Genomic DNA, 44,734 nt, shown 5'->3' with positions numbered 1-44,734 from the left:
AGATTTAAATGAAATCGAGCATTATTGGTTTCCGATTAAAAATCGAGTGCGAAAATCTCAAGGGACAATAGAAGACTTTCGTGAACAAGTAGATACATCTGTTCGTTTAGCGTCCTAACCTATACTTCTCTTGCTATGTTAATTTTATAATCATATAGTAGTATGAATTTCCTGTTAAGTATCAATATTGATACAACCTATTGCATCATTGCCCAAACAGCAGTTTCAGGCAGGAACTCTTGACATTCCCACCTGAAAAGGCTTAACCCAGCTCTCATGATTGTCTCTGGCTTCTACTCGCGTTCGGGATTTCCGCACGTTTGTATAGCCTCGACTTCTGATCACCTGATGATCGGTTGAAGTTACACTTAGAAACTTCTCGAAGAGCTTTGCGCTAGGACTGAGCGAAGGTCATAGCGATCGAGGTTCATCACCTTGTCCCATGCCGCCACAAAGTCATTCACAAACTTCTGCTGCGAGTCTACACATCCGTAAACTTCCGCGAGGGCGCGGAGCTGAGAGTTTGAGCCGAAGATGAGATCGACACGGGTGGCAATCCACTTGAGTTCGCCAGTTTTGCGATCGCTCCCCTCAAACTCATATTCATCTTCAGAGGTCGCCTTCCACGTCGTGCCCAGGTTAAGCAGGTTCACGAAAAAGTCATTGGTCAATGTCTCTAGCCGATGGGTGAAGACACCATGCTTGGAGCCTCCATAGTTTGCACCCAAGACGCGCAAGCCGCCTACAAGAACCGTCATCTGAGGGGCTGACAGGGACAACAATTGCGCCCGATCCACCAGTAACTCTTCGAGTGATTCACTGTGTTTGCCGCTGGTGTAGTTGCGGAAACCGTCTGCGGTTGGCTCAAGCACGGCGAAGGATTCGACATCCGTTTTCTCTTGCAACGCATCTGTGCGTCCTGGCTTGAAGGGTACCGTCACGTCGTGACCCGCGTTCTTTGCCGCTTGTTCAACACCCGCGCACCCGCCCAGAACGATCAAGTCAGCCAGCGAAACCTGCTTTCCGCCAGACTGTGAGTTGTTGAACTCCTGCTGGATTGCCTCCAGGGTTTGCAGCACCGTTGCCAGTTGAGCCGGCTGGTTGACTTCCCAATCCTTCTGCGGCGCGAGACGAATGCGCGCCCCGTTGGCTCCACCACGCATATCAGAGCAGCGGAATGTTGATGCCGATGCCCAGGCGGTCGAAACCAGTTGGGAAACCGACAGTCCCGAAGCAAGAATCTTGGCTTTGAGAGCGGCGATGTCCTGCTCATCAATCAATTCATGATCGACTGCCGGGATGGGATCTTGCCACAGGAACTCTTCATCGGGAACTTCCGGACCGAGATAGCGCGATCGCGGCCCCATGTCGCGATGCGTTAGCTTGAACCATGCCTTGGCAAATGCGTCGGCGAACTCATCCGGGTTCTCAAGGTAATGCCGCGCAATTGGCTCGTAGATGGGGTCCATTTTCATGGACATGTCCGCTGTGGTCATCATGGGGGCATGCCGTTTTGATGGATCGTGCGCGTCGGGCACCGTATCCGCACCACCGCCATTCTTAGGCCTCCACTGCCACGCGCCAGCAGGACTCTTGGTCAGCTCCCAGTCGTATTTGAACAGGGTTTCGAGATAGCTGTTGTCCCACTGTGTCGGTGTGGGAGTCCATGCACCTTCGATACCGCTAGTGATTGCATCGACACCGACCCCCGTGTTATAGGTGTTCTTCCAGCCAAGACCCTGATCCACGATGGTAGCACCCCCAGGATCAGGACCTACGTGCGTCGCTTCAGATGCGCCATGACATTTGCCAAAGGTATGTCCGCCAGCGGTGAGTGCAACCGTTTCTGCATCGTTCATCGCCATCCGACCAAAGGTTTCGCGAATATCGCGCCCTGAGCCGACCGGATCAGGCTCGCCGTCTGGCCCTTCTGGGTTCACGTAGATTAGACCCATTTGAACGGCGGCGAGAGGATTCAGGAGCACGCGATCGCCCTCATAACGCTCATTGCCGAGCCAGGCTTTCTCAGATCCCCAGTAGATGTCTTCCTCTGGCTGCCAAACGTCCACACGCCCACCAGCAAAACCGAGCGTTTTGAAGCCCATCGACTCCAAAGCACAGTTGCCTGCAAAGATCATGAGGTCAGCCCACGAGATTTTCTTACCGTATTTCTGCTTGATGGGCCAAAGCAACATGCGCGCCTTGTCGAGGTTGGCATTGTCGGGCCAACTGTTGAGCGGCTCAAACCGCTGGCTACCCGAACCCGCGCCGCCACGACCGTCGCCAATCCGATACGTGCCTGCGCTGTGCCAAGCCATCCGGATGAAGAGCGGCCCATAGTGACCGTAGTCGGCTGGCCACCAGGACTGGGAGGTGGTCATTAGTTCAAAGATATCTGCCCTAAGGGCAGCTAAGTCGAGACTCTTGAACTCCTCAGCGTAGTTGAATGCCTCGCCCATAGGATTGGCTTGGGGTGAGTGCTGGTGGAGTATGTTCAGGTTTAGCTGATGCGGCCACCAGTCTCGGTTCCCCGTCACCTGACGAGGCTGATGTTTCTGACCGCTGCCAGCAAATGGGCATCCGCTTTCGCTCATGGTATCTCCTGTGGTGTGTTGTATCGTGTGTTGTGGTGTGCTTTTTCGTTGCTACGTCACTCTTTTTTTAGGCAGAAATCATCCGCCACATTTGCATAAGCACAGCCGTTTGCTCCGGTTTCTTGGCCTCCGGATTGATGTAGTTCAACATAGTTTCGGCATTAGAAACCATTGGCATTGCCTCAAAGCTATTTCGTTCGACAAACATTTTGTCGATAACTCCGTTTTTCATTAGCATGGAATAGCGCCAAGAGCGGTACCCCATTCCTAAATTAGAAAGGTTCACCATCATCAGTTAAACCCTTCTTAACTACGAGATTGATGAGTAAAAACGCCATCCTGGAACAGTAACTTGCCCTCACACCTTCCGTAGCGTCATCAACGTCATCAATTTTCTTGAGTTTGCGCTCATGATTCAACCTATTCAAGTCGTTCCAACAAATCCGAGGTTTACCAAACATGGATTATTGCGCTCAAGAACTCAAGCATTTCTAATAAGTCGTACTCGTCATGAGTTTGACTTAGTAAAAAGTGTACAGTAATTTTTTTCAAATTGTCAATTGCTATACAAAACGTTACGGTGGAACTATAGCCTCTGATAGCTTGCAGCTAAGTCACTGAACATCTATCCGTCTTCTACGTTGTGAGCAAGCTTATGAACAGTTTATTTCTAGCAAAATTGGCATAAACGGTTATTTGCCTGGGGCATGGCAAAAGCTAACAATGCTGATGATCAGGCAATCAAGCTACATGACTGTCAGGACTATGCGACGATCGCAGATCTGAAGCGATCGCTCCTCAGTCACTTGCAGGGCACTGTCTTAGAAATTGGGCCAGGGTAAATCTCTCCTATTACCCACCAGACATTCACTGGATTGGGGTAGAACCCAACCCATTTACGCACCCTTACATCCATCAGGAAGCTGAGCGTCACGGGCTTATAGAACCCATTTGAGATCTCAAGAAGGAGTTGCAAGCCGCTTTAACATTAGTCGCACAAAACAAAGGTCAATTTAGTTTTGGCATGAGCTAGAGTTCGCTCAAAGTTTTTCGTCAGACGCTTACAGCGTTCGATCCAGGCATTGGAGCGCTCAATCACCCAACGAGCAATGGCTGGAACAAATCCTGACTTTCCTGGCTCAGCCTTTTCCTGTTTTGAGGGCTTAGTTGAGCGCTCAAACCGGATCTTCGTCATGATCTGGGGATAAATCTTCTTTAACTCCCCGCTCAGATAATCGGGGTGATAACTGCGATCCAATAGGATGGTGATTTTGGGAATATTGACAGGCTTCGCCTTGAAATAGTCGATGTTGAGCTTCAGCATCTGGAGTAATCCCTCATCATCACAGACATTTGCTCTAGTGCAATGAGTGAAGAAGGGAAACCCAAGCGTATCAACCGCAAGATGCCGCTTAATTCGATTAGTTGCTTTGTAGAAACAAAACCCTTTCGAGTCTACACCCGCAGTGCAAGTGTTTTTTACCGCTTGAGAGTCAATGATGATTAAGCGTGTCCATTTGGGCTTTTTTTCACTTGTTCGCGCACTTGTTGGTGTAATACTTGCATCAGGCTATCTATTGCCCCTGCCGCCCGCCACTGCTTGTAGTGCCAATAGACACTTGAGTAAGGGGGGCGGTCTTTCGGTAGGTCTTCCCAGTTGCATCCATTCTTGAGTTGGTAGAGGATACCATCCAAAATCTCCCGTTTGCTCCACTTGGGCGGGCAAGTTTGCTTCTTCTGAGGTAATATCTCTTCCAACAAGGGAGCCAAGATTTCCCATTCTGAGTCGGTAAGGCTGCTGGAATATGCCATACTAACCCGCCTAAACTCTTCTCTCCACCTTAATTCACGTCCCAAAAGATCTCAAATGGGTTCTATAGCAATCGAACTGTATAGAGAACGGGCTGAGACATTACCCGTTGCAGACAACAGCATTGATACTGTAGTCAGCACCTATGTGCTTTGCTCAGTAACTGACATTGACGCAACCTTGAAGGACATTCAGCGAGTGCTGAAACCTGGCGGAACCTTCGTCTTCATCGAACACGTTGCAGCCTCAGAAAATACCTGCACACGTACCCTTCAAGATGGCATCACTCATGTATAGAAAACCGTGTTTGATCACTGTCACCCGAACCGAGAAACCTGACTCAGTCTTAAGAAGGTTGGATTTGAATCAGTCCATTATCAATCGTTTCGTCTATCTGTCCGCTGTTCAATTCGATCGATGAAGGGTAGGCCCTGCTCGAAATGATGTATGACGAAACGGGAAGGGCAGGTGCCTCCGGCAATGCGCCCCGCGCAACCAATTGGCGATATTTAGAAGTCAATCCGTCGTTCGAGCAGTTAACTGGATTTGTCGATCCAGTTGGCAAAACCACACTCGGACTCAATCCCACTGTTGAATCTTACTGGCTTGAGGCACTCGGCAATGTTGCCCAAACGGTATTGTCAAATTAATCGGAGTTGGCAGGAATTGCAGTCGATGAGATAAATTTCTACCATGACTGCAAAACCTAACTTGTACCACCGTCACCGTTTCCCACCAGAAATCATCAGCTACTGCATCTGGTTATATAATGCGTTTTCCCTCAGCTTTCGAGATATCGAGCGTGTTGATGCTGTATCGCGGCATCTGCGTTACTGACGAAGCAAGACGAAGAATGGTACTGGTGTCGTCAGTTTAGTCAGAATGAAAGCCAATCAAATGCGCCGCCGTCGCCCTCAACCAGGACGCAAGTGGCATTTGGACAGCAGCAAGCAGTCAACTCAATGCAAATCGGTACAAAGGTTGCACCACACTATTCATTAACTGTGGAAGTCGGTGAGACGCAAGTCCTGTGATTGCGGTTAACAAAAGCAACTCCAGCTCAAATTGGCGAGCCGATGGACGATTTTGATTCAATTTTTGCGACTCGTTTGCAAGAAGCAAATGAATTTTATGATTCGATTACTCCTAAATCTGTACGAGCCAACACTGATCGCTACAACATTTATTGGCAGGCATTAGCTGGAATGCTGTGGTCAAAACAGTACTTCTATTACGACTTGGATCAATGGCTAAAAGAGCATGGGATCACGCCCTGGATGGCATCTAAGCAGAAGCAACAAATTCGCAACAGCGAGTGGTTCCACATGTATAACGATGATGTGATCTCCATGCCAGACAAGTGGGAATATCCCTGGTTTGCAGCGTGGGATCTAGCGTTTCATATGGTTCCGCTTAGTTTAGTTGACCCCGATTTTGCCAAGCAGCAGCTTGAACTGATGCTGCGCGATGACTATTTGCATCCTAACGGACAGATTCCTGCTTACGAGTGGAACTTTAGCGATGTCAATCCTCCGGTTCATGCCTGGGCAACTTGGGAAACCTACACCCGCGATCGCGAACTCAACAACGGCAAGGGTGATATCGAATTTCTCAAATATGCCTTCTCGAAACTACTGATTAACTTCACCTGGTGGGTGAACCGTAAAGACGAAGGCGGTAACAACATCTTTGAGGGTGGTTTCCTCGGACTCGACAACATTGGCGTGTTCGATCGCAGTTCTCCACTACCTACAGGCGGATATTTAGAGCAAGCAGACGGCACTGTCTGGATGGTGTTCTTCAGTCAACGCATGCTGCAAATTGCGATCGTCTTTGCCGGAATTCTAGCACCACTGGAGTCGCTAGGTTGGTGGGCAGGTTGGTATGGCGACGATCTCGACACTGCAACTGGGAATTCTAGATCGGCAGCAGCACAACCTACTAGCCGCACAATCAATCGCTATGTTGTTTATTTGGATGGAATTGCCCAGTCGGGAGATAAATATACGCCAGATATTGAAGATTTTTTTGGCTGCGCTGCAACCTGCGCAGCCCAAAGGTGTGGAATTGATACAGGGTTTAATGATGTATTCAGTGCTGAACAAGCCTCTCGATCAAGACCGCCCATTGGCATTTTTGTGGAAAATGGCAGATAAAGTGCGATGGACAAATCCGGCAGCTTTGTTAGGACTCTTAGTGAACCTGCGAAACACGATCATTGTGGCGGTGTCTTCCGACAAGCGCTATGAACCTATCTACAATCAGGGCATCGCGCAAGTTGTTTTTGATGGCTTAGTCGAACGAGGCTATCAGCCTGGAAGCGGCTTACCAATTACGCTGATTGGTTATAGCGGTGGAGGAGAAATGTCAGTTGCCGCTGCTCCCTATTTGAAGCGATCAACTGGTGCATCCATTGATGTCATCTCTCTGAGTGGGGTAATGAGTGCTAACAATTTGGGCAGCACGCTAGAAGATCGTCCACTACAGAACTTGTGGACTGGGCTGGGTAGTTAGCAAACTATGCTACCGCGCAAAGCCAGTGACACAATCGTGCAGACTTTTCTGAAGTATGGTGCATCCATATGGGTTCTACGAACAAATCAAATTGGTGGATACGATCCAGACATTGAACCAATTGCACCCATCACACTGTAGTCGCGACCAGCAGTTTACTCAACAGTTACAGACTTTGCTAAATTTCGTGGTTGATCGACATCTAAGCCGCGACGTGCCGCGATGTGGTAAGCCAATAACTGTAAAGGAATCACACTAATAATGGGTGAAAGTAACTCTTCTATAGCAGGAACAGGAATCAAGTCATCAAAGGTCTCAACTGCTTCAGAATCATTCATTGAAGTTACCCCAACGAGCCGCGAATCACGTGCTTTGGCTTCTTGGGCGTTAGATATCACTTTTTCGTAAACACTACCAGGCATGGCGATCGCTACTACAGGCACCTTAGCATCTAATAACGCAATTGGACCATGTTTGAGTTCTCCGGCGGGATATCCTTCTGCATGAATATAACTGATTTCTTTTAGCTTCAGCGCTGCTTCTAAAGCAATGGGGAAATTAATACCGCGTCCAATAAAAATAAAGTCTTGTGTGTCGTTAAATTGATGCGTTAATTCTTGGATATAACGTTCTTGGCTTTCTAAAATTAACTCAATCTGTGCAGGTAGCTGACGTATTCCTGTAAGGATTTCATGCAAGCGATGTGGAGACAGTGTTTTGCGGCGAAATCCTAAATCTAATGCTAAGCAATAAAATGCTAACAACTGAGAAATAAAACTCTTCGTTGCCGCAACACCGATTTCAATACCTGCGTGAGTATCAATTAAATGAGAAGCAATTGTTGCAATTGAACTATCAAGACGGTTGGTAATTCCTAGTAATCTAACTTGATACTCTGGTGAGACATCTCTACGGCGTTCTTTTTCCATTGCCAACGCTGCTAGAGTATCGGCAGTTTCTCCTGATTGGGTGACGCCAATCATGAGTGTATTTGTTGTTAAAGGCGGTGGTGCATAGCGAAATTCTGAGGAGTATTGCACCATAGTCGGAATTCCTGCCAACTGTTCGAGTAAGTATTTCCCGATTAGGCTAGCGTGCCAGCTTGTACCACAAGCAACAATTTGAACTTGCTCTAAGTCAGCGTATAGATGTTCGGGTAGATTGAGTTTGATTGGTGTTTCTGTAGCGTTGTCAGGATTCCAGTTGTCTTTAAGATAAGCTTCAATAAATGTTCTGACGACTCCAGGTTGCTCGTAGATCTCCTTGAGCATGAAATGTCGGAATCCTTGTTTTTCTACCATGACCGGATTCCAGTTAAGCCTGCGGGGTTGTTTTTTCAAGCGATCGCCTGAAAAATTATACACTTCCACACCCAAGGGTGTTAACTTTGCCACTTCACCATTTTCTAATGCCAACACTGCGCGGGTGTGCGGTACTAAAGCCGGAGTATCAGAGGCACAGAAAAATTCTCCTTGACCGAAACCAATTGCTAGTGGTGCTTGTTGTCGGGCGATAACCAGTTCATCAGGGTAGTCTGCACAAATCACTGCGATCGCAAACGCCCCCTCAAGCTTATTGACTGCTTGTCTAACGGCTTCTAAAAAGGGCGAAGAATGTGAATTTTTGTTTTTGAGAAACTGTGCAATGAGGTGCGGAATTACTTCAGTATCAGTTTCTGAGCGAAACTCGTGTCCGAGTTGTTTGAGTTCCTCGCGTAACTCGCGATAGTTTTCAATAATACCGTTTTGGACAACTGCTACCCGCATTGCCATGTCCATATGTGGATGAGCGTTGTACTCTTCGGGCTTACCATGTGTTGCCCAACGCGTGTGTCCAATACCAATTTGGGCAGGATTCTCAGTTCGTTCTAATTTTTCTCGGAGATTGTGAAGTTTACCTTTTGCTCGTACACAATGAATTTCACCTTCAAAGATGGTGGCAATTCCTGCGGAATCATAGCCCCGATACTCTAGTTTTTCTAGACCAGAAAGTAAAATTTCTGTAGCTGCTTGAGTGCCAATATAGCCAACGATTCCGCACATTTACACCACCACTCTTGATTAATTGCTCTGTCTTGTCAAACCTACATAACCAATTTTAAATCGTCAAGAACTGAGTTTTTGCGATCGCCATGCTTTGTTTGAAGAAGCTTCTGTCTTAAGAAAGAAAAAGGGGAATAAAACTTCCCCAACTGTTGAATTGAATTTGGACAATTAAAATCAAGTAAAAGGTACTCTTGCTTAAGACGCTTGATATTAAACTTGATTTCGTTGCCAGAGAAATTCAAGGAAACTTCTCAATAGGCAAGTCCCATACTCCGTGTAGTTTCCGCATTACTGAGATAAACTCGAATGCTTAAAAAGTCTGTGGGACAAGCAGTTTCACACCGCTTGCAACCTACACAATCTTCTGTTCGCGGAGATGCAGCAATCTGACCAGCTTTGCAGCCGTCCCAGGGAACCATTTCCAACACATCTGTTGGGCAGGCACGGACACATTGAGTGCAGCCAATGCAGGTATCGTAAATTTTGACACTATGAGACATTGAATAAAGGCTCCAAACGAGTCGTTTTTTCTTACAAACTCATATTCAAGGCATAGTTTACCGCACTGATGAAGTCGGTTTCAGCAAAAGGCTACAGAACTTTAAATTCTGTAATAGAAAGGGGTCAGAGATCGGGATTGGGGTTCAGGAAATTGCTCGCAGCAAAAGTTGATGTCGGTAGGATCAGAACTCCTTACAGACATAGAGAAACTAGTGAATAACGATTTAGACTACCTATTACCCATTATCAAGTACTAGCTTTAATCAGATAACTTGTCTAGTCATGAGCTAATTAAAATTTGAATCGTTTTTGGCGGTAGTTGGCGACCGATTCAACAATACCAATTGCAATAAAGTTTGTGAGTAATGCCGATCGTCCGTAACTCAGCCAGGGCAAAGGAATTCCGGTGACAGGCGCAAGACCAATAGTCATCGCAATATTAACGATCGCCTGAAAAACAACCATTGATAAAACACCAATAGCCAACAAAGAACCGAAGTTATCTTTGGCAGTTTGAGCAATATGCACCAAGCGTAGACAAATTAACCAAAATATAAATAACACTGCTAAACCACCAACAAAGCCTAGTTCCTCTCCAATTGCCGAGAAAATAAAGTCTGTGTGTTGTTCTGGGACAAAATTAAGTTGTGTTTGCGTTCCTTGATATAAACCTTGTCCCCACAGTTGTCCTGCGCCAATAGTGATCCGCGATTGAATCAGATGATAGCCACCACCAAGCGGATCTTTTTCGGGATTAAGGAACAAAATTAAGCGATCTTTTTGGTAGTCTTGCAATAATCCCCAAAGAACATGACCTAATTGACCAGCCGCAAAATTAGTAGCGATCGCACATAATGATCCTAACCAGCGCCAAGGCAAAGTTCGCCAAGCTATAAAACTCACAGTTGCAGCCCAGACAAACCATGCAGGTAAATAGACACTAAACAAAATAACAGCAACGATGGGAGAAACGAGTAGCACCAACCAACCAGGATTGGCATTACCCCAATACAGCATTCCTAGCGTAATCGCACCAAAAACAAGTGATGTGCCTAAATCAGGTTGAATAAACACTAACAACCAAGGAATCGCGGTTACGGCTAACACTCTAATCACAGCCGGAATGGTTGCTGCAGTTCGTGAGTGTAGTAATGCTGCTAAAGTAATAATCACGCCAATTTTGGCAAACTCTGATGGCTGAATATTAAAGCTACCAATACTAATCCAACGTTGCGCCCCTTTAGCTGTAGTACCAATAAAAATCACAATCAATAGCGAGATATTGGTCAATGCATAAATTATCCAATGCCACTGAATTAAGTTTTCATAACGACAACGCGCAATAAATAGCGCTAGTACAAGACCAATGCCGCCTACTAGCCAATGTTGCCACCAATCAGTCAATCCTTGATTCAATTCTGCACTACGGATCATTATTCCACCGAACACAGTTAAGCCAACAACAACAACAAGTAACAACCAGTCAACTTGTTGCCACGCTGCTAGCAAATATTTCCAGCGCAGAGGAGATAAGATTCGTAGCATATGAGGGGTCAGAGGTCAGGGAATTCGGTAAAACCAAGTGTACTTATTTTTCATCCAAACGTCCTGATTTCTAAGTTAAGGCCGCGACAGAGACTTTACCAGCAATACTAAGTGCGATCGCCTTTAGAGCTTTTGCAGAGGCAGAATCGGGGTAAGCAACAACAATGGGGACACCGCGATCGCCACCTTGACGCAGCGAGATTTCTAACGGTACGCATCCGAGTAACGGTATGCCAAGTTCTGCTGCGGTTTTTTCTCCACCACCAGAACCAAAGATGTCGTATTGCTTTTCTGGCATATCTGGCGGGATAAAGTAGCTCATATTTTCTACAATACCTAACACTGGCACTTGCATTTGCTGGAACATCCGCAACCCTTTACGCGAATCAAGTAATGCTACAGTTTGGGGTGTGGTGACAATCACTGCACCTGCCATTGGTACGGCTTGAGTTAGTGTCAACTGGGCATCTCCTGTTCCTGGTGGCATATCAACAATCAGATAGTCAAGTTCTCCCCACTCAACTTGATACAAGAATTGGCGAATAATACCATTGAGCATTGGTCCGCGCCAAATCACGGGTTGGTCGCGATCAATTAGAAATCCCATTGATACCAGTTTTACACCATGATTGAATGCAGGTTCTAGCACTTCACCTTGTTGACCTTGCCGGACCATGACTTGAGTTTCTCCAAGTCCTAACATTGTTGGTGCATTTGGTCCATAAATATCAGCATCGAGTAATCCGACTTTTGCTCCTGTTTGGGCAAGCGCAACCGCAATATTAACTGCAACAGTACTTTTTCCTACTCCTCCTTTACCACTTGAAACTGCCAAAATATTTTTTACTCCCGTGATTCCAGTACGGTCAGGCAGACTTTTTTGTTGTGGGGTTTCGGCTGTGACATCAACAGCAACATCAGTTACACCAGGTAACTGCTTAACAGCTTTTTGACAGTCTTCAACAATGAATTCACGTAATGGACAAGCTGGAGTTGTTAAAACTAAGGTGAAGCTGACCTTGCCATTGTCAATCTTGACATTGCGAATCATATTCAGTTCCACCAAACTTTTGCGGAGTTCTGGATCTTGCACGGGGCGCAAAACTTCTAAGACGGAACTGGAGTTGAGTGTTTCTAACATAGTTGATTTACTCTCACGCAAGGCGCAACTGTGGCAATGAAATTGCCTCCTGCCTAGATCTTAACGGGCAAGTGCTTTACTCTGTGAGAAGCTGGGTATGAGAAACTGAAATATAAAATTCATAAGTTTGTGACTTTGTCAGGATCTGTAGCGGTATTTTAATTAATTGATAGGCAACTTTTACAAATTTTATAATTGTGTAGTTGCGGTAGTATGCTGCAAGACAATTCACAATATTGCTTAAAAGTCAAAACAACTATCTTTCAAAGACTTTGGTTCTGCTGATAATGCATTATTCGCTGCTTGTTCGGTAGCAGCTGCCAACGCCGCAGCGACTTTCGCTGCACGGGGTCGAATCAAAGACCATACCAAAGGTGATAACCAACCATTCAATGTTACAGAGTAAGATACACAAGTGCCGCATACTGTTGACTCTACGCGGTAAATGACTCGTTCTTCTACACCTGGAATAGACAACACTCTGACACTCATCATTTCTCCAGGATTTACGCGCTCCACAAAAATCTTAATGGGAATAGGACCAAGGCGCGTTACTGCTTGAAAAATCAAACCTGGTTTGGGTACTAAACCATTGGGAACATTAGTGCTAGTGAGCAACGGATGCCAAGAAACATCTGCTAAGTTTACGACTTTTTGCCAAAGTTCATCCACCGAGGCAGGACTAATTTCTCGGTATGTTCGCACTAAAGAACATTGAAACCGGCGACCTTTGCGGTGAATAATTTTGGACAACCAGCCTCGCATTTTTCTAATCCTCCTGTCTGTAGCGCTTTGCCAGCATATTCTTTGGCGATCGCTACTAAGTTTGAGCGCTCAGTGTAGCTTATCAAATAAGCTACTTCGCTAAAATCTAGTATGTTTATCGAGAAATTTCAATTGCTGCCTATTTCATCTGTAACAGTCAATTGACTAGTCAGACTGTCTGAGATAATTTAGCTGTTGTCTTCTCTCGAATGGTAGAACTTGATAAAAAACAAATAATGCGTGCTTAACCTTAGTATTTTTGATAGCAACAGCAGACGCATCTGACCTCGGTGTGCGAGTGCTGTGGAAAGAATTGTTGCATTTTAAAATTGAAAGGGCAGAACAAGGCACAATTGTTATTTGTGCCTCAGTTTATAAATGTGATAGCAAGACAAAACACCTTTATTGACTCGACTGGGCACAAATTTTGGAAATATCGCTTTTAAGATAAGTTGACTTATGACGACTGCTTTAAATCCTCAGATATCTTCTTTCCAATCTCCACCACCAGAAGATGCAAAAGCCAGAGTTAAACAGCTCATGCAGAATCTGCAAGATAACATCTGTCAGGAGTTAGAGCAACTAGATGGAGTTGGTAAGTTTCGCCAAGACTCTTGGGATCGCGAAGAAGGTGGCGGTGGGCGATCGCGTGTTATGCGTGATGGTGCAATCTTTGAACAAGGTGGTGTTGGTTTTTCAGAAGTGTGGGGTTCGCATCTGCCCCCTTCGATTTTGGCACAGCGTCCCGAAGCAGCAGGACATAAATGGTTTGCGACAGGCACTTCATTAGTGTTACACCCGCGAAATCCCTATGTCCCCACTGTTCACCTGAATTATCGTTACTTTGAAGCAGGTCCAGTATGGTGGTTTGGTGGTGGTGCAGACTTAACCCCTTACTATCCATTTGCTGAAGATGCTAGGCATTTTCACACAACTCTTAAGCAAGCCTGTGATACTCACCACTCAGAATATTACCCAACCTTTAAGCGGTGGTGTGATGAGTATTTTTATCTCAAGCATCGCCAGGAAACAAGAGGAGTTGGCGGTATCTTTTTTGACTACCAAGATGGGCAAGGACAGTTGTATCGCGGTCCTACTCCTGATGGCATAGCAGCTGCCTATAGTAACTCTCTCGGCGATTTACCGCGGCGCGGTTGGGAAGAACTTTTTGCTTTCGTGCAAGACTGTGGCAACGCTTTCATACCAGCATATATACCAATTGTCAAGTGGCGCAAAGATACAGAGTATGGCGATCGCGAACGTGATTTCCAGCTTTATCGTCGAGGTCGATACGTAGAGTTTAATTTGGTCTATGACCGAGGGACAATTTTTGGTCTACAAACGAATGGGCGTACCGAGTCAATTTTGATGTCGTTACCACCATTAGTACGTTGGGAATATTGTTACGAACCTGAACCAAATACTCCAGAAGCTGAGTTGTACGAAACTTTTTTGAAGCCGCAAGATTGGGCAAATTGGAAAAGTTAGGGAGGTATGAAGTGTTGAGTGTTGAGTTATGAAGTGTTGAGTTGAGAAAATCTTTAGAATTCAAAACGTGCTAAGGCACCGCTACGCTAACAAAACTTAAAATTCAAAACTAGCCAAAGCGCCACTAATCACTAGCTTCTCACTCTCCGAAAACGATATGGTCCAAGAATGGCTCCCCAGGTGGCTTTACCAGTTGTGGAGTCAATTCCTTTGTCGTAGCTTAAAAACTCTTCTGGAGTGGTTTCAAAGCCGATTGAAACTTGTACAGTGTTGCCAGCGTAGGAAAAACAGCAGCGACGGTCTGATGGTAGCGTAGCTTTAAAGTGATAGCAATCGCATTCTAAGTGGTTTGCAGTGACATCAAGAAGACAACCTGGAAGCAATTCAAAATCATTTGTTGTAAGAGATTTGAGAACTGTGGGGTTAGCACCTGCACCGCGTAAAGCAGTAGGATTTTTCGGCATATAGTATTGCACTTGTAATGATGTCTGATTGGGGTGCTTTTGAATGCGGATTAAGCGTTGTCGATAGGGTTGATCGAGTTTTAGTATATTGGCTTGTTCGGCAAATAGCGTAAAGCTGTCTTCAGTAAATAAGGATACTGGTTGATGCCAAAGACGTAAGTGAACGTACCAAGCTGGTTCGGCGATCGCTTGTTCTTGATTTGTAAATTCACCACTTAGGTATTGAGAGATCGCTGTAAGTTTAGATGATAAATTCATAGTTCTGGATAAGTAGAAGCAAACAAAAGTAGCTTAAAGGTTGGTAGCAATTACCTATTACCACTTACCACATTCAACCGAGATTCAATAACTGATGGCTGAAGATGACGCCCAATAAAGACTAATTTGGTTTGTTGCTGTTCTTCTGGTTGCCACATACGGTCATAAAATTGTTCAAAGCGTCCTCCTACTCCTTGCAGTACTAAGCGCATTGGTTTGTCCGGTACTGCAACAAAGCCTTTGATACGATAAATTTCTTGTTCTTGTACCAGATTTTGCAATTGCTGTTGTAGCTTTTGTGGTTCAAAGCTGCGGTTGAGGACAACATGAGTCGAAGTAATTTCGTCATCGTGGTTGTGTTCCTCAGTAGTATCATGATGACTAGGACGTGCAGCTAAATTATCTTCTACTGCGGCATTAAATCCAAGGAGAATATCGATCTCAAGTTGTCCGTGAGTTGCAGAAACAACTTTGACAACTCTAGGTAACTCTTGTTGCACTAAATCAGTAATTTCGGCTTGTGTTGTAGTGTCAACTAAGTCAGTTTTGTTGAGAATTACCAAGTCGGCACAGGCAAGCTGATCTTCAAATAATTCTTGTAGGGGAGTTTCGTGTTCTAAATTAGGATCGGCTTGGCGATCGCGTTCGACTGCTTCTGGATCGCTGGCGAAAGTTCCAGCGGCGACTGCGGCACAATCTACAACTGTAATGACTGCATCGACTGTCGCAGCATTGCGGATTTCATGCCAACGAAAAGCTTTAACTAGGGGTTTGGGTAGGGCTAAACCCGAAGTTTCAATTAAAATGCAATCAATGCGATCGCGCCGCTGTATTAGCTGCTGCATTGTCGGTAAAAACTCTTCTTGTACCGTACAGCACAAACAGCCATTTGTTAGTTCCACAATATTATCGGTGCTGTCATCAGGGCAAATCTGACAAGATTTCAATAACTCACCATCAATACCTAGTTCGCCAAATTCATTAACTAAAACAGCAATGCGTCTACCTTGGTTGTTTTGGAGTAGATTGCGAATTAAAGTTGTTTTACCGCTGCCTAAGAAACCAGTAATGATCGTAACAGGAATTTTGGATGTCATGCGTACTTCTGTTGAGATGATTGTGGGGCAATCTCCTTGCGATCGCCTGAATAAACATCCAAGGAACCCCAAGGCTACTGCCCCAAATAATTATGCTTGATTATTCTAGTTTACTCAGCAGTTGCTAATTCTGTGCTGCCACGAGTGCGACGGCGTGTTAGGGTGTTAAATAACATTTGACCAATTGCTTTGATCAAGTTGCCTTCTAGCTCGTTATACAGCTTCATGTTGAACCCAAACGCCGCATTTGCCTCATCAACAATTTGATTTGCGGTTGCTTCATCAATTGGAAGTTCATTTAAAGCTTGACGATATTTTGCTTTGAAGGCTTTTTCGTCAGGAATATCTTCAAACTCGTAGAAAGCAACACCTTGTTCTTCAGAAAGGTTCATCGCACGTTGTGCAATCTTCTTGAGAATTTGTCCCCCAGATAGATCGCCGATGTAACGGGTGTAAGAGTGGGCAATAAGAAGTTCAGGTGCGGTGTCGGAAACTTCGCGGATTCTCTTAACGTAAGCCTTGCCTGCTGGGGTAAGTTCAATTTGATCTTTCCAATTAGCACCGTAGTAGTAACTGAGATCTTGTTCCAAGCTACGCTGTCTGTTAAGTTCTTTAAAGTAAATCTTGGAGACAATGGGATGCTGGCGATGCCGTTCCATTTCCTCTTCCATCGCCGAGTAGACATAGTAAAAGTTGCCCACTAGCTTGCGATAAGAACTTTTCTCTACGACTCCTTTAAGAAAGCACTTCACGAAACCAACGTTCTCTGCCATTGTGTGTGCTTTTTTCGTACCCTCACGTAGCTTGGTCGCTAAATTATTGCTCATACTAAAAGTCCAGTCTTAAAATAATGCCACTAAATCGTTACATTAGACTGATTTGGCGAAGAAATTTGTTAAAATTTTTGAAGCTACAGTAAAAATTAGACTATACAAATAAATAAAACTAGGCGTGCCTCAAAGACAGTAATGGCATACTTAAATTTGAATATGCATTCAAACAAAATACTACAATCCTAATAGCCTTTGATAAAAAGGTAATTTTAAGATTGATAGATGTAGCGAAAGATTAGGAAGTATTAATAATACTCAACAGTGAGATAAGCTGAAGAAATTTTCATTGCATTAACAGGGCGATCTCTAAGTATTCCTTGACTTACGGAATACGTAGCCTGTAGTCCAGTATATGAACAAAGGTATAGTAACGATGTGGACTAAGAAAACGGTTGTAGCTACCCCAATAGCTTGCCCATGAATTCCAATGAATAAAGCAGCACTGAATATAGTAGTAAAGATTACATTCCAATATAAGTCTAAGTTAGGTTTACCTATTGCTACTAATAATAGCGATGCAGCATCTGCAAAAGCCCGTGGAATTGCAGATAAACAAATTAACATTAAAATTGGAATTGCTACTACCCATTTTTGTCCAAACACAATAGGGACATAGAAAGGAGCTAAACTTGTCTGCAGTAAAACTAAAGGGATAATAATTAAGGCAATAGCTTTAAGACTATGTAAATAATGCTTTTTAAGCTCAAATCGGTTTGAGCTTGCTGCACACAAATGAGGGAATAAAGCTGTGTTGAGAACAGAGATGAAACTTAAGCTAATTCCTAACCCTGCATTAAAACCAAAGAAATAGAGTCCTAATTCATTAATTCCTAAAAAGCGACCAATAATTAAATAATCTAAGTTGTTTCTTAATGTTTTTAAGAGATGAGTACCAAAAATGTTTTTACCAAAAAGAAAAAAACCTTTCCAATATTTTGTACTAATTTCTTTATTCGGACGCCATGAGTGATAATTATAGTAGATAAATACATCAATAGGAGCAACCAGAACCCAGGAGAGAACAAATGACCATACTCCCCAACCTAAAGCAGCAAATATTCCTAATAAAGTATAACTACTGAGATTTTTTATCGTATTACTAATTGCTAAAATCTTAAGATTATTTTCTTTCTGAATTAAAACGCATTGTATTGCAGCAATAGGCCAAATTAGATAGGGAATTGCTGCCACGCAAATTGGAAAAATTAACTGAGTGTCACGGTAAAACCAAGCAATAGGAAAAGCTGCTAAGCACTGAAATACAAAAATTCCTGTATAGATAATCCAGTTTAACCAATAAGCAGAATTACAAAACTGCTTCAAATCTTTAAAATCAGACTGAATAATTTTGGCACCAATACCTACCTCCATTAGAACTCTAGCAAATTCATTAATTGTCGTAATGATTGCTATTAACCCATAGTCATATGGCGTTAAAAATCGGGCAACAATAGCTGTAATTCCTACACGAAAAACTCGAGTAACTACTTCTGCGCTACTAAGCCAGCCTAAATTAGAAATAAACTGATTAGATAACTTTTGTTTTAGCTTACTGACAGGTTGTTCAATAAAACTCACTATCTCTCTAACCTCCAAAAGTTCTGATTTTCTTTAATTGGCACTACCGTATACTTTGTCTCCAGTTGATTTCGTAATTTTTGGGAAGGTCTATATAAAAAAATATTTTGGGCATCAGTAGAAATTTCTGTTACGCTTGGCTCTGTAAATAATTGCAACTTTACTTCCGGAGCCAGTAGATAACTAAGCGATAATACATAACCAAAACTCACGCCAGGATCGCTGATTAAGAGTGGACGATTAGCTTGATTAAGTGTGCGGGCTACTTGTGGATTATCGTAGCTATCGTATTTGTTCCACCACACCACTGATTGAGAACTAATTGCACAAGATAAAATCCCACATAAGATCAGCATAGCTGTAATTATTTGCCAGATCTTTCTTTGTGGAAAACTAGTAGAAGTTATTTGAGTAGCAATCAAGTAAGCAACAGATAGATGAATACCTAAATAGCAAGGTATGAAATATCGACTAACGCTCGATCTTCGCCCTCCCCAAAGTAAATCTGGTAAGACTAAAGCTATTGCTGTAACTCCTACTAATGTCAGAATAAATAGCCAAGCTTTTTGTGGAGATTTTTTACATACAAAATATATTGAATATATCTCCAAAATTAGAATAGGTAGAGTTAAGTAAACATTATTATGCCTGAAGTTTAGATCAAAAAAAATCGAACTGAAATTAATAAACCATTCTTTTATTAAAGATGATAAAGGTAAGTTAATAGCTGTCCAACCTGATATATCGCCTACCGCAAGTAAGTGAATGATAATAATTAAAATCCAGGGAGAAAAAGCTAAAAGTCCTATAAAACAGGCAAATAGAGACGCTTTAACTATTTTAGTCAATCTAAATTTTTCAGTAGTTATTATATATATGCTATGTCCAGTTACGATGAATAGAGAAAATGTAAATGAATAAAGCCCTGCTGCTATTGTTACTGCATATACTCTCCAACTCGACTTAGTCTTGAGTCGCATTGCACGAAGTAATGCTGTGCTTGAAAGTAAAGTTGTGACTGTCCACAAACTATATTCTCTTGCCTCTTGAGCATACAATACATGAAATGGCGAGACTGCTATTAATGCAATAGCCATCCATCCAGTCAGTGAAGATCCAAACAATTCTAGGCATAGCCAATAAAGACAGGGAAAAATGAGTATGCTAATCAACGCAGATAAACTTCTCATCGTTGTAACTGAATCACCTAGCCATTGCGTCCAGAATTGAGCAGCTAAGAAGTACAAAGGCGGGTGCTGTGGGGCTTCTGTTGCTAAAGAATAAGTTGTAGCAAGTAGCGTTGTTTTCGGATTAACTTTTTGATATTTCTGTAAAGTTTGAACGCTGATTTCCTTATCATCAAATATTTGCTGAACTACTTCAGTCTGTCTGTAGCCTGCAATTCTTAACGATGTTATAGTTTCATCATACCAGTAAACTTTTTGGTCGAGGTTAATAAATCGAAAAAAAGTTCCTATTAATAACAGGGCTATAACTAAAAAAAATATCTTTTGTGGGAGCAATAACTTAACTATTATTTTTTTAAAAAAATACAACTTCATACTTGCTTAAGCTTAAAGTGCATTATATAAGCTGTACTAAATTGACGAAGTTTTTTAGTAATATCAGGTGAAAAGAGTTGCATCAAAAACCATTTTACAAAGAAATACTGAGTTGTTTGGTTAAGTAAAATTTTTGGAGATAAACGTACTGCTATCTCTAGTTTTTTTCCGGCTTGTTGAACATCCTCAAGATTAGTAGCTTGAGCTAAATGTAGACCTGTTAGATATTGATAGAGATTAGCAAGACAATGAGATTTAAGTGAGAGAAACTGAGGAGGGGCAGCAGAGAAAACAGAGTCAATGACGAGGAGAAGACGTTGTTCCATCAAATCGACCTGTGCCGAAGCTGAAGTGGAAGATTGACGATAGAAAACTTGCCCAACAGGAACAACAACAAACTGGACAACAGCAGCCAAGCGGACAAACAACTCCCAGTCTTCACCATGAGTTAACGTAGGTTCAAACCCACCCACTAGGACAAGTGCATCACGGCGCACTAAAGGATTGGAACCACTGTAGAGGAAGTTGCGCACTAACAACTGCTGGTACACATCCCCCTCAAACCACACCCCTGGTGCAGCATGAATCGTTGTTGCCGTGGCATTCATGAAATATGTCCAACTATATGCCACTGCTGCATGAGGATATTGTTGTAAAGCAGCGGCTTGTAACTCAAGTTTGTCTGCACTCCACAAGTCATCTGCATCCAAGAATGCAATCAGTTCGCCCTGGGCTAGGGCAATGCCGCGATTACGTGCTACTGATACCCCCGCGTTGCTGTAGTGATACACTCGCATTCTTGGTTCTCTGATCCGCTTGAGTAGTTCTAGTGTGCGATCGCTACTCCCGTCATTTATCACAATCAGTTCCCAATCCTGATATGTTTGCTGTTGAACGCTGGCGATTGTGGCTACTATTGTTTGTTCAGCATTGTATGCTGGTACTATTACTGTTACTTTTGGCATTTGATTTTTGTAGTTAGCTAAAAATCGAGCATTTGAACTAAAAGTTTTTTCAATTGGATTGTGTCTACTATCATGTCGCTATCGTGATAACGAAGGGCAGTATGAGGCGACTGACATTGAATGTATCCGTACTGAAATCCTAAACCCCGTGCTAAGTTAGCAAAACACGGTGAAATAGATAAGCCAAATAATTCAATTAAAGTTAGACTTTGGGAAAAAATGATATTTGTTAAACCTGCACCATGAGGCGCAACAACTATTTTGGCTTGTGAAAATAATCTAACTTCATCTGCAAAGTTCATGTCTTCCAAAACATAAGTAATAAAACCAAACTCTGCTAAAGTTGCTATCACATCATTTTCATTAATGATTCGTCGTCCTCCAGCCTTCCGGCGAGAGATAAAGATTTTTGATGAAAAAGGCTTAATATCTTCGTTGTCAGAAAGATGACTAAGCATCCGTTCGCGAATCCAACAGCTTGCTGAAGGTGATTCTACACTATAGACTTTGTCATAATGACGTCGAAATGATGATATGATTAATTTGTTTACTCGCATTCGTGACTTGTTCCATTGAATGCAATCTTGTGGTTGATACCCCAAAAGCTTAAGAGAATCTACTTGCCATGAGGTAGGGTTGGCATCAATAATTAGTTGAGGTTTTATTCCAGTTTTTTGGTAATAAAATTCAATTCCTTCTAATCGGGTTAAACAATCTATAATCCAGTGCCAATAATTTTGGCTCCAAGCATTTAGTAAAGAACAAGCTATATCTATTTGAGGAGTATTATAATTGAATATTTTTTTGATAGCTAAAGAGCGTACAGATACACTTCCTTCTAAATGTTTTTTTCGACAATGTAGCGGAGTAGTTGTTTCTAAAATAACATTGTGACTTTCATCAAAACCAACGGCTGAAGGTCCTGCCAAGTAAATATTATCAATCTCACAGACAAAAGGTTGTTCGATATTAACAATAAATGGAAAAATTGTATTTTTAACGTTGTGTCCTTCTAAAAATTTTGGTTCACTAGCAACAACTAATTCTTGAGAACTAAAGCGTGAAAGCCTATACTTTTTAGGACTTTCTACTAACTCTTCTCTTGTTATAGCAGTTAAGCCAAATCTCTGATAAATATAAAATATTGGTTTGCGAAGAAAAGATTTTATTTGGACTCGATAGATCATTCTTAATCGAATCAAGAATTTATCTATTCCTACGTAAAAACAAATGAATATTAGCATTTGTAGATTTTTTTAAGTTTTTCTTACATACTTACGTAAAGTCAATAATCTTTTTAAGAGTTAAACGATATTTTAACAGCATGACTTCTACTAAAGGAGTGTAAAAGATAAATAGCAACTTTATACGAAAAAAATCTGAGGATTAATAGCTTAAATAATAAAGTCTGAGTGTGTCTGTTTAACAACATTTGCGGTCGTACAGAAATAGCTTTCCACAACATTTGTTTAGCTTGTTTAGTGCCATTAGGATGAGAAACACGCTTTAAGCATAGCTGTGTTAGATATTGATAGAGATTAGCAAGACAATGAGATTTAAGTGAGAGAAACTGAGGAGGGGCAGCAGAGAAAACAGAGTCAATGACGAGGAGAAGACGTTGTTCCATCAAATCGACCTGTGCCGAAGCTGAAGTGGAAGATTGACGATAGAAAACTTGCCCAACAGGAACAACAACAAACTGGACAACAGCAGCCAAGCGGACAAACAACTCCCAGTCTTCACCATGAGTTAACGTAGGTTCAAACCCACCCACTAGGACAAGTGCATCACGGCGCACTAAAGGATTGGAACCACTGTAGAGGAAGTTGCGCACTAACAACTGCTGGTACACATCCCCCTCAAACCACACCCCTGGTGCAGCATGAATCGTTGTTGCCGTGGCATTCATGAAATATGTCCAACTATATGCCACTGCTGCATGAGGATATTGTTGTAAAGCAGCGACTTGTAACTCAAGTTTGTCTGCACTCCACAAGTCATCTGCATCCAAGAATGCAATCAGTTCGCCCTGGGCTAGGGCAATACCGCGATTACGTGCTACTGATACCCCCGCGTTGCTGTAGTGATACACTCGCATTCTTGGTTCTCTGATCCGCTTGAGTAGTTCTAGTGTGCGATCGCTACTCCCGTCATTTATCACAATCAGTTCCCAATCCTGATATGTTTGCTGTTGAACGCTGGCGATTGTGGCTACTATTGTTTGTTCAGCATTGTATGCTGGTACTATTACTGTTACTTTTGGCATTTTACTTTTTATAACTTCAACAATTTACTTGAATAAATGCCTTAGAGATGCTCTTAAAAAAAGCTAATTATTGTATTAAGTACTACTTAATAACACTCAGTAGCGACTTTTCAATTTCATCGATCATGTTATCTAAATTAAACTTTGATAAAATATGTTGGCGACACCTGTTACCTAGATCAGAATCTCTATCTCGCCAATCAATTGTTTGAGTTAGAGTGTTTAACAAAGCTTGTTCATTTCCTGGTTCAAAAAGCTTTTTCTCAAACTCTTCTGTTAAAATTTCGGGGATTCCTCCAGTGCAGCTAGCTACTACGGGAGTTCCACAAGCCATTGACTCAATAATAACTCTACCAAAAGGTTCAGACCATAAGCTAGGCACAACTGTAACATCGCTAATTTGATAAATAGAAGTTGTATTTGTTACATGACCAAGAAAATTTACATATTCTGCTACACCTAAATCAATTGCTAACTGCTCTAAGGATTTCTTGTAAATTTCACCCTCTTCATGAGTGGAGTGGGCGACCGGTTTTCCAGCAATTAGTAACTTAGTATTAGTACTACTTTTAACAAGTAAAGCAAAAGCTTTAATTAATACTTCTATTCCTTTCTCTTTATCAATTCTGCCTACATATAAAATGACTCTAGTATTTTCAGAAACACCCCATTGTTTTTTCAGAGTAGATAAGCTGCTCGTAGGCTGATAAGTTTCCCAATTAATACCAACATGAACTATATCAATTTTTTTTTCTTTCAAGCCAACATCAAGCCAGTCTAATTTTGTTTGTTTTGAAAGCGCAATAAACTTATTTACACCTTTTAATCCAAGTGTATGCGGGCGACCAAATTTTTTTGTATGTGGAGGTAGTTGTAAGTAGCAGACAAAGGGAATCTGTTTAATCAATGACAACAGATACCCAAAAACAACATCATGATATCGATTACTATAAACTACACTATTTTTACTAATCGGCACTTTCCAAATATCAGTAAAGAATTTTAAGCTATTTTTAATCGTATTTCGATCGAGAAGAAAACTATTGACTTTAATTAAATGAGTACAGAACTCTTGGTATTGTTTAATTAAGTTGCCTTCCTCTAGATAAAGTAAACTGATTTGATGCCCGCGATCGGCTAAACCTTTACAAACATCTAGTAAAATTAGCTCTTGCCCACCGCGTTGCGAAGATGGTTGATTTTCTAAAACAATAACGTGCATACAGCAACCCTCAATTATGCAAAATTAACTCTTTTCTTTTTCTCAGTCTTGTTTACTATTTCTATGACAAAATCAGCAAAAAATAATTAATACTCTAGTTCTTCTTTAAGTGCAACACCTAGCATAATCAAGCCTAACCAATAAAGGTGAACTATGTAGGAAATATCTATAACAGAGCTAAAAATAAATAGGACTAAAACAATACCTAAACCAACTCTAGCAGTCGCATTTTTTTGAGCTTTATATAATAAATCAATGAAACTCCAAAATAAGGGAATTACAAAAGCACTTAAACCAACTATTCCTCGAATAAACAAAAGACCAACCCAAGTGTGATGAGTGCCAATTCCTGGAGTATTTAGCCAAGGAGTGACAATGCCATGTCCCCAAAGAGGAGCTTCATGCCAGCGATCTAATGCTAAGTTAACTAAAAGTCCTCTTACTTCTGAAGAACTTGCACGGAAACTATCGAATTGTTCGCGGGAAGTTTGAATGAAATTAAATAATTGAGGAGTAAATATACTGGTAATAAAACTTGCTATTGCTAAAGTGATATGAGTTGTAGGCTGAGTCAGCTTTCCTAATACCCAAACTAGTGCAAAAACAGTCGGTAAGCAGACTATAGCTGCGCGAGAGAAAGAGCCAATAACCATAGCGATCGCACCAATTACACCAATAATTCTCCATTTACTATTTTTTTCTTGAATAGCAAGAAGAAAATAAATATTAGCTATCATTCCTAACTCAGGACACCAGGGAGCTAACAATTTTAATCGCAATAAGTTAGTTCCATATTCAACTTCATAAAAAGCTACTGAGTAAAGCTCGTTTGAACCACCTCCTAAAATTGCTAAAGGAGAAACATATTCAATGTGAGGTAAAGGTGATATAAAAACTAAATAAGAAATAAAAGCAAAAATTAAGCTTTGTAAGCAAATAATACAAGCTGCACGATAAAGAATTTGAGGTCGAATATTAAGGCAGCCTACTAAGGGAAATAATGCTAAAAGGGCATATTGCCTAGCCCAATTGTTAATTGATGAAAAAATAGTTTTGATCAACCCTAAATCAAAATCTATGTGCCCCATAATTAAAGCAAACTCTAAAAGGAGCATAGCAATAATCCAGACCCAGATTGAAACAGGAATTGTAACTTTCTCAACTAGCAGATTTTGTATTTGTTGCCAAATTCGCTTACATAGGTAGAGTGTTAAAAGCCAGGCGATCGCAGGTATAAAAATATATTGTGCTCCAAGTAGATAAAGCCCATAGGTACCTATCGCCGAGTATAGTACTACTTTTTCTTCAAGATTTTGAGGCTTCATCCTAAAATTTAATGGTGTAGTGATAGCTCAAATTTATGGTTTTTAAAACTTTGATTTTGGTTGCAGATCAACTGACTTTTGATAGCGATACATTCCAAACAATGCTATACTTATAGTTACAAAAATTGAAGCTAATACAGTACCAAATAAAACAAATTCTTTTTTTGGCCAACTTGTGGTTTGTGGTAAGTTAGGTTGTGTAACGAATTGAACAAGTGGATAAGAACCAAAAGTATCTGACTTACCTATATCTAGTCTAGTTAGTGTGGAAGAAAAGACGGCTTCAGTAACTTGTAAATCTCTCTGCAAAGCATCTAAGTCAGATTCTTTTTGTGCTAATTGGTTAAGTCTAATTTGAAGTTGGGTAATTTGCTCGTCAGTGGTTTGTGCTTGTGCTTGAAATCCTTTTTGTTCTGCTTGAGTCGTTACTAGTTGCTGAAAAAGACTTTCGCGTGCTGAATCCGAGTTAGTGCTATTGAGACTAAGTTGATGTATGGTTGCTTGGCTAATTGGTTTCCTTAAAAGATACTGACTGCGATTGAGTAATGCTGTTTGAGCAGCATTTTGTTTAGCCTGCTGTGCAACTAACTGAGGATTGCCAGGTAGAAACTTTGCGTCTAGAACACTTAGTGTAGCGCTAGCTTCACTATAATCTTTTAAATTTTGCTGAAATATTTGATCTGTTTGTAATGTGAAGGCATCTACAGCTTCTAAATCTGATAAATTTAAACTAGCTGATAATTGACTTAAACGAGCACTAGCTTGCTGCTGTTGAGCTAAAATCTCAACTTTTTGTTTGCGTAGCTGTTCAATATTATTAGAAAGATCTCTAAGTTGCTCGTTAGAACTCAAACCTGAACTAGTTTTGTAAGTGGAAAGTCGCTGTTGAGCAATTTCTAACTTTTTCCAAGAGTCACCTAGCGCGTTTTGAACACTTGACTCTCGGCGAATTGCTTCTTCACTTCTTAATTCATTAAGTTTAGCTTCAAAAGCATTATAGAAAGCTAAAGATTTGCTCCGCGCTTCTTCAGGACTCGCACCCTTAAAATCGACAGTCATAATTGTAGTGCCATCAATAATTCCAATTCGCGGCTTACCAAACTTTGCTACGGGTATATTTAGCTGATTAGCTGCTGCATTTAATACAGGTTCGCTTTGGGCAATAAACTTATAATTTTCTCTTGGATCTTGGGTTGTACTAGCGTAGAGAGAGGAATTTTCATAAGAAGCTTGTCCTATGTTTGGTAAGTTCACATTTGCCGCCGATCCGGCTTCTGGTAAAGTAATTGCTGAGTGACTTGTATAAGTTGGTGGCACTAGCTTTAAGTAAAGTAAAGCTAAAATCCCAAAGGTTGCGTTAGCTAATAATCCTAGAAGTAAATAACGCTGCCAATAGCTTTGCTTAAAACTTGTTTTGGGAAATGATTTGGGGAATATTACAGAACCAGCCATTAGAAATCCTCAATAAAAGTTTGAACTTGACTTAGTTGCAACTAACGGTAAGAGAATTTATTTGTAAGTTGAGTTTGTACGTTGAGCTTCTCAACTTTGTATGAATGCGACCGCCTAAAATTTATTCCTAAGTTAATAGCTGAAGTTGGTTTTGTCCAAGCTGAACGCTTTAGTTCAGTTCGATTCAAGCTATTTAAATTTTGATACTTATATTGAGTTGAATTAAATTGAAAAATATCGATTTCTTTTTTAGAATTAATGAGTTTTGTATTTGCCATACTTACTGTCTGATTATTTTGACAGTTAGAAAAATTAAGCTTTTGCTTCAAAATCAACCAGAAGAAAGGCAGATCGTCTACTAAATATCTTTGCCATAATCTTTGAGGCTCGCACAGTAATCTGTAAAACCACTCCAAACCAAAACTACTCATCCATTTTGGAGATCTTTTCAAATTACCTGCTTCAAAATCAATAGTAGCTCCTAAAGCTAAAAATATTTTAATTTTTGATAGCTTGCGTCTATATTTATAAATCCATTTTTCTTGCTTTGGTGCGCCTAGCCCTACTGCAAGAACTGTAGCATCTGTACCATTAATCATTTTTATAATTTCCTGGCACTCTTCTTCGTCTTTTTCAAATCCAAAAGATGGAGAATGTGCCCCTACAACTATATTTCTTGCCATTTTATTATTAATATTTTTTTGAGCTTGATTAGCTATTCCTTTACCTGCCCCTAACAAAAATATTTTAATATCTTCATTGGTTTTATGGTAATTATAAAAATCAGGGAAAAAATCAGAACCAGATATTTTTTCTTTAATCGGCGTACCTAAAAATTTAGATGCATACATGACTATTTGACTATCACAAACTTTGTAATCAGCTACATTGTAAGCCTCAACAAATTCTTTATCTTTTTGTAGTTTAATGAGATGATCTACATTAGTTGTAAAAACAATTCCTTTGTTTAATTCTTTTAAAAGTTTTGATGTGGGTAAATTATCAATTTCAACATTTAGCAAATTTATCTTTTGCATTTTTCTTCTCCAATTCATTAGCTAATTTGCTTATGGTTTTACATCGCTAATTGCTAACTGTTCATTACTAATAGAAAACTTATTCGTTGCGATTAGCTATTAGCCAATCGCCAGAACCAACTGATGTATCAATGAATTTTAGTTAACTTGTTACGCCTAATGCGATAAAACTGCGATCGCTTGATTAGTACAGTAATAGGTATCTAAAAACTTGAGCTGTCGGTAAAGCATGGCAAGTTGTGGAGTATCAAGCCCAGCTTGTTGAGCAGCACGTAAAGGTTTACCAAAGATTGCTTCTACCTCTAGCGAGCGCCTTTGATCAAAATCAATTTTTGTACTCGTGCGATAGGGTCCCATCTTGGCAATAAATTTGAGCCGTTTTTCGATATAGTCATCTGCGATCGCTCGACCATAAGCCGCCGCAACAGCTACCATCTCCTGCATCATCTGCTCGATCAAAGCCCGCGTATGTACGTCACTTATCAAGTCTTTGATAGTTGCATTGAGTACGACAGTCAGACCATTAAAGGGAATGTTGCAGATAAGTTTTTTCCAACGAGCCAAAAGCAGATCTTCAGCTAACTGAATGAGAACACCAGCACTCTCAAAGTCACTTTTGACTTGAAGCATGCGCTCGGTAATTCCACAAGTTAGATAATTACAAGCATATTCGGCGAGCGTAATCACGCCGTAACGAAGATGACGAATGTGACCTGGAGCAACTTTGTCATTGCAAGTAAAGCACAAACCACCCATTACGCGATTCGAGCCAACGATCGCCGCGACATCCTCTTCTACACCTAGACCATTTTGCAACACTAAGACAACACTGTTATCTTTGACTAAACTAGGTAGCATTTGTCGCAATAAATTATTTTGCGTTGTCTTTAGCGCAACGACAACAACATCACAAGGTGGTACATCGAGCACGTTGCGGTAGGCATTAACATGGGAGAGGCGGAAAGATCCATCTGGAGATTCGATAAATAAACCATGTTTCTTGACATACTCATAATCACTACGCAACAGAAAGTGAACATCGAGTCCAACCTGTTGTAAACGAGCACCATAAAACCCACCTAATGCTCCAGTGCCAAGAATTGCATAGCTGCGGTTTTCGCTCAGCCGCGTAGCAGGAGAATTGAACTTAGAGTCAGATAGTACTTCCACATCAATCCTCACCAATGATCTTGAGTAGGGACGCAGGATTGCTAGAGAAATGAGGCTTCAACTTTCCTGTGATTGAGATGCCGACACCAAGCGATCGCCCTTGACAAAATGCTGAATTTCAGCAGCAACTTTTGCCGGTTGTTCGACGTGCAAGTAGTGACCTGCATTAGGTATCGTAACCAAGCGCGAGTTTTCAATTTGCCACTGTAACATCTTAGATTTGCGTGGAGAGATAATCACGTCATCGTCTCCGGTGAGAATCAACGTCGGTAGCCGTAAAGCTGACACGGCACTACTGAGATCGACACGACTTACACCCATGAAATCAGAAGCATCTGCTTGCAATAAAGTATATTGAAATTCACTTAATACAAGATCTTTGACATTTTTAGGAATTTCAGCAGCAAAACTTTGACGGAGAGTTTCATAATTCCATTGCCCAGTTATCGCCTGCTGCAGAAAATCAGGATGAAGTTGAATGCGTGCAGAGGTTGCCATTAAGACCAATTGTGCAACCCGATCTGGGTAAGCAAGCGCAAATTGAAGTCCGATCAAGCCTCCCATCGATTGTCCTACATAACAAATAGGATGCTCAATGCCTAAGCGATTCAAAAAAACATTGAGAAATTCAACAACGGCATCAATTGAATCAGGTACATACCCCTCCGAAGCCCCATGTCCTGGTAAATCGAGCGCTACAGGGAATTCTGTTGCATCGAATTGAGCTAGCATTGGTTCCCAATGACGGCTGCTACCTCCAGCACCATGTACTAGCAACATTATTTTGCGATCGCCTTGGGACGGCAACCCAAAAGGTGCATTGTAATAAACTTTGCGATTTGCAACCTGAATAAAAGACATACTTGCAATGGGTAATGAGTAATTGGTAATTGGAAATTGGGAGTTATGAGTTAAAAAGATTTTTATTCAAAACTCTTTCCGCTGCATCGACTCAAGACTCCATCACGAGATTGGTTAGCATCGTATTCATCTTGTTAACCGATTCAACATATTCATTTTGAGGAACCGATTCAGCAACAATACCTGCACCTGCATTGAGGTGAACAGAGTCACCATATTGATAAACAGAGCGAATTGCGATCGCTAAATCTGCTGTACCACTGCTATCAATCCAACCAATACCACCAGCATAAATTCCTCTTGGTTCTTCCTCCAAGCGGTCAATCCATGCTAAAGCTTCGTGCTTATTAATTCCAGAGACTGTAATACCAGGAAATAACACTTTCAATGCATCCCATAGCGTCTTTCCTGATTTGAGTTGACCGCCTACCCGTGAAGATAAGTGTTGAACGCAACGGTACTGCTTAACTTGCATAAAATCAAAAATCTGTACGGTTTCAGGTGAGCAAACTGTGCTAATTTCACTTTGCGCTAACCAAACAGAAAGTGCGTGTTCCTTAACTTCTTTAGCATCAATAAATAACTCATCACTCAAACGCATATCTTCTTCTGAATCCGAACTACGCGGTCGTGTTCCTGCTAGAGGATTCGTTACAACAAAACCATCTGTGCTAACTTCCATCAAAATCTCAGGGCTAAACCCTACAGCGCAGACATCTCCCACACTCATACAATACGAACGCGCAGCGTTATTGCTCTTAGCTCCTAATATATAAGTGCCAAGCACGTCCATATTGCCCTTCACCTTTACTGATCGCGAGATAATCGCTTTATGCAGTTCGCCATTTTGAATTGCATCAATTAGAGTTGCAACTTGTTGTTCATACTGTTGGTTTTCAGTTGCAGCTACAACGGGAGGCGTTGGTACATATTCTGCTAATTTGCTATCAGCGGATAAGACTTCCAGCACTTTTGCAGGTGACTTAATACTTCTAATGTGTACTCCCTTCGTGGTGATGTAAAGTTCGGTTTCTGGAACCAAAAAATATAGTAGTGGCTGGTCAATTGCTTTGGAGTAGGAGTAATAAAAACGGGCAATGTCAAAGCCAACGTAACCATACGCTGTCCAGTTTTCTACTGGCAAAGATGCAAAAATTGACTCGACTTGCTTCAGTGGATCGGTGCAAATTTCTGAGTGCTTCTGGCTCATAAAGCGACTAGACACAGCTTCAGCACTAACCGAAACCTCAGCTAAAGCATTACCCGCAATCCGTACCTCGCTCTCACTTTCGTACATCACATATTCAGAAAAAACCCCAGTTTGCAATAAAGTTTGCAAGATAACGAGTGGGTCTTTTTGACCTGGAACAAACATTTCGTGATATGTTAAAAAATCACTTGCCAGCTGGTACATTGATAGTTACTCCTTGGGGTTGTCGCGGTAAGTATTAGACAGCGTTTGTTGTGAGAGTCTTAGCAGACCAAGCTTCAACTTTTTCTTTAATCGCTCGCATTTGAACGCGAGTATTTCGGTTGAGAAATGACTCCATCTGCTCAGTTGTCCACTTGCATTCGTCGTGGATCTCAAACTTTTGCATCCAAGTCATCACCACACCCACGCCTTGAGGTAACTCCTCATAAGTCCAGTGAATTTTCATGTCCTTAAATGGAAAGGCTTTTTCTACGCGTTCCGCTGTAGCTTGTTTGCCAGGCTTGTCAATCAGTCGCCGCGAAACCCAAGTTCGTGAAGGGCGATCGCCTTCAGGATAAGTCGTCAAACTAAACAAAACCTCGTTCCCATTGCGCTCTAGTACTTCTGCTTTCTCGTACTCAGTAAATAGTTGCGGCCAAAGTTCAATATCGTTCGTTAGGTCGAAAACGGTATCAAAATCTCGCAAAATAACAACATTATTCTCTGTGTAACCTGTCATACTTACACTCCGTAAAATCTATAAATTACTGTTGTGAAGTCGTTGGATGGTTAATTCAAAACTCAAAACTCATTAACTAGCCCAACTGCTCTTACCCAACTTGCATCTAATCCTTTAACACGCAAAGGAAAGCAAGCAACTTGAAATCCTGTATCGGGTAGCTGTTCGAGATTGACGAGACGTTCGATTTGAATGTATTCGCGTTCGCGACCGTAGAAGTGTGCTGGCCAAAGATAACTGCGATCGCCTGTTCGCCAAAAGTCTTCTAGCATCGTGACAAATGGACGGTCAAAACCGTAGGTGTCAATGCCGATAACTTTGATTTCCTGTTCTACTAACCACTCAGTCGCTTCTCGACTCATGCCTGGTGCATGGGAAAAATACTCACGCTTACCCCAAAGTTTATCGGTTCCTGTCCAAATTAGAACAATATCTAGAGGCTTGAGTTGGTGTTTAGTTACATCTAGAGCATTTTTGATGTCTGCAATGCTAATAAAGTCTTGTGGCTGTTTGTGGCGTAAGTCGAGTCGTACTCCATCACTGAAAAACCACTCTAGGGGTAATTCATCGACCGAACGTGCTGGAGAACCTGCACAATCTGAACCGTAATGAATCGGTGCGTCAATATGCGTCCCCATGTGTGTGGGTAAGGTGACAGTATCTAAAGTAATAAAGGCACCATTGGGAAAATCTTCAGGTTCAAGACGGCGATCGTCAGACTTAGCAGCATTTCTTGTTGCCACTTCAGCACAAAACTGCTTAGCACCATTGATGTGATCGAGTCGCTCAACGCGAATTTCCATCGGCTCTGAAGCCGAGTTTTCGACTAAGACACTCAAGTCAACCAGCCGTCGCACCCGTAACCTCCTTCGTCTTGGCTGTAGTGTCTGCGATCGTCTCCATTGCTTGATCCAATGCCATATTGACATCTGTAATGCCAACAATCGGTAATGCTAAGAGAATCGCAGCAATCACTTCTTCTTTAGTTGCTCCAGCTGCCATCGCGCGTTCTACGTGCGTGTTGATGCCTCGTAAACCCCGATGTGCGCTAAATATACCGATAATAACTAACTCATTAACCTTTTCATCAAGCGGAGAATACTGCTTCACCGATTTTGCCAGATCGAAGAAACTCTGGGCAACATCCGGCGCTTCTTGCATCATGTTCTTCATTTAATGTTCTCCTTCAAGAATAATGTGTCCGTCTTTGGGGGAAGGTGCTAAAGGAGCCGAGGCAAAGACAACTTGGATTTCCTCATTGCCAACGTTAACAATTGAATGTGCTGCACCTTGGGGAGTCAGTACTGCTTGTCCGGCTTGAAAGGACACGACACCAACGTCCGCAATCTCGATTTCACCTTGACCTTGCAGTACGTAAAAACACTCTTCACCATGTGGATGTGCGTGACATAATACTCTGCCGCCAACTGGTACGGTTGCTGTGCCCATAATTAATTTGGTGGACTGCACGCTGGTAGGAGAAATCAATACATGAATTTCACCACCTCTGTCAGCGATCGTCGGAACATCACTTGGTCCCATTACCAAGCGTCTTTGTTGCTGCGTTACCATTGAGTTATCCTTTCTTATTGAACCAATTGACTAGCTTTAAGTAATGCCTTGCGGTGAATTTTTCCTGTTGACGTACGCGGTAATCGTTCTAAAAATTGAATCTTTTTCGGAGCTTTAAATCGAGGCAATTGCATTTTGGTAAATCTACGAATGCTTTCTTCTAGTTCAGGCGACTCGGAAAAACCAGACTTCAGGCTAACGTAGGCTACAACTTGAGTTAAATTTTCACCACTTTCAGATTCTGGTACTACCGCAACATCAAGCACACTCTCATGTTGCAGCAACACGTCTTCAATTTCAAAGGGCGATACCCATTGCCCGTTAACCTTAAAAAGGTCGTCTTTGCGTCCCATAAACCAGAAATAGCCATCTTCATCACAGAGATATTTATCTCCAGTACGCATGGTCTTACCGTAGATCACTTGGCGTGTTTCTTGATGACGATTCCAATATCGCAGCATCAAACTATCGCCACCTACTTGCAAGTTGCCAATTTCGCCGGTAGGCATTGAGACACCATTCTCATCAATGATGCAGATATCGTAACCAGCAACAGGTTTACCTGAACTACCTGGACGGCATTCGCCTAAACGATTTGAAAGAAAGATATGTAAAAATTCAGTTGTGCCAATACCTTCACAAATTTCTTTACCGTAGATATTGCGCCATCTTTGCCAAATGCTTTTAGGTAATTGCTCAGCTGCTGATACACATAAGCGTAATGTTGCAGTCTCTAAAGGAGCAATATCTTGCACTGCAAGAATACTAGCATAGGTAGCAGGAATTGCAAACAAAATTGTTGGTTGATAGCGATGAATATCGGCAATGATGTCGAAGGCATTATTTGCATCCGATAAAATTGATGCTGCACCAACTGCCATTGGCATATACAAAGTGTTTCCTAGACCGTAGGCAAATGGCATCTTGGCGATTGAATAGGTAATATCGTTATGATGCAAACCAAGAGTCGCTTTACCATACTGCTCTGCGCAGACGATCATACTACGATGAATATGCATCGCGCCTTTGGGTCTACCTGTACTACCGGAAGTATAAAGCCAGAATGCTGGTTCGTCGGGTGATGTTTGTGCCGGCGATAGTTCTTGAGGAAATGAGTTTGAAAGTGTTCTAAAAGAGTTATCTCCATCTGTAAGGAGAATATTTTGTAAGAATGGAGACTGAATTGGAGAAAGCTTTTCTTGCCAGTCTTGAGTTGTGAGTAAGATTTTAGCGCGGCAATCTTGCAGAATGTACTCAATATCATTCAAGTTACACGCAGTGTTAATTGGTACAGGTACAGCACCCAACCAAATCGCACCCCAAAAGGCAAATACAAAATCTGGGCTATCGGGTAATAGGATTGCGATTCGATTTTCGCGTTCTAAACCTAACTCAGCGAGTAATCCAGCAGCAGCGCAAACTTCATTACTGACTTTACGATACGTGTACGTCTCATCGTGATAGTACAGAGCAATTTTTTCACCATATCCTTTATGCAAATTACCTTTGATAAAGTAAGCTGCCACATTAAAAATATCAGGTAATTGTTCGTACTGATTCATGCTTGTTCGCCCTTTGAAAGAACGTGAACCATCACATAGTCATCCCAATAGCACCAAGTTGCCAGCCATGCTTTCACTCCACACTGCAATGCTTTTTGTTGTGCTGCGCCGCGCAACTTAATTGTCAATCCCGACTGAACTATTACTGTTTCAATCTCATTCCAGTTGATATCAACTAATCCAGTTCCTAGGGCTTTTCCTACAGCTTCTTTAGCCGAAAAACAGACGGCGTAAGATCGACTAGAGTGCGGTGCGGACTGACACTGTTCAATTTCGTCGGGAGTAAAAAGTAGAGTAAGCGTTTCGCTGTTATAGCGACTTACTAAAGAGGCGATTTTACTAATAGATGCAATATCAATTCCTATTCCTTTAACTTCGGCAAGTCTTGGTTGGGCAAGTTGTAGATACATGAAATCTTGTGTTCCTTTGCAGGAAGTATTATGTAGCAGTAGCAGTAGCAGCGATCGCTTGGTTAACCATCTCGCAAACATCCCCTAATGTCATGTCCTTGCGTGATTCGAGTTTGACATTGACACCAAAGCGACGTTTTAATCCTAGAGAAATGTCTACTGTTTCTGTTGAGTCGAGTTGCAAGTCTTTGCGGAGGAGTGCTGCTTCTGTAATTTCTTGTTCAGGAATTCCTAAATCAAGCAAAATGTCTTTTAGCGCATCCATAACCATATCTAAGTACCTCAATCAAAAATCTAGTTTTCGTGGTATGGCAGATGTCAGAGGTCAAAGATCAGGGTGACAACAGGGGTAAAGCAATGCCTTGCCTGTAATTAGAGTAATAGTTTTGAGCCTCTTTATCGCCCTAACCACATTGACCTTTGCTGTAATTGGTTTGCTGCAAAGCACGATCGCAACAGCAACACGTCACTTGCCAATCACAAACGATGCATTGACTCCCTCGCGGGCGCGAGAATTCACTAGTGCATGGCGCACCGTATGACTTTGGGGTTGAGTGACAAAGTTGAGCCGACAGTCGGAATCTGGCTCAGTTTGGTTCATTGTCGGTAATTGTTCTGTTTCCATTGCCAAAAGGCTGCAAGCTACCTCAGTGACACAACTTGCACCATAAAGGTGTCCGTAGAGTGCTTTAGGAACTGAAACCGCGACATTTGGTGCTTGGGCAAAAACATTGGCGATCGCTCCGCCCTCAATGCGATCGCTTTGTTGCGTTCCGCATCCTTCGGCTAAGACAATATCAATATCTGTTGGTTGGAGTTGTGCAGATTGGATCGCGCGTGCCATACATCGCTCAAAGTTAGCACCGCTGGTAGGATCGGTATCAGTCGTCATACAACCGGAGACAACCTTGCCATAAACCTTCGCACCACGCCCAAGTGCGTGTTCTTCTGATTCTAGTACCAAAACGGTACTGCCTTCACCTAGTACTAAGCCTGAGCGATTGCGGTCAAATGGTAAATAAGCTTTTTCTGGATCACTCGCGGCACTAACTTCTCCTGTTTCGTAATAACACGTCATCCCAAAACGCGTGATTGGTGCTTCCGAACCGCCAGCAATAACGACATCATTAAATCCTTCTTGGATTGACTTGATGCCAAAATACAATCCACTTGCGCCACTAGCGCGATCGCAAACAAAACTCTTGCTGTACCCGCGAATACCGTAGCGGATTGTAACATACCCTTGAGCCGCTGTCGGAAACCACGCCGTTGCTTGCCAAGGATTAACCATCGTTGCGCCGTCGTTATACAGTTCGTAGAACCCACGTTCGCAGATATCCCAACCGCCTGCGTTGTTACCAAACCAAACACCAACGCGATAGGAATCTTCTTGTGTTAAATCAAGTGCTGCATCTTGCAGTGCCAATTCAGTTGCAGCCAAGGCGTAGTGCGTGAATCGATCTGTTTTGACAATGAAGCGACGCGGAATATAGTCTGCTGGTGCAAACTCTGCAATCTCACCAGCAACCTTGGTTGGAAAGTCTGTAGAATCAAAACGGCTAATCGCACGAATTGCAGATTTACCTGTACTGATATTGTGCCAAAACTCATCTTTGCCAGTGCCAGCAGGGTTAATAATACCAATGCCAGTAATGACTACATCGTGTTTACTCACCTAAAGATTCCTCCCGATACTTTTTGAAAATTGCTGCGGAATGGATGCCACCAAAGCCACTTGCAGTTAGTAGTGCAGTGTTGACATCTGTAGAACGTGCCTCGTTGGGTACGTAGTCAAGATCGCAATTAGGATCAGGAAACTCATAATTAGCTGTTGGGTGAACAACAGAAAGTTCAATTGCACCTAAAGTTGCCACAACTCCTACTAAACTGGCAGAAGAAAGCGAATGACCGATCATTGATTTAGTTGAGCTAATTGGCAAACGGTATGCTTTATCGCCTAGTACTTGCTTGTAAGCATTCGTTTCAAATAGATCATTTTGCGGTGTGGAACTGCCATGCGCATTGATATAGTCAAGCTCTTCTGGTTCAACATTACCTAGGTGTAGCGTCCGTTCCATGACTGCTGCCATTGGGACTCCGTGGTCGGGAAGATCAGTCATATGAAAGGCATTACTGACGCTGTAATAACTCACGACTTCGGCATAAATGTGGGCGTTACGCCCAAGTGCATGTTCTAACTCCTCTAGTACTAATACTGCACCAGCTTCGCTAATGACAAATCCACCGCGCTTCGCATCAAATGGACGTGATGCCTTTTCTGGTTCGCAATCTGCTACCGAAAGAGAACCAATGACGTCAAGCGTGGCATAAGTTAAACTAGTAAGCGGCGCTTCTGAGGCTCCTGCCAGCATCACCTGGCATTCTCCAGAACGAATCAATTCAAAACTCAGTCCTAATGCATCTAAGCCAGCAGTGCAACCTGTCGATAGCGAGGTACACGGTCCTTGAAATCCGTGCTTTCGTGCTAGAAGTGCCGCAGGATAGTTGAACATACCTGCGTTGTAAAAATTCTCACCAGTGGCAACGTGTCTTAAGGGTTGGCTGCCTTTTTCACTGCATCGCTCGAAGATTTTTTGAATTGTTGGCGTACCACCGATCGCAGAGGAAAAGATAATTCCTAGGGATTCGGGATCTTCTTGACTTAAGTCTAAACCTGAATCAGCGATCGCCGCCGTACCAGAAACAACACCAAACTGCACTACGCGATCTTGCTCAACCAAATGGTCAAATTCTGCTCCTGAACAGTAATCGGAAAGATCAAAATCAGCAACTCGACACACGACTTTGCTTTTAATACCCATTGCTTCCATTTCAGGGTCAGCTTGCAAATACGATTGTCCGCGAATTGCATTTTTCCAAAACTGCTCCTTACCGATTCCTAAAGGAGCCACAACACCAATGCCTGTAATTACTACTCGTTTCATTCTCTAATTCTTAGTAAGAAAAGTGTTTAGTTAGCTTTTAGCCAATTGCTAAGTGCTTTCAAGTGATTGTGCTGCGTTGGGCGAATTGCCGTAGTCCTGCTAATTCGACAATCTGAGAACAGTCACTAGAACCAATTAATCGCAAGTGAATACCGCGAATGCCTTCGATGGCTTGTATACCTTGAATTAACTCTAAAGTGACTTGAAGACTTTCCGACTTGCGATCGCTGCTGCGAATGCGCTCAATTACATCATTTGGGATGTTGAAACCTGGGATTGTTTGTAAAAACTCAAGTCCTTTCCAGCTACTAAAAGGAAAAACCGCTCCAATAAAATGAACTCGTTTGTGCCATCCTCGTTTCACAACTTCTGCCATCCATTGCTGCATTGTGGTCAGATCGAAAGTTGCTTGTAGCTGAATATAGCGTGCACCGCAATTAATCTTTGCCGCCAAAAGAGCCATGCTCTCATCTAATTTATCGGGCGCTGTGTAAGGAACTGCGATTGTACCTATATAAAAATCTGGGGCTGGCGCGATCGCATCTCCATTGAACATTTTGCCGTACGTTGTTAGGTTGTGAGTTGCGGCGATCGCATCAATTGCAGAGATGTCATTTACCTCCTTAGCATCTGGATCGCTACCAATTGAACAGGGATAACCCCCTAAAATCATGACATTACGAATTCCTAGTGCTGCTAGTCCTAATAAGTCACTCTGCAAAGCAATCCGGTTTTTGTGACGTAGTGTTAATTGCACAACAGGTTCAATTCCTATTTGCTGGATTAAGTGTGCAGCTACAACATTAGATAACCGGGCTTGTGAAAGCGCATTGTCATTTATGTGTACTACATCTACGTAGGCAGCAATCTTTTCCGCTTTGCTAATCAATGGCTTTATCTTGTAGTGTCGCGGCGGTGTTAACTCAGCTGACACAACAAAATGACCAGCATTTAACAATGTTTGTAACCTATTTGCAGCAATCATTGATTAAATTTAATGCTTGGATACCAACACGTCGCGAGAGATGTATCACCTGTTCAACACGTATTTAGAAATATCTAAATTAGCTATTGCTCTAATACTAAAATTACTTAATTAAACTACTTTTAAGCAATTAAAACCTTTCGCTTTATTGCCTTGCCAGTTATAGGATAAGTGTTTTTAGCAAAACTAGCTTATATGGCAATAATAATTCAATATTACAGTTAATTACTCCTATTTAATGTTTTAAACAAATTCAAATTTCTCAAATGATACAAAAAGCTACAGCTTAAGAGTTCTAATCCTTAAAACTAAAATCAAACGTCTTTATTTTTTAAAAGAACAAGAATGACTCATAAGCATTTAAACTCTTAACTCAATCAGGAAAAACCTTGGCTGCTTCATAACAGTTCATCTGAAAATTTCACCATCTATAACTAGATGAAAAAATCATTAAACTTTTTTCTATCAAGGTTGACACAAGAAGCATCATTTGCAAGTTGCTTTATAGTTTTGCATATCTGACAAATTAATCAAGCCCAGTAAGGGTTTAAAGATGTGTATTTTATGTGTTTTTTTTGTATAAAGTTAGTTTGAGTGGTTTTTTCTATAATCTGTTATTTCTAATACAATTTTTGTTTTTCTTAATACGAAAAACTTGTTTTTTATACTACAAATATCTTTTATATATTAATCCTCCTTAAGGGAGAGGAAAAAAAATGTTAAAGTAGGATAATTGTTATAATTTCAACCGTCAAGTTTTATGTAAACGATAAATAGTAACTTCATGAAATTAACGATTTGAGAGCTAAATAATAGCGAGTACCTGGTGTAAAAAATTACTAAAAACGGTTTAGCTCATTTGTTATGAATAGCTTGACTTATTAGATGAGCTTATTTTATATATATTTTGGGTCATGTTTAAGGTTGGATAGGTACGGAAAAATATTGATTGTTGTGGTGAATACAGACTGAATCAATTAGATTATTCTATAATCACAAAAAATTAGCTAATGTGAGTGATCTTCCCAAGCTAGTTTCCTGACTTTTTGAGTTAGCTCTAAATACTGTTAGACAAGTTCTATTCATTACAAACAGACATGAAAGTACAGGCAGGGCGATCGCTAAAAGCATCACCAGAAGGACTCAACCGTGCTAATCGGGCTATGTTGATGTTTGCAACTAAACTTGACTTGGCAGATGAGTTAGAAGTCTCTCGCTCAACAGTGCAAAAGTTTTTTGCTGGCAAACCAGTAGGGAGGGAAAATTTTCATAAAATCTGTCAAAGATTAGAATTACCTTGGCAAGATGTTGCTGAACTAGAGAATTGGGAGGAAGAAACTGCTGACTTAATTGAGGAAGTTGAACTTGTTCAGTTAGGGTTAGCTCACTTCAGTAGTAGGTGTGACCTAGACGTATTAGTACAAGACATACGCGATAAAGTGCGCACTACCATACAACAAAGGTGTGGGCTAATGCGGGTACTAGATATGTCCCAGCCCATCGAATTAAATAACATTTATACTAAGGTAAACCTACTCAAAAAAATTACAGGACGACGCCGATTAGAACTCACTGATTTGCTCAAAGTTTGCGCACCAGACGAATTTGAGCGTCCTAACTTTGGGGAAGTTACTCAAAACTCAATATCTGGTTTAGAAGCACTGCAAGAGTACACTAAGTTAGTCGTATTGGGTAAACCAGGCGCAGGTAAAACTACTTTTCTAAAACATATTGCCTTGCAGTGTATTAATGGCAAGCTAAAAGATAACCGAGTACCAATATTAATCGCGCTCAAAGACTTTGCTGAAGCACCAGAACAGCTAAGTCTGTTTGAGTACATAGCACAGCAGTTGACAACTTGCGGAGTGACGGATTCCACAGTCACTGCACAAATATTAAGTCATGGTAGGGCGCTAGTCTTACTTGATGGACTCGATGAAGTGCAGGAAAAAGATTGCTATCGCGTTGTTCAGGAGATCCGAAGTTTTTCAGCTAAGTTTCTTCATAGCCATTTTGTACTTACCTGTAGAATTGCAACACGCGAATATACCTTTGAAGAGTTTACTGAGGTAGAAATTGCTGATTTTGATGCAGATCAGATAAGTAGTTTTGCTTATAATTGGTTTGCTTCTCAAGAAGAGAGTCGAAGTTTTCTGCAGAAACTCCAGCAAAACTCTACAATTCGCGAACTAGCTACTAATCCGTTATTACTGACACTAATATGTCTAGTATTTGCAGAAACAGCTAGCTTTCCCATAAATCGCACCCAGTTTTACAAAGAAGGAATAAATTTACTACTAAAAAAATGGGATGCCAAGCGTAATATTGAACGCGAGCAGGTTTATAAAAACTTGTCAGTTAGACACAAGGAAGATCTACTCAGCCAGATTGCTTTACAGACATTTGAGCAAGGTGAATACTTCTTTAGACAGCAGCAATTAGAACAATACATTGCTGATTATATCCGTAGCTTGCCTAGTATTGTGACAGCTACTCAACCGTTGCAACTCGATAGTGAGATCGTGCTCAAATCAATCGAAGCTCAACATGGCTTGTTAGTCGAGCGTGCTAGAGGAATTTATTCGTTTTCCCACTTGACATTTCATGAATATTTCACTGCACGAACAATTGTTGATAATTCTGATGTTCAAGCTTTAAATCGAAGTTTACAACAGCTAGTGAGTCATGTTACGGAGAAACGCTGGCGGGAAGTATTTTTATTCAGCGTTAGTATGTTACAAAATGCTGACTACCTGCTTCAGTTAACGAAGCAACACGTCGATCAACTCCTAGTTGCAGATGAGCGATTACAAGAGTTTCTCACCTGGATTAGTCAAAAAGCCCGTAGTATGTATCTACAGAAGTCGGTACTTGTACGAGCTTTCTATTTTGACCTTGACTTAGCACGTACCTCTAATTTACTCAGTAGTACTTTAGATTTATCGCGTGCACTTGAGCCGACAATGACTCGAAAAATTAATGATGAGCTGGCGCTTGATCTGGCGCTTGATCGTACGCTTGCGCTTAACTACGTAACTAAAGACACTCCAAAATGTATTTTGACTTTTAAGCGGGTTCTTGAACGAGCAATTACCCGTGCTAGCGTTGTTGATCCCAATTTAGAGCAAGAATTGCAACAACTTAAACAAGTTTTCGGTTCACTTCAGGATAGTGAATTTGACCTGTGGTGGAAAGCTAACGGTGATACTTGGATGGAACAGTTAAAGCTAGTATCGATTTCCTACCGCAATTTTGGCTACGATTGGCAGTTTAGTACTCAGCAGATGGAAAAACTTAAACAGTACTACGATGCCAACCAATTATTGATAGATTGCCTGAATAATAGCTGTTATGTCAGTAATAGAGTGCAGCAGGAAATTCAAGATACTTTGTTACTGCCACTTGCCGAACTTCAATCATTGTCAACTTGGTACGATGCTTGTCAAGCAAGCTAAAAAATATTAAGTAGGAAATATAACCAATGGTAGAAAACGAGTTGATGAATCTTGCTCGCAACCAAGAGTATGAAAAGATTCTTAATCAGTATCAAGACTATGCGATCGCTTCTATTGCTGAAGTTGCAGATTTCTTACGCGCAGAAGATGTGTACAAAGTAACGACAAAACTATATCAACACTTATTAAAGTATAAAGAGACACCAGACTTTCACTATGGAATCGGTCAATGCTATGGCAAAACTTACAATTACGAAACTTCGCTTTATCATCTTGAACAAGCGTTCATTACAAATAGAAGCGAGGGAGCAAATTATTACGCCTACATTCTAGAACGAAATTTTCTGATGGATCGTGCTTATGAGTGGTATCACAAAGCTTTAAAGAATGGCTATGACGATGACCTATGGACTCTCTCACATTATGCTTACTTTCTAGAAAAATACAACCGTCTAGAAGAAGCAAAACAAGTTTACAATGATGTTCTTACCAAAAATCCTGCTTACACTTGGGCAGTCAAAAGGTATGCAGTTTTCTTACTGAAACAGAATGACTCTAATCGTTCTGTGCAGGTTATACAAGATGCATTGCAAAAATTCCCTAACAACCCTTTTGTAAAACTCAACTATTTAGAATATCTCATCATCAGAGGAATGCTAGAAGAATATGATGAGTATTCTCAAAGTTTAGGTTATGACGAACTAGTATTGCCATTTCAAATACTAATCGATCTATTTGACTATTTTTGCTATTTTCTACTCCAGGGCAAAACAGATAGTATGAGGGTGAAGTCTTATAAAGAGAAAGTCAAAAAGTTTAAGGATGGAATTCATCGAGATTTTGATGATTTAACTGACATTCTTGCAGCTAACAATGGCGATCTAGTTGAGTGGAAACGTTTACTTGAGGCGTTATTAGTTTAGTTTACTAATAGCCTTGATTTTAATTGAAGGATATCTGGGAGTCGTGTAGGAGGTTTTTTTAAGCTGCTAAATTACTATGAAAAAGCGGAATAAGCAAGTATTTCGAGTAGATCGAGAACATCGTAAGCGTTGCGGACAATATATTCCACCTGATAAGCAAACTAAGCTTTTAGCAGCATTTTACTTGTTTGAGAAACGCTTAGAAACTATTCTTGATTGGCTCAAAAACTTAGCCTTTATAGAAATTATTCAACTCATCGGAAATTTATCAATTCTTTCTGCTGTGATTTTTGTTGTTTTTAATGAGCGCCAACAGCGCAATACAGAAATTTACAGCCTATTGCAAGTTTATGAGGTACAGTAAGAGGAGTACACAAATGAAGTCTAATGAAACCGTACTCGCTCGACTTGCGAGAAAAAATAGTTAAGGCATACACACAAGGTGACACCTCAATCAG

General features: G+C 41.4%; 46 protein-coding genes. 11 read left to right on the top strand and 35 right to left on the bottom strand.

Annotated features, from left to right (window positions below; genetic code table 11):
• Positions 1 to 368: 368 nt before the first annotated feature.
• The 3 genes from katG to IQ230_RS18955 form a co-directional block, all read right to left on the bottom strand.
• Complete coding sequence (gene katG, locus IQ230_RS18965) at positions 369 to 2,594, bottom strand: catalase/peroxidase HPI (protein WP_193933818.1); 2,226 nt, start codon at positions 2,592 to 2,594, stop codon at positions 369 to 371.
• Positions 2,595 to 2,661: 67 nt separating this feature from the next.
• Positions 2,662 to 2,886, bottom strand: a complete 225-nt coding sequence (locus tag IQ230_RS18960; RefSeq protein ID WP_228055134.1) for a hypothetical protein — start codon at positions 2,884 to 2,886, stop codon at positions 2,662 to 2,664.
• On the bottom strand, positions 2,867 to 3,055 hold the full coding sequence (locus IQ230_RS18955) for a hypothetical protein (RefSeq protein WP_193933817.1): 189 nt from the start codon (positions 3,053 to 3,055) through the stop codon (positions 2,867 to 2,869). The genes IQ230_RS18960 and IQ230_RS18955 overlap by 20 nt, the downstream gene beginning before the upstream one ends.
• Positions 3,056 to 3,301: 246 nt before the next feature.
• Here IQ230_RS18955 and IQ230_RS27490 point away from each other — a divergent pair, with 246 nt between their 5' ends.
• Positions 3,302 to 3,436 carry a hypothetical protein gene (locus IQ230_RS27490; protein ID WP_265576236.1) on the top strand — a complete coding sequence of 45 codons (135 nt, stop codon included), beginning with the start codon at positions 3,302 to 3,304 and terminating at the stop codon, positions 3,434 to 3,436.
• Positions 3,437 to 3,582: 146 nt separating this feature from the next.
• Here the strand turns inward: IQ230_RS27490 and IQ230_RS18950 are convergent, their stop codons facing one another.
• Both IQ230_RS18950 and IQ230_RS18945 read right to left on the bottom strand, forming a co-directional pair.
• Positions 3,583 to 4,092 carry a transposase gene (locus tag IQ230_RS18950; protein WP_322742483.1) on the bottom strand — a complete coding sequence of 170 codons (510 nt, stop codon included), beginning with the start codon at positions 4,090 to 4,092 and terminating at the stop codon, positions 3,583 to 3,585.
• Between the two features lie 5 nt (positions 4,093 to 4,097).
• The gene (locus tag IQ230_RS18945; RefSeq protein WP_193933816.1) at positions 4,098 to 4,406 is read right to left on the bottom strand and encodes a transposase; all 309 of its coding nucleotides are present in this window, start codon (positions 4,404 to 4,406) and stop codon (positions 4,098 to 4,100) included.
• On the opposite strand from IQ230_RS18945, the gene IQ230_RS26870 reads away from it, so the two are divergent.
• The 6 genes from IQ230_RS26870 (at position 4,342) to IQ230_RS27485 (ending at position 7,059) form a co-directional block, all read left to right on the top strand.
• On the top strand, positions 4,342 to 4,701 hold the full coding sequence (locus tag IQ230_RS26870; protein WP_322742482.1) for a class I SAM-dependent methyltransferase: 360 nt from the start codon (positions 4,342 to 4,344) through the stop codon (positions 4,699 to 4,701). The two genes, IQ230_RS18945 and IQ230_RS26870, sit on opposite strands and share 65 nt — an antisense overlap.
• 143 nt (positions 4,702 to 4,844) lie before the next feature.
• Entirely contained in the window at positions 4,845 to 5,054 is a 210-nt protein-coding gene (locus tag IQ230_RS18935; RefSeq protein WP_193933815.1) for a hypothetical protein, read from the top strand.
• 43 nt (positions 5,055 to 5,097) lie between these two features.
• Positions 5,098 to 5,241: a hypothetical protein gene (locus tag IQ230_RS18930; protein WP_228055133.1), complete on the top strand. Its 144-nt coding sequence runs from the start codon at positions 5,098 to 5,100 to the stop codon at positions 5,239 to 5,241.
• A gap of 197 nt (positions 5,242 to 5,438) precedes the next feature.
• On the top strand, positions 5,439 to 6,560 hold the full coding sequence (locus tag IQ230_RS18925) for an MGH1-like glycoside hydrolase domain-containing protein (RefSeq protein WP_228055132.1): 1,122 nt from the start codon (positions 5,439 to 5,441) through the stop codon (positions 6,558 to 6,560).
• Positions 6,550 to 6,918 (top strand): hypothetical protein, encoded by a 369-nt coding sequence (locus IQ230_RS18920; protein WP_193933814.1) that lies wholly within the window; start codon positions 6,550 to 6,552, stop codon positions 6,916 to 6,918. The genes IQ230_RS18925 and IQ230_RS18920 overlap by 11 nt, the downstream gene beginning before the upstream one ends.
• A 6-nt stretch (positions 6,919 to 6,924) precedes the next feature.
• Complete coding sequence (locus IQ230_RS27485; protein ID WP_265576235.1) at positions 6,925 to 7,059, top strand: hypothetical protein; 135 nt, start codon at positions 6,925 to 6,927, stop codon at positions 7,057 to 7,059.
• A gap of 14 nt (positions 7,060 to 7,073) precedes the next feature.
• Here IQ230_RS27485 and glmS read toward each other — a convergent pair whose 3' ends face one another.
• From glmS to IQ230_RS18895, 5 genes are all read right to left on the bottom strand, one after another.
• Positions 7,074 to 8,960 (bottom strand): glutamine--fructose-6-phosphate transaminase (isomerizing), encoded by a 1,887-nt coding sequence (gene glmS, locus IQ230_RS18915; RefSeq protein WP_193933813.1) that lies wholly within the window; start codon positions 8,958 to 8,960, stop codon positions 7,074 to 7,076.
• Positions 8,961 to 9,214: 254 nt separating this feature from the next.
• Positions 9,215 to 9,463 carry a photosystem I iron-sulfur center protein PsaC gene (gene psaC, locus IQ230_RS18910; RefSeq protein ID WP_015189585.1) on the bottom strand — a complete coding sequence of 83 codons (249 nt, stop codon included), beginning with the start codon at positions 9,461 to 9,463 and terminating at the stop codon, positions 9,215 to 9,217.
• 292 nt (positions 9,464 to 9,755) lie between these two features.
• Positions 9,756 to 11,009 (bottom strand): rod shape-determining protein RodA, encoded by a 1,254-nt coding sequence (rodA, locus tag IQ230_RS18905; RefSeq protein WP_193933812.1) that lies wholly within the window; start codon positions 11,007 to 11,009, stop codon positions 9,756 to 9,758.
• Positions 11,010 to 11,079: 70 nt separating this feature from the next.
• On the bottom strand, positions 11,080 to 12,150 hold the full coding sequence (locus tag IQ230_RS18900; RefSeq protein WP_193933811.1) for an Mrp/NBP35 family ATP-binding protein: 1,071 nt from the start codon (positions 12,148 to 12,150) through the stop codon (positions 11,080 to 11,082).
• A gap of 240 nt (positions 12,151 to 12,390) precedes the next feature.
• Positions 12,391 to 12,915 (bottom strand): SRPBCC family protein, encoded by a 525-nt coding sequence (locus IQ230_RS18895; protein ID WP_193933810.1) that lies wholly within the window; start codon positions 12,913 to 12,915, stop codon positions 12,391 to 12,393.
• 459 nt (positions 12,916 to 13,374) lie between these two features.
• Here IQ230_RS18895 and hemF point away from each other — a divergent pair, with 459 nt between their 5' ends.
• Positions 13,375 to 14,403, top strand: coding sequence for an oxygen-dependent coproporphyrinogen oxidase (gene hemF, locus IQ230_RS18890; RefSeq protein WP_193933809.1), 1,029 nt, complete (start codon positions 13,375 to 13,377; stop codon positions 14,401 to 14,403).
• A 131-nt stretch (positions 14,404 to 14,534) separates the two neighbouring features.
• Here the strand turns inward: hemF and IQ230_RS18885 are convergent, their stop codons facing one another.
• The 25 genes from IQ230_RS18885 to IQ230_RS18765 all read right to left on the bottom strand — a co-directional run bounded on the left by IQ230_RS18885 (position 14,535) and on the right by IQ230_RS18765 (position 39,898).
• Positions 14,535 to 15,125: a chromophore lyase CpcT/CpeT gene (locus tag IQ230_RS18885; RefSeq protein ID WP_193933808.1), complete on the bottom strand. Its 591-nt coding sequence runs from the start codon at positions 15,123 to 15,125 to the stop codon at positions 14,535 to 14,537.
• Between the two features lie 50 nt (positions 15,126 to 15,175).
• On the bottom strand, positions 15,176 to 16,222 hold the full coding sequence (gene cobW, locus IQ230_RS18880; protein WP_193933807.1) for a cobalamin biosynthesis protein CobW: 1,047 nt from the start codon (positions 16,220 to 16,222) through the stop codon (positions 15,176 to 15,178).
• Positions 16,223 to 16,332: 110 nt separating this feature from the next.
• Positions 16,333 to 17,049, bottom strand: coding sequence for a biliverdin-producing heme oxygenase (locus tag IQ230_RS18875; protein ID WP_193933806.1), 717 nt, complete (start codon positions 17,047 to 17,049; stop codon positions 16,333 to 16,335).
• Positions 17,050 to 17,361: 312 nt separating this feature from the next.
• Positions 17,362 to 18,633: a lipopolysaccharide biosynthesis protein gene (locus IQ230_RS18870; protein ID WP_193933805.1), complete on the bottom strand. Its 1,272-nt coding sequence runs from the start codon at positions 18,631 to 18,633 to the stop codon at positions 17,362 to 17,364.
• The gene (locus tag IQ230_RS18865) at positions 18,633 to 20,195 is read right to left on the bottom strand and encodes a glycosyltransferase family 39 protein (protein WP_193933804.1); all 1,563 of its coding nucleotides are present in this window, start codon (positions 20,193 to 20,195) and stop codon (positions 18,633 to 18,635) included. The genes IQ230_RS18870 and IQ230_RS18865 overlap by 1 nt, the downstream gene beginning before the upstream one ends.
• Positions 20,192 to 21,160, bottom strand: coding sequence for a glycosyltransferase family 2 protein (locus IQ230_RS18860; RefSeq protein WP_193933803.1), 969 nt, complete (start codon positions 21,158 to 21,160; stop codon positions 20,192 to 20,194). The genes IQ230_RS18865 and IQ230_RS18860 overlap by 4 nt, the downstream gene beginning before the upstream one ends.
• 17 nt (positions 21,161 to 21,177) lie before the next feature.
• Positions 21,178 to 22,362 (bottom strand): glycosyltransferase family 61 protein, encoded by a 1,185-nt coding sequence (locus tag IQ230_RS18855; RefSeq protein ID WP_193933802.1) that lies wholly within the window; start codon positions 22,360 to 22,362, stop codon positions 21,178 to 21,180.
• A gap of 95 nt (positions 22,363 to 22,457) precedes the next feature.
• Complete coding sequence (locus tag IQ230_RS18850) at positions 22,458 to 23,426, bottom strand: glycosyltransferase family 2 protein (protein ID WP_193933801.1); 969 nt, start codon at positions 23,424 to 23,426, stop codon at positions 22,458 to 22,460.
• Positions 23,427 to 23,508: 82 nt separating this feature from the next.
• Positions 23,509 to 24,648: a glycosyltransferase family 4 protein gene (locus IQ230_RS18845; protein ID WP_193933800.1), complete on the bottom strand. Its 1,140-nt coding sequence runs from the start codon at positions 24,646 to 24,648 to the stop codon at positions 23,509 to 23,511.
• Between the two features lie 86 nt (positions 24,649 to 24,734).
• Entirely contained in the window at positions 24,735 to 25,973 is a 1,239-nt protein-coding gene (locus tag IQ230_RS18840) for an O-antigen ligase family protein (protein ID WP_193933799.1), read from the bottom strand.
• Positions 25,974 to 26,015: 42 nt separating this feature from the next.
• Entirely contained in the window at positions 26,016 to 27,425 is a 1,410-nt protein-coding gene (locus IQ230_RS18835) for a GumC family protein (RefSeq protein WP_193933798.1), read from the bottom strand.
• Positions 27,426 to 27,466: 41 nt separating this feature from the next.
• Positions 27,467 to 28,462, bottom strand: coding sequence for a WecB/TagA/CpsF family glycosyltransferase (locus tag IQ230_RS18830; RefSeq protein WP_193933797.1), 996 nt, complete (start codon positions 28,460 to 28,462; stop codon positions 27,467 to 27,469).
• Between the two features lie 156 nt (positions 28,463 to 28,618).
• A complete protein-coding gene (locus tag IQ230_RS18825) occupies positions 28,619 to 29,632 on the bottom strand; it encodes a putative 2-dehydropantoate 2-reductase (protein ID WP_322742480.1) in 1,014 nt (337 codons plus the stop codon).
• A gap of 57 nt (positions 29,633 to 29,689) precedes the next feature.
• Positions 29,690 to 30,493, bottom strand: a complete 804-nt coding sequence (locus IQ230_RS18820) for an alpha/beta fold hydrolase (protein WP_193933796.1) — start codon at positions 30,491 to 30,493, stop codon at positions 29,690 to 29,692.
• Positions 30,494 to 30,584: 91 nt separating this feature from the next.
• Positions 30,585 to 31,907, bottom strand: a complete 1,323-nt coding sequence (locus IQ230_RS18815; RefSeq protein ID WP_193933795.1) for a salicylate synthase — start codon at positions 31,905 to 31,907, stop codon at positions 30,585 to 30,587.
• Between the two features lie 34 nt (positions 31,908 to 31,941).
• The gene (locus tag IQ230_RS18810; RefSeq protein WP_193933794.1) at positions 31,942 to 32,424 is read right to left on the bottom strand and encodes an SRPBCC family protein; all 483 of its coding nucleotides are present in this window, start codon (positions 32,422 to 32,424) and stop codon (positions 31,942 to 31,944) included.
• 62 nt (positions 32,425 to 32,486) lie between these two features.
• The gene (locus tag IQ230_RS18805) at positions 32,487 to 33,281 is read right to left on the bottom strand and encodes a cyclase family protein (RefSeq protein WP_193933793.1); all 795 of its coding nucleotides are present in this window, start codon (positions 33,279 to 33,281) and stop codon (positions 32,487 to 32,489) included.
• A complete protein-coding gene (locus tag IQ230_RS18800) occupies positions 33,265 to 33,597 on the bottom strand; it encodes a carboxymuconolactone decarboxylase family protein (protein ID WP_193933792.1) in 333 nt (110 codons plus the stop codon). The genes IQ230_RS18805 and IQ230_RS18800 overlap by 17 nt, the downstream gene beginning before the upstream one ends.
• Positions 33,598 to 33,996, bottom strand: a complete 399-nt coding sequence (locus IQ230_RS18795; protein ID WP_193933791.1) for a cupin domain-containing protein — start codon at positions 33,994 to 33,996, stop codon at positions 33,598 to 33,600.
• 14 nt (positions 33,997 to 34,010) lie between these two features.
• Positions 34,011 to 35,558, bottom strand: a complete 1,548-nt coding sequence (locus tag IQ230_RS18790) for a benzoate-CoA ligase family protein (RefSeq protein WP_193933790.1) — start codon at positions 35,556 to 35,558, stop codon at positions 34,011 to 34,013.
• Complete coding sequence (locus IQ230_RS18785) at positions 35,555 to 36,049, bottom strand: holo-ACP synthase (RefSeq protein ID WP_228055129.1); 495 nt, start codon at positions 36,047 to 36,049, stop codon at positions 35,555 to 35,557. The genes IQ230_RS18790 and IQ230_RS18785 overlap by 4 nt, the downstream gene beginning before the upstream one ends.
• Positions 35,997 to 36,233: an acyl carrier protein gene (locus IQ230_RS18780; RefSeq protein WP_228055128.1), complete on the bottom strand. Its 237-nt coding sequence runs from the start codon at positions 36,231 to 36,233 to the stop codon at positions 35,997 to 35,999. Before IQ230_RS18780 ends, IQ230_RS18785 begins: the two co-directional genes overlap by 53 nt.
• 201 nt (positions 36,234 to 36,434) lie before the next feature.
• Entirely contained in the window at positions 36,435 to 37,643 is a 1,209-nt protein-coding gene (locus IQ230_RS27740; protein ID WP_193933787.1) for a beta-ketoacyl-[acyl-carrier-protein] synthase family protein, read from the bottom strand.
• Positions 37,636 to 38,913: a beta-ketoacyl-[acyl-carrier-protein] synthase family protein gene (locus tag IQ230_RS18770; RefSeq protein ID WP_193933786.1), complete on the bottom strand. Its 1,278-nt coding sequence runs from the start codon at positions 38,911 to 38,913 to the stop codon at positions 37,636 to 37,638. Before IQ230_RS18770 ends, IQ230_RS27740 begins: the two co-directional genes overlap by 8 nt.
• A 58-nt stretch (positions 38,914 to 38,971) precedes the next feature.
• Positions 38,972 to 39,898: a methylenetetrahydrofolate reductase gene (locus tag IQ230_RS18765; RefSeq protein WP_193933785.1), complete on the bottom strand. Its 927-nt coding sequence runs from the start codon at positions 39,896 to 39,898 to the stop codon at positions 38,972 to 38,974.
• Positions 39,899 to 40,995: 1,097 nt separating this feature from the next.
• On the opposite strand from IQ230_RS18765, the gene IQ230_RS18760 reads away from it, so the two are divergent.
• The 3 genes from IQ230_RS18760 (at position 40,996) to IQ230_RS18750 (ending at position 44,640) form a co-directional block, all read left to right on the top strand.
• Positions 40,996 to 43,353 carry an NACHT domain-containing protein gene (locus IQ230_RS18760; protein ID WP_193933784.1) on the top strand — a complete coding sequence of 786 codons (2,358 nt, stop codon included), beginning with the start codon at positions 40,996 to 40,998 and terminating at the stop codon, positions 43,351 to 43,353.
• A gap of 26 nt (positions 43,354 to 43,379) precedes the next feature.
• Positions 43,380 to 44,276, top strand: coding sequence for a tetratricopeptide repeat protein (locus tag IQ230_RS18755; RefSeq protein WP_193933783.1), 897 nt, complete (start codon positions 43,380 to 43,382; stop codon positions 44,274 to 44,276).
• Positions 44,277 to 44,352: 76 nt separating this feature from the next.
• Positions 44,353 to 44,640 (top strand): hypothetical protein, encoded by a 288-nt coding sequence (locus tag IQ230_RS18750; RefSeq protein WP_193933782.1) that lies wholly within the window; start codon positions 44,353 to 44,355, stop codon positions 44,638 to 44,640.
• Positions 44,641 to 44,734 lie beyond the last annotated feature (94 nt).

The sequence above is a fragment of the Gloeocapsopsis crepidinum LEGE 06123 genome (assembly GCF_015207655.1).
Lineage (GTDB): Bacteria > Cyanobacteriota > Cyanobacteriia > Cyanobacteriales > Chroococcidiopsidaceae > Gloeocapsopsis > Gloeocapsopsis crepidinum.
Note: the sequence above shows the minus strand (reverse complement) of the source record. Positions and strands in the feature narration are given on the sequence as shown.

What these genes read in the sequence shown, in the direction of transcription:
- IQ230_RS18800 (WP_193933792.1), bottom strand. Translation starts at nt 33,597, where the DNA reads ATGAAGAACATGATGCAAGAAGCGCCGGATGTTGCCCAGAGTTTCTTC.
- cobW (WP_193933807.1), bottom strand. Translation starts at nt 16,222, where the DNA reads ATGACATCCAAAATTCCTGTTACGATCATTACTGGTTTCTTAGGCAGC.
- psaC (WP_015189585.1), bottom strand. Translation starts at nt 9,463, where the DNA reads ATGTCTCATAGTGTCAAAATTTACGATACCTGCATTGGCTGCACTCAA.
- IQ230_RS18845 (WP_193933800.1), bottom strand. Translation starts at nt 24,648, where the DNA reads ATGCACGTTATTGTTTTAGAAAATCAACCATCTTCGCAACGCGGTGGG.
- IQ230_RS18865 (WP_193933804.1), bottom strand. Translation starts at nt 20,195, where the DNA reads ATGAAGTTGTATTTTTTTAAAAAAATAATAGTTAAGTTATTGCTCCCA.
- IQ230_RS18830 (WP_193933797.1), bottom strand. Translation starts at nt 28,462, where the DNA reads ATGCAAAAGATAAATTTGCTAAATGTTGAAATTGATAATTTACCCACA.
- IQ230_RS18810 (WP_193933794.1), bottom strand. Translation starts at nt 32,424, where the DNA reads ATGACAGGTTACACAGAGAATAATGTTGTTATTTTGCGAGATTTTGAT.
- katG (WP_193933818.1), bottom strand. Translation starts at nt 2,594, where the DNA reads ATGAGCGAAAGCGGATGCCCATTTGCTGGCAGCGGTCAGAAACATCAG.
- IQ230_RS18820 (WP_193933796.1), bottom strand. Translation starts at nt 30,493, where the DNA reads ATGTCTTTTATTCAGGTTGCAAATCGCAAAGTTTATTACAATGCACCT.
- IQ230_RS18860 (WP_193933803.1), bottom strand. Translation starts at nt 21,160, where the DNA reads ATGCCAAAAGTAACAGTAATAGTACCAGCATACAATGCTGAACAAACA.
- IQ230_RS27490 (WP_265576236.1), top strand. Translation starts at nt 3,302, where the DNA reads ATGGCAAAAGCTAACAATGCTGATGATCAGGCAATCAAGCTACATGAC.
- IQ230_RS18850 (WP_193933801.1), bottom strand. Translation starts at nt 23,426, where the DNA reads ATGCCAAAAGTAACAGTAATAGTACCAGCATACAATGCTGAACAAACA.
- IQ230_RS18755 (WP_193933783.1), top strand. Translation starts at nt 43,380, where the DNA reads ATGGTAGAAAACGAGTTGATGAATCTTGCTCGCAACCAAGAGTATGAA.
- IQ230_RS18750 (WP_193933782.1), top strand. Translation starts at nt 44,353, where the DNA reads ATGAAAAAGCGGAATAAGCAAGTATTTCGAGTAGATCGAGAACATCGT.
- IQ230_RS18920 (WP_193933814.1), top strand. Translation starts at nt 6,550, where the DNA reads ATGGCAGATAAAGTGCGATGGACAAATCCGGCAGCTTTGTTAGGACTC.
- IQ230_RS18835 (WP_193933798.1), bottom strand. Translation starts at nt 27,425, where the DNA reads ATGGCTGGTTCTGTAATATTCCCCAAATCATTTCCCAAAACAAGTTTT.
- IQ230_RS18930 (WP_228055133.1), top strand. Translation starts at nt 5,098, where the DNA reads ATGACTGCAAAACCTAACTTGTACCACCGTCACCGTTTCCCACCAGAA.
- rodA (WP_193933812.1), bottom strand. Translation starts at nt 11,009, where the DNA reads ATGCTACGAATCTTATCTCCTCTGCGCTGGAAATATTTGCTAGCAGCG.
- IQ230_RS18785 (WP_228055129.1), bottom strand. Translation starts at nt 36,049, where the DNA reads ATGTTTGCGAGATGGTTAACCAAGCGATCGCTGCTACTGCTACTGCTA.
- IQ230_RS18875 (WP_193933806.1), bottom strand. Translation starts at nt 17,049, where the DNA reads ATGAGCAATAATTTAGCGACCAAGCTACGTGAGGGTACGAAAAAAGCA.
- IQ230_RS18760 (WP_193933784.1), top strand. Translation starts at nt 40,996, where the DNA reads ATGAAAGTACAGGCAGGGCGATCGCTAAAAGCATCACCAGAAGGACTC.
- IQ230_RS18770 (WP_193933786.1), bottom strand. Translation starts at nt 38,913, where the DNA reads ATGAAACGAGTAGTAATTACAGGCATTGGTGTTGTGGCTCCTTTAGGA.
- IQ230_RS18885 (WP_193933808.1), bottom strand. Translation starts at nt 15,125, where the DNA reads ATGAATTTATCATCTAAACTTACAGCGATCTCTCAATACCTAAGTGGT.
- IQ230_RS18780 (WP_228055128.1), bottom strand. Translation starts at nt 36,233, where the DNA reads ATGGATGCGCTAAAAGACATTTTGCTTGATTTAGGAATTCCTGAACAA.
- IQ230_RS18960 (WP_228055134.1), bottom strand. Translation starts at nt 2,886, where the DNA reads ATGATGGTGAACCTTTCTAATTTAGGAATGGGGTACCGCTCTTGGCGC.
- IQ230_RS18955 (WP_193933817.1), bottom strand. Translation starts at nt 3,055, where the DNA reads ATGTTTGGTAAACCTCGGATTTGTTGGAACGACTTGAATAGGTTGAAT.
- IQ230_RS18900 (WP_193933811.1), bottom strand. Translation starts at nt 12,150, where the DNA reads ATGTTAGAAACACTCAACTCCAGTTCCGTCTTAGAAGTTTTGCGCCCC.
- IQ230_RS27485 (WP_265576235.1), top strand. Translation starts at nt 6,925, where the DNA reads ATGCTACCGCGCAAAGCCAGTGACACAATCGTGCAGACTTTTCTGAAG.
- IQ230_RS18765 (WP_193933785.1), bottom strand. Translation starts at nt 39,898, where the DNA reads ATGATTGCTGCAAATAGGTTACAAACATTGTTAAATGCTGGTCATTTT.
- IQ230_RS18935 (WP_193933815.1), top strand. Translation starts at nt 4,845, where the DNA reads ATGATGTATGACGAAACGGGAAGGGCAGGTGCCTCCGGCAATGCGCCC.
- IQ230_RS18795 (WP_193933791.1), bottom strand. Translation starts at nt 33,996, where the DNA reads ATGGTAACGCAGCAACAAAGACGCTTGGTAATGGGACCAAGTGATGTT.
- IQ230_RS18895 (WP_193933810.1), bottom strand. Translation starts at nt 12,915, where the DNA reads ATGCGAGGCTGGTTGTCCAAAATTATTCACCGCAAAGGTCGCCGGTTT.
- IQ230_RS18815 (WP_193933795.1), bottom strand. Translation starts at nt 31,907, where the DNA reads ATGTACCAGCTGGCAAGTGATTTTTTAACATATCACGAAATGTTTGTT.
- IQ230_RS18790 (WP_193933790.1), bottom strand. Translation starts at nt 35,558, where the DNA reads ATGAATCAGTACGAACAATTACCTGATATTTTTAATGTGGCAGCTTAC.
- hemF (WP_193933809.1), top strand. Translation starts at nt 13,375, where the DNA reads ATGACGACTGCTTTAAATCCTCAGATATCTTCTTTCCAATCTCCACCA.
- IQ230_RS18840 (WP_193933799.1), bottom strand. Translation starts at nt 25,973, where the DNA reads ATGAAGCCTCAAAATCTTGAAGAAAAAGTAGTACTATACTCGGCGATA.
- IQ230_RS18945 (WP_193933816.1), bottom strand. Translation starts at nt 4,406, where the DNA reads ATGGCATATTCCAGCAGCCTTACCGACTCAGAATGGGAAATCTTGGCT.
- glmS (WP_193933813.1), bottom strand. Translation starts at nt 8,960, where the DNA reads ATGTGCGGAATCGTTGGCTATATTGGCACTCAAGCAGCTACAGAAATT.